The sequence below is a fragment of the Bifidobacterium sp. 2450 genome, from assembly GCF_041900695.1.
GTDB classification, from domain to species: domain Bacteria; phylum Actinomycetota; class Actinomycetes; order Actinomycetales; family Bifidobacteriaceae; genus Bifidobacterium; species Bifidobacterium longum.
Genome location: NZ_JBHEEA010000005.1, coordinates 57,672 through 115,342 on the forward strand (window position 1 = coordinate 57,672; position 57,671 = coordinate 115,342).

Here is a 57,671-nt window from a genome sequence, read left to right on the forward strand (position 1 = left end):
TTGCGACCGGGCACTGTGGCCTTGTCCTTGGATTTCTTCATGACCGGAACCATCGTGCCGTCAGCGCCTTCACGTTCGGTGAGCTTGTACACCATCGCACAAGTGGGAGCGCCGGAACCGGTGACCAGCATGGTGCCCACGCCATAGGAGTCGACCGGCGCGGTCTGCAATGCGGCGAGCGCGTATTCATCCAAATCGTTGGTCACGGTGATGGTAGTGTTCGTGGCACCCAGGGCGTCCAGCTGGTTGCGCACACGCTGGGCCATGGCGGCTAGGTCGCCGGAGTCGATGCGCACGCCACCCAGTTCGGGACCGGCCACTTCGACGGCGGTTTTCACGGCTTCCTCGATGTTGTAGGTGTCCACCAGCAGCGTGGTGTTCTTGCCCAATGCCTCGATCTGCGATTCAAAGGCGTCACGCTCGGAATCATGCACCAACGTGAAGCAATGCGCGGCGGTGCCAATGGCCTTCAGACCATACAGCTGGGCGGCCAACAGATTGGCGGTACCCTTGAATCCACCCACTACGGCGGCTCGAGCGGCGGCCACGGCGGCCCACTCGTTAGTGCGGCGTCCGCCCATATCCATGCAAGGACGATCCTTGGCTGCCGACGCCATACGTGAGGCGGCGGAGGCCACTGCGGAATCGTAGTTCAGCACGGATAGAATCAACGTCTCCAGTAGCGTGCATTCGCCGAACGTGCCTTCGACCTGCAAAATCGGGGAGTTCGGGAAGAACATCTCACCTTCGCGGTAACCGCGAATCGTACCGGAGAAGTGGAAATTCTCCAGCCACTTAATGGTCGCGAGGCTTACCACGTGACGGTCGGCCAGGAACTTCAGGTCCGCTTCGTCCAAGTGGAAATGTTCCAGCGCATCCAGAATGCGGCCGGTGCCGGCCACCACGCCATAGCGACGGCCTTCGGGCAGGCGACGCGTGAACACCTCGAACACGCACTTGCGGTCGGCGGTACCGTCTTTCAGAGCGGCGTCGAGCATCGTGTATTCATACATGTCGGTCATCAGAGCCGGCGAATAATCGACCATTGCAAGGCCTTTCCTACATAAGTGGTGAAGTTGCACCTAAGTGTAGTCCGGGCAAAGCCGGGCGGGAAGGGCTCGTCTTATTCTCGTATGCCAGATTCGATATTGCCGGGTTCAGTATCGTCATATTCATCGGCACTATGGCGGTCGGTCACACCGACCACAATCATCACGCCCAGCCAATACGCCAGCCGCACCATACAGCCCACTGGCGAAGCGGTAGACTCGATGCATGAGATTCATCGTGGCGTTGTGGCGCTTTGCGATCGCCGGGTTCTGCTTCGTGGGCACATATGAGGCATGGTCCAAACCGCAGTTCTGGGTGTATTTCACGTTCCAGACCGGTTTTGTGCTGGGCATCGTGATGCTGTGGTCCGGCGCGGCCACACTGCTCAAAGGCATTCAGCCGCCTGCATGGCTTAAGGGATGCCTGACTGTGTACGCCATAGTCACCGCACTGGTGGCGTTCTTCCTGATGCCTCCGGACGACCCGGCATACGTGCCACAGGTTATTGGCATCATGACCAATACGATGCTGCACAAAATCGCCCCGATTATGGCGGTTATCGATTTCGTGCTATTCGACCCGCACCGGCGTTTCCGCTGGCATTACATGTTCTCGTGGCTGGCGTACTTCCCTGCATACTTGGTCTTCGTGCTGGCCCGTGCGACGATTTGGCCGGGGTCCGGACCGGCGGCCGGCGGCAGTCCGTATCCGTACGACTTCATCAACCTCGACGCACTCGGCTGGCAAGGGTTCGGCATTAGCTGCGGCAAGCTGGCCATAGCGTTCTTCGTGATATCGCTCGTTGTCTGGCTGCTCGACCGCGCACTGCCAAGCAAGACCTTACTCGGATAGACGCACCCACGATCGACGCACATCGGTCTTAGTGCCCAGCCGGCATCCAGCTCAGCACTCGATGGTTTCAGCATTCAATGGAATAGGCGCGGTTTTTGTACTCGCGCCAATCCGGCCAGTCTTCACCGGCGTCGATGGCACGCTTGATGTCGCCATAGTAATGGAGCTTGCGCTGCACGTGCATGGCCGCCTCGTTGAGGGCTCGGCGCTGCTCGTCCAAGGATTTGCGGCGAGATTCCAGCAGATCAAGGATTTCATCGATATGCTCGGGCTCATTGGACTCATACACGAAGAACTTCTTAAGATCGTCAATGGTCATGCCGGCGTTCTTGAAGCAGCAGATCGCGCACAGACGGTCGATATGGCAGTCTTCGTATATACGCTGGCCGGTTTCGGTGCGCTCCACGTTGGTCAGCAATCCCTGATCCTCGTAATAGCGCAGCGTAGAGGGCTGCATATGGAACTGCGTGGCCACCTGACGAATGGTGTAGGACACCATGACTCCTTACTGCGGCGACACGCCGAAGCGTCGCAGCCGTTTGCATTCAAGTTCACTTGAACTGGAACCATAGTATCCAAGAACACTTACGAATGCCACTCAATCGGCGTCGGTTTGCCCATCGCAGGTAAGCATTCGTAAGAACAAAAATGACATTGTAAGGAGACTCAATGTTCGAGCCAACCGCCATCTATGTCCTCAACCCGCACCGTTACGACACGATGACCTACAACCGCGCCGGCACCTCCGGCCTCAAGTTGCCGGCCGTCTCACTCGGCTTCTGGCACAACTTCGGCGACATCACGCCGTTCGACCAGATGAAGTCCTTGGTCTTCACCGCCTTCGACAACGGCATCACCCACTTCGATCTGGCCAACAACTACGGCCCCGAGCCCGGCCAGGCCGAGAAGAACTGCGGCCTGCTGCTCGCCAAGTACTTCAAGCACCACCGCGACGAACTCGTCATCTCCACCAAGGCCGGCTATGAAATGTGGGCAGGCCCGTATGGCGACCTCGGCAGCCGCAAGTACCTGCTCGCCAGCCTCGACCAGTCGCTCGAACGCTTGGGCTTGGATTATGTGGACATCTTCTACCATCACCACCCGGATCCGGAAACCCCACTCGAGGAGACCATGGGCGCACTGGCCCGGGCCGTGAATTCCGGCAAGGCGCTGTACGTGGGTCTGTCCAACTACGATGGTCCGACGATGGAGAAGGCCGCCGCGATTCTCGCCGACCTGCACGTGCCGTTCATCATCAACCAGAACAAATACAACATCCTCGACCGCACCGTCGAGGAGAACGGTCTGAAGGAGACGGCTTACAAGCTTGGCAAAGGCCTTATCACCTTCTGCCCGCTGGCTCAGGGCCTGCTGACCAACCGCTATCTGAACGGCATTCCGGCCGACAGCCGCATGGCTCACGATCCGCGATTCCTCAACGATTCCGCTCTGACCGAGAAACTGCACAAGCAGGTCGTGGACCTGAACAATCTGGCCGCCGAACGCGGCCAGACGCTGGCCGAGATGAGCCTGGCATGGCTGCTGCACGATGGTAAGGTGACCTCCGTGCTGACCGGAGCCTCCAAGCCGCAGCAGATTCTCGACAACATCGGCGCGCTGAAGAACACCCACTTCAGCGACGAGGAGCTCAAGCTTATTGACGAGATTTCGGCTCGGTGACCATTTTGGCTCCCCTCGCTGAGGGGAGCCAAATACCACCTTTAGCGCGTCATTTCTTCGTAGATGCGCTTGCAATCGGGGCAAACCGGGTACTTGGACGGGTCGTGCTTGGGCACCCAGACCTTGCCGCACAGGGCGACCACCGGACGACCGGTCGCGCGTGATTCGGCGATACGGTCCTTAGATACGTAGTGCGCAAAACGATCGGCGTCGCCACCATCGTCACGAACCGGCGACTCCTTGGTCTCCGGACGCTCCAGCACCGACGTGCCGGCACCTTGGTCTGGGTTGCGCAGCGGTTCGGCATCATCAACGAACATCTCGGCAAAAGTCATGGTGCACTTCTTTCCTCGTATTCAACGATTCGACTGCACTCCATCATAGATTCCCGTCGTTACCCGCGAAACCCATTGGCGCGTAATCCGCACACCTCCACACACCCATGTCGCGCATCACGCCACCCCGCCACATACAATGCCGCACACGACGCCGCACCGACGCCACATACGGCACCGCACACACTGCCTCATACGCCGACGCGACAACAATGCACGCTCGGCAGCGCGAAGCACACCACTAGCGGTAGGCTATAAAGCATGACTATCGCAGTATGCCCCGGCTCGTATGACCCCGTTACCGCCGGACACTTGGATGTAATCGAGCGCTCGGCGCGGTTTTTCGACGAGGTGCATGTGGTGGTGGCCGTCAACGCCGCGAAAACACCGATGTTTTCCGAAGCCACCAGAGTCGACGTGATCCGCCGCGCCCTTGACAAAGCCGGTTGCAAGAACGTCACCGTTTCTTCCACCGACGGCCTGATCACCGACTACTGCAAGAAGGTCGGCGCCACCGTTATCATCAAGGGTCTGCGCCAGAACGGCGACTATGAAGCCGAGCTCGGCATGGCGCTGGTCAATCGCAAGCTCGCTGGCATCGAAACCCTGTTTTTGCCGGCCGATCCGATTCTTGAACACATCTCCAGTTCCATCGTCAAGGACGTGGCCCGCCATGGAGGCGACGTGACCGGCATGGTGCCCGATTGCGTCGTGCCGATGCTGGCCGATGCCCTGGCCGAGGAACGTCAGCGGAAGGACTGATGCACTAATGACTATGAGCGATGACCACCCCACTGGATACGTCGATCTGACCAAACCGAATGCGGACGCCGCATCGTCCACTCCGGAGCCGTCCGCCCCGGAACCGCCCGCGTCTACGCAAGCCGCGCCGGCACCCACCGAAGAGGCCGATGTTTTCGCCGGATCGCCGCCCGCCGCGCCTACCCCTACTCCGGCACAGATGCAGGCCAAAGCGCGGGCCCAAGCAGCTCAGCAGACCCGGGCACAAGCTCAGACCGCTCAGACCGCCGGCATTCGCCCCTCGTTCATGAACGAAATGCCCGACCTGCGAGAAACCACGGACGACGACCCGGCCACGGTCAAGAGCCGCGAGGAATTCACCACGGTGTATGACATCATCGACCAGCTCGAGGCGGCACTGGGCGAAGCGAAGTCCAGCATATTCGCCCCCGGCATGGTGAAGGTTGACCGCGACGAATTCACCGACCAGCTTTCCGAGTTGAAGAAAATGCTGCCGGTGCAGTTGGAGCGCGCCTCCGCCCTCATGCGCGAGGCCGAGCGCCGTCTGGAATCGGCACAGACCCAGTCCAACGCCATCGTCGCCTCCGCACAAAGCCGCGCAGCCGACATGATCAAGGACGCCAACGAACAGGCACAGTTCCTGGCTGGCCAAGAGAACGTCACCGAGCTTGCACGGCAGAAAGCGCGCGCGATTCTTGACCAGGCACAGACCAAGGCCGACCATCTGACCCATGGCGCGGACCAGTACTGCACTACGGTGATGGAAGGGCTGTCCCAGCAGCTCGGCAAACTCAATCAGGATGTGCAGGCCGGTCTTAACGTGCTGGAAGAGCGCCAGCGCGCGGCCGGCGAACAGATGCCGCACCTGACGCTGAACGACTATCCCGAAGCCCAGTAACGCCAGCAACATCAGTAACGCGAATAACGCCAGTAACGAATAACTCCAGCCAACATACGAAAGGCACCAAGAACATACCATGGCACGAGTTGAAGATTCCCCGTGGGCCATTCCGGTAGCGCAGATTGCTTCGCGCGCCGGTCAATCCAAGCCGATTGACGCCGATTTCCCGGCACCTTCCGGCATTGGCGACAGCATTGTCGGCATCAAGGAAGGTGAGCCCGTACACGTGAGCGGGCAGTTCGATTCGATTGTGGACGGCCTGATCTTCACCGGCCGCCTGGTCGCGCCATTCGTCAGCGAGTGCACGCGCTGCCTGAAGCCGATTGACGAGGACTGGCCGGTTGATGTGACGGTGTTCTTCCCGTACGAGTCGGGTCAGGACAAGGCCAACGGCAAGGGCGGCAAGAACAAGAAGGATGACGAGATCGACATCATCGCCGGCGAGGACGAGTCGGAAGACACGTATCCGCTGCTGGAGAACGGCGCATTCGCGGACATCGAGGCGATGATCCGCGACACGCTGGTCGAATCGCTGCCGTTGCAGCCACTGTGCCGACCGGACTGCAAGGGTCTGTGCTCGCAGTGCGGTGCCGATCTGAACGAGGATCCCGAACATCATCACGATGTGACGGATATCCGTTTCGCCGGATTGACGGGGCTCAAGGCCCGGCTCGAGGCCGAGCAGAACGGCGAGCAGGCCGAGTGACGCGCGCCTGAACGAAGTTTGTACGAACCGTGCGTTAAGATAACGGACGCTTAAGCTCAATTGTTCGAACGAAATAGAGGATACTCAAATGGCACTGCCTAAGTACAAGACCTCGCGCGCCAACACGCACTCGCGTCGCGCGAACTGGAAGGCCACCGCTGCTGCGACCGTGAACTGCCCGAACTGTGGCGCTCCGGCCCTGCCGCACATGGCTTGCCCGAGCTGCGGTAACTACCGCGGCCGCACCTACCGCTCCGCCATCCAGCCGGCTCACACCAAGTGAGTCCTGCGATAACGGCTTGAATGAAGGCCCTGCCATCGACGGGTGGCGGGGCCTTCGCATAAGTGCACCATTACGTACACCATCGCATCGCAAACAACACAACACAACACAACACAACACATCACCATCGCGTGAAGGACCATACAACAATCATGAGCAATGAAACCCCACAGCAGCCGACGCCGGCCAACGAGCTTCTTGAAGCGTTGGGCACCACTCTTAGCCCGGATCTGCTCGTGCAGGCACTCACCCACCGTTCCTTCTCGCATGAGCACCCCGGCGTGGCCAATTACGAACGCCTCGAATTCCTGGGAGACGCGGTGCTCGAATTGGTCTCCACTGAAACGCTGTTCACCATTCACCCGGATATGACCGAGGGGCAACTGGCCAAGATGCGCGCCAAGGCCGTCTCCGAAGACGCGCTGAGCGCCATCGCCAAAACCAAGCTCAAGGTGGGCCCCTACATTCTGCTGGGTCACGGGGAAGCCGAGCAGGGCGGCGCGGAGAAGAACTCCATTCTGTGCGACATCGTGGAATCGCTCATCGGCGCGACCTTCCTGGAACACGGCATCGACGAGGCACGCAAGGTGATTCACCGGCTTATTGACGACACGCTCGCCGAAGTGGCCACCGAGGGCCCGGCACTTGACTGGAAGACCTCGCTGACCGTCAAGGCGCACGGCCTCGGCAAGGATGAGCCGGTCTACCATATGGAGGTCTCCGGACCGGAATACGCGCAGATCTTCACCGCGCGCGTCTCATTGGGCGAGAACGGCGACATCATCGGCATCGGTAAGGGCTCCAGCAAGCGTAAGGCGCAGCTGGCGGCCGCCGAAGCGGGCTGGAAGTCACTGGACTCGCTCAAGACGCGGACTAAGTAAGCCCGCTGTCGGATTTGCGAATAGACTAATACCAACATGAGCGACGAGTCGTGTCGGGGCCACAAGTCTCGGGGAAGCGACTGGAATCAGACACGCGGGCACCCGGCCCCCATCCCAAGGTCGGGCAGGTTCGCGACAAAATCTATGAGGTGAGAGGAATCATGGCTTTACCCACGCCTTTGCAGGCATTCAGCGGTGTGCCGAAAATCAACACGGCCCCCGATAAGCAGACTATCGTCGATGGCGAGAAGATGACTGGCGCCCAGGCGCTGATTCGTTCGCTGGAGGACCTCGGCGTCGAGGACGTCTTCGGCATTCCTGGCGGCGCGATTCTGCCCGTCTACCACGAGATCAAAGACAACACGAAGTTCCGCTTCGTGCTTATGCGCCACGAGCAGGCCGCCGGCCACGCCGCCGAAGGCTACGCACTGGCCACTGGCAAGGTGGGCGTGTGCATCGTGACTTCCGGCCCGGGTGCCACGAACGTGGTCACGGCCATTGCGGACGCGAACATGGACTCCGTGCCCATGGTCGTGATTACCGGTCAGGTGGGCGTGCAGGCCATCGGCACTGATGCCTTCCAGGAGGCGGATATCGTGGGCATCACCTACCCGGTGTCCAAGCACTCCTTCCTCGTGACCCGCGCGCAGGACATTCCTCGCGTGCTTTCCGAGGCTTACTACATCGCCAACACCGGCCGCCCCGGCCCGGTGGTCGTGGATCTGACCAAGACCGCACAGACCGGCGACATGTACTACTCATGGCCGCAGCGCATGATTCTGCCCGGCTACAACCCCACCACCAAGGCGCACGGCCGTGTGCTGTCCGACGCGGCGAAGCTGTTCTCTCAGTCGTACCGCCCGGTGCTGTATGTAGGTGGCGGCGCCGCCCGCTCCAACGCCGGCGCACAGGTCAAGGCTTTGGCCGACCTGACCGGCGCTCCCGTGGTCACGACCCTGCCCGCACGCGGCATCATTCCCGACTCCGACCCGAAGAACCTCGGCATGCTGGGCATGCACGGTACGATTGCCGCAACCGGCGCCGTGCAGCGCGCTGACCTGCTTGTGGCCATCGGTGCACGTTTCGACGACCGTGTGACCGGCAAGCTCGACGCCTTCGCACCGACCGCCCGCGTGATTCACATTGACATCGACCCGGCTGAAATCGGCAAGAACCGTCAGCCCGACGTGCCGATCGTGGGCGATGTGGCTACCGTGCTCGACGACTTGATTCCCGAAATCCAGCGCACGCAGGCCATTCAGGGCAAGCCGAATCTGGCCCCCTGGTGGAAGGCGATCGACGGCTGGCGCGAGGAATACCCGATGACGTGGGATGAGCCGACCGACGGCTCGCTGGCCCCGCAGTGGGTCATCAAGAAGCTCTCTGAGATGGCCGATCCGTCCACCATCTGGGTGACCGGTGTGGGCCAGCACCAGATGTGGGCCTCGCAGTTCATCGATTTTGAGAACCAGCACGCTTGGATCTCCTCCGGAGGCCTCGGCACGATGGGCTACGGCCTGCCAGCCGCCATCGGCGCATCCGTGGGCTCGGCCCGCGAGTTCGAGGGCAAGAAGCCGGTGTGGCTGATCGATGGTGACGGTTCCTTCCAGATGACCTCTGAGGAGCTGGCCGCCGCGTTCCTGGACCACGCTCCGGTGAAGATCGCGATTCTGAACAACTCCGTATACGGCATGGTCCGTCAGTGGCAGACGCTGTTCTACGAGCACCACTACTCGCAGACCAACCTGCTCGATGGTGAAGCGCACGGTGCCGATGGTGCGTCGGCACTGGCCGACGGCGATGCGCCGCTCGAAGTGCCTGATTTCATCAAATTGGCCGAGGCATACGGCTGCGTGGGTATCCGCGCGTTCACCGAGGAAGAGGCGATTGCCGCCATCGAAAAGGCGAACCAGATCAACGACCGCCCGGTGCTGATCGACTTCCGCGTGTGGAAGGATGCGATGGTGTGGCCGATGGTAGCCGCCGGCGTCCCCAACGACGAGGTGACGTACAAGCCCGGCATCAAGCCGCTGGCTGGCGGCACCCCGGCTCCGGGAACCGGTCCGGACGAGCATGCGACCGGCGTGTTCGAGCACGAGACCGCCGCTGCCACTGCGAGCGAGCACTGAGGAGAGGAGAACACTCATGGCTAACTATCCTGCATCCCAGCCTGGTTCCCAGCGTCATACGCTGTCCGTGCTGGTGGAGAACCGCCCAGGCGTGCTGGCGCGTATCGCCGGCCTGTTCGCCCGCCGTGCATTCAACATCAACTCGCTGTCCGTCTCCCCCACCGAGCGTCCGGACATCTCACGCGTCACGGTGACCGCCGACGTGGAGGCCGTGCCGCTGGAGCAGATCATCAAGCAGCTCAACAAGCTGCTGCATGTGCTCAAAATCGTGGAACTCGACCCGAACTCCACCGTGGAACGCGAACTGGTGCTCATCAAGGTGGCCGCCGACGAATCCAACCGTTCCGACGTGCTGGAGATCGTGCGCCTCTTCCGCGTGCGTGTGGTGGACGTGAATCCGGAATCGCTGACCATTGAGGCCACCGGTGCCGAAGGCAAGATCGACGCCCTGCTGGGGCTTTTGGAGCATTACGGCGTCATCGAGCTGGTGCGCTCCGGTGCCGTAGCCGTGACCCGCGGCCCGCGCGCCCTGAGCGAAAAGGTCGTCGGTTCCGAGGTTACCGGGCGCTGATTCGGCGACTGCGGGGAGACCCAGTCCAAGCTCAAAAGGCGGATGTGCATGATGCATATCCGCCTTTTTCATGCGTGCATACCTCGTCACCCGTACTGCAAGCAAAATGACAGCACCTCATGCTAGCATTATGACAGCAACAAGGAGGTGCATCATGGCAACATTAACCATCCGAAAAATACCAGATGAGCAGATTCAACAGCTCAAAGAAGTGGCTGAGAAAAACAACCGCTCCATGGAATCTCAGGTGCGATCCATTCTTGAAGAATGGCTGGCTGGCACGGTGGCGCATGAAATCACGCGAAAGACCAATTTCTATGACGAGATCCGCGAATTCATGAAGAACATGGATTTTGAGGGACTCGACAAGGGGGAACTCCCACTATCCGAGCGAAATTCCGCCGATTCCCGACCGCCAGTATCTTTTGAATAGGAATCGACCATGATTATTCTGGACACCAACGTCATCAGCGAAATCATCAAGAAACAGCCAGACGAACACGTTGCCAATTGGCTGAGGAACCAAGATACGAGCAATTTGGCAACCACCGCCATCACCGTCGCCGAGTTGTTGGCCGGAATATGTCGCATGCCTGAAGGCAAACGACGAAAGTACACAGATACGACCGTCAAGCTGGCGCTTATGACATTAGAGGACAGGACGTTCGCATTTGACACTCAGGCAGCTGCGGATTATGCCCATATCCTTGTCGAACGCGAACGCAGGGGCACACCTACCAGTATTCAAGACGCCATGATTGCGGCAATTGCCTGTTCCTGGGATGCGGCCATAGCCACGCGCAATATCAAGGACTTCGAAGGCACTGGCGTGGAACTGATTAATCCGTGGGAGTTTGCATAGCGGGAGGCCCCGGCAAACTGCCGAGGCCTTGTGAACGTTACGGTTTCTCCCGCTACTCCAATTGTTCGGAGAGTTCGAGCCATTCGGCTTCGAGATCATCGCTTTCAGTATTGACGGCGGTGAGTTGTTCATTGAGCTTGTTGAGACCCTCGTAGTCGCTCGGGTCATGGGCGGCCATCTGCGCCTCAAGTTCGGTCTTCTGCTCTTCGAGCTTAGCGAGCTTACGTTCGATGGCGTTTACGCGCTTGGATGCTTCGTGGAAGGCCTTGCCGGTGAGCTTCGAGGTGGAGTCCTCACCGTTATTGGCTCCCTCTGACGAGGGAGCTGTCCGCGAAGCGGACTGAGGGAGAGATGCAGCAGCATTGACGGCGGCCGCCTTACCCTTACCAGACTTCGCCGAGCTGCTACCGGTGCCCGCGAAGCCAGGCGCGTCAGCCGGCAATCCCTTGCCGTTCTTAATAGCCTCGACCATATCGAGGTAGTCCTGCACGCCGCCGGGCAGATGGCGTACCTTGCCGCCAATCAGCGCGAACTGCTGATCGGTGACGCGCTCCAGCAGGTACCGGTCGTGGGATACGACGATCAACGTGCCCGGCCAAGTATCGAGCAAATCCTCCATGACGGCGAGCATATCGGTGTCCAGATCGTTGCCGGGCTCGTCCATGATGAGCACGTTCGGCTCGTCAAGCAGAATCAGCAGCAGTTGCATGCGGCGCTTCTGACCACCGGAGAGGTCGCGAATCGGCGTCATCAGCTGGGCGGATTCGAAGCCGAGCCGTTCCATGAGCTGGCCGGGCGTCACTTCCTTGCCATCCACAATGTAGCTCGGCTTATAGCGGGAAAGCACTTCCTTGATCTTGTACTTGCCGAGCTTCTCCAGCTCATCGAGGCGCTGCGAGAGCACCGCGAACTTCACCGTCTTGCCAATGTTCACATGGCCTGCGGTCGGGGTGAGCGTGCCATCAATCAACTTAAGCAGCGTGGACTTGCCGGCACCATTCGCACCGACGATGCCGAAGCGGTCGCCCGGGCCAATCAGCCAAGTCACATCGTCAAGAATCTCGCGGCCGGAAACCGTCACCTTGCGTGCAGCCGAGGTGACACCGGCTGCAGCAGTGTCATCATCCGAATCCGTTGCAGCAGTGTCACCGCCGATGGTTTCACCACCCGTGTTCATGCGACGAACCTCGCGATCGTCAGCAAGCTGCGGATTGCCGCTCTCAGCCTCGGCCTTCTTACGCGCTTCCTCAGCGGCCTCGACGGCTTCCGGCACGCTGGCGTCCACCAGGCGCGGGTCAGTCATGTCGGTGACCGCCACCTCAACGGAACCGTGCAGCTGCGGCTCGGCGTACATGGCGTTGACCACATCCATGCGGGAAGCGGACGCGGAGAGCGCCGCCACATCCGGGTCGATATCGGCCATGCCCTGCGGTTTTTCGAAAATCTGCGTCACGTCGACCAAATCGACCACCTGTTTGCCGAGACGTGAGGTGGCCATCTGCTTCAATTCAAGTGTGTTACGCATCGGCGGCACATCGGCAATCAATTCGCGTGCGGTCTTGACGTGGAACTTCTGCTTGGTGGAGCGGGCGCGAGCACCACGGGAAAGCCATGCGAGCTCCTTGCGAGCCAGATTGCGGCGCTTGGTTTCGCGCACATCGGCTTGGCGATCGCGTTCCACGCGCTGCAGCATATATGCGGAATAGCCGCCCTCGAACGGCTCGATCACGCCATCGTGGACTTCCCACATCGATTCGCAGACCTCGTCCAAGAACCAGCGATCGTGGGTCACGAGCAACAGAGCGCCCTGGCCTTTGGACCAGCGGTTCTTCAAATGCTCGGCAAGCCAGTGGATAGTGACCACGTCGAGATGGTTGGTGGGCTCGTCAAGTGCGAGAATATCCCAATCCTTGAGCAGCAGTCGGGCCAAATCGGCGCGGCGACGCTGACCGCCGGACAAGGAGCCGACCTTGGCATCCAGACTCATGCCGCCGAGCAATGCCTCGACGATCTCACGGGAAGTGTTATCGGACGCCCATTCGTAGTCGGCGCGCCCCTCAAGTGCGGCTTCGCGAATGGTGGCGTTGTCATCAAGGGAATCACGCTGGTCAAGCATGCCGAACGTGAGTCCGCCGCGCTTCGTCACGCGGCCGGAATCCGGCTCCTGAGCACCGCGGAACAGATGCAGCAACGTGGATTTGCCGTCGCCGTTCTTGCCGACGATGCCGATGCGGTCGCCCTCGAAAACACCTTGCGTCACATCGGTGAAGATGGTTTTGGTGGCGAAGGCAAGCGAAACGTGTTCCAGTCCAATGTCATAAGTCGGCATGACTCACCAATGTAGCGCCACGCTTGCCCAGCGGCGGCCCGCAAACGTTATTCGTTCAGCGTCTGAGCGTAGGAGCTGCAGCGGGCCGCAAAACCGGAGAACACTTGCTCGGCGAGCGGATGCAGTAGCTGATCGTATTGGGCGAATTGCTCGCGCAATTGGGACTTGGACCCACCCGCGGCCTTGAGATCCTTGACCATGCTCGGCTCATCCAGCCATTCGTCCAGCAGCGAGCCGCACACCTCAAGATGGAACTGCATGCCCAGCGCGGATCCCAGTCGGAATGCCTGCACCTTGGTGGAAGACGAACGCGCCAGCAGCTGGCCTCCCTCGGGCAAACCCACCACGTCGTTATGCCAGTGCAACACCGTCAGCTGCTTATCCCACATGGAGAAGAAGTCATGCTTGTCCACACGCTTGATCGGCGCGAACCCAATCTCCGGCGCATCGCCCTTGCGCAGCTGCGCACCAAGCGCAGTGGCGATAATCTGATGCCCCAGGCATACACCGAGAATCGGCTTGCCTGAAGCCACGGCGGCACGCGCCAACTTGGCTTCCGTCTTCAGCCCCGGATACTTGTCGTAATCAAGCGCTCCCATAGGTCCACCCATGATTACCACGCCAGCCAGTTCGCCGAAATCAGGCAAGTCCGGTTTCTTTTTGTCGACGATATTCATCGTCACCGTCTCAAGACCGATGTCCTCGAGGTTCGACAATATGCGTCCCGGGCGTTCCCATGGGACATGTTGCAAAATGAGCACTTGTGGTGTGGCCATGGACTTCTATTGTGGCACGAGCGTTCCCCGTTTGCGTAACGAGCAGGGCAAATCCATGAATCTCGCAGTTTCCGCAGCGGTCAAAGACGTGTTCTCGCGAGACTGTTGTCCTGCTTCTCATCCGTCTGTCACCTCGTTCGGGCCCCGCCTGTGAAGCGTTCATCAAGCGCTTCGAGTAACGATTCAGCATGTCTGGTTCGGACCCTACGCTTGAGTGTTATGGGAAACAGCCAAGAACCGCAGGATTTCAACATTTCCGTCATGCCTTCAAGCCTGACGCCGGTGCATGTTGCCAAGGCCGCAGAAGGCCTGAATCTGTATGACACCGCCTCGCACCAGGTCAGCCATTTCGTGCCGCTCAAGTCGGGCGAAGTCGGCATTTATGTGTGTGGCGCGACTGTGCAGTCGTCACCGCATATTGGCCATATCCGTGCCGCCGTGGCGTTCGACATCGTGCGCCGCTGGTTTTTGAAGCTCGGCTACAAAGTCACTTTTGTGCGTAATGTGACCGATATCGACGACAAGATTCTCGTTAAGGCCGCGGCCGCAGGCCAGAGTTGGTGGGCCCGCGCCTATTACTACGAGCGCGAATTCACCGAGGCATACAACACGCTCGGCGTACTGCCGCCCACCGTGGAGCCTCGCGCCACCGGCCACATGTCGGACATGATCGACCTGATTCAGCGCATTCTCGACAACGGCCACGGCTATGTGGTCACGGATGCGAACGGCAAGCCCACCGGCAACGTGTACTTCGATGTGGCATCCTGGCCGCATTACGGCGAACTCACCCACCAGAAGCAGACCTCCGAAGTCGATGAGGCCGCCGCCGTGGCCGACCGCATGGGCCCGTCCGTGGACGCCACCGGTGCCGACAAGTACAATCCGGTCGACCCGGCCGACGCCTCCCCCGACAAGCATGATCCGCGTGATTTCGCCCTGTGGAAGGCTCCGAAGGACACCGATCCCGAGGACGCCCGTTGGTCGACACCGTTTGGCGTGGGTCGCCCTGGCTGGCACATCGAATGCTCTGCCATGTCCCACCGTTACCTGGGCGATGGCTTCGACATTCACGGCGGCGGCTTGGATCTGCGCTTCCCCCACCACGAAAACGAAATGGCGCAGACCCGTGCGGCCGGCTACCCCTCCGCTGCGCGCTGGATGCATTCGGCATGGGTGACCGCCAAGGGCGAGAAGATGTCGAAGTCGCTGGGCACCGGCCTGTCCGTGCCGAGCGTGTTGGCTGAGCATTCCGCTTGGGTGGTGCGTTACGCCCTGGGCTCCGTGCAGTACCGGTCGATGCTCGAATGGTCCGATCAGGCGCTGGTCGAGGCGCAGGCCGCATACGACCGCGTCTCGAACTTCATCGAGCGTGCCGGTGTGGCGCTGGGTGGCCAGCCTTCTCGCGAGGAAGTTACTACCGTCTCCGCCGACGATTTGCCCGCCGATTTCGTGGCAGCCATGAATGACGACGTCAATGTGTCTGGTGCAACCGCCGCAATCTTCACTGCCATCCGTTCCGGCAACACGTTGCTTTCACAGCTGGCTGACCGCGCCGATTCCGAAACCGCCAAGGCCGAGGTGCGTGAGGCACTGCTCGCCGTGCGTGCCATGCTCGACACCTTGGGTCTCGACCCGCTGGCCGAGCCGTGGGTGTCCGCCGGCGCTGCCGGCGGTGCCGCTGATGGCACGGCCGAGTCGCCCGAGCATGCAGCGCTGGAGGCACTGATTGCCGAGCAGCTCAACGCCCGTGCCGAAGCTCGCAAGGCCAAGGACTTCGCCAAGGCCGATCAGATTCGCGACGCCCTGACCGAGGCCGGCATCGCCATCGAAGACGGCCCGCAGGGTTCCACTTGGAGTCTGAAGTAGTCGCTTCGAACCCGCCATATCAGTCAAACACGAAGTCCACGTCCACGATGTGCAGGCGCTTGGTGAGCTCCTTTTCCAGCGAGCGCTTGCATTCGATGAGGTCAGCTACATCAATGGTTTCGCCGATGCCGCTCAGATACACGTCAACGGTGTAGTTCATACCGGTCTTGAAGATCAGCGTCTGCTCGTAGTCGGTGTTGGCAGGCAGATGGCGCTGTGCCGCGGCCTCCACGTAGGCGTTGGTTTCATCGTCGTCATGCACGCCGCCGACCAATTCCACGAACGTCTCTTTGAGCACGCTGAGCGGCTCCTTGATGGTCAATGCCACCAAAGCCACGATGATGAAGAAATCGCCGGTGTAGTGCAGGAAGTCAAGCGGACCGCAGGCCGGTAGCAGCATCAGGAAGATGGCAACTACGCCGATGCCGAACGACATCGATCCGTCGACCAACGTGCTCTTGCACTCGGCGGTGAGCATGGTGCTGGAATCGCCGATGGAGCGGTTGGAGCGCCGGTAATACGTGTATAGGCTGAAGCACACGATTACGGTCAGGATCTCGTAGATGACCACCGGGCCGGTTTCAATGCGTTCGCCGGACCCGAACACGAAGTAGTCGTACGCTACTCGGCACACGTCAATCAGCGAATACACCAACAACGACATGGTGAAAATGGCCTTGCAAATCGCGTAGATAGGTTCCAGTGCGAACATGCCATTGGGGAAGCGCTCGGTGGTTCGCACCGTGCGCGACGAGAGGTACACCGCCACCATTCCGGACAAGACGGAAATCGCGGTGAAGGAGAAGTCGAGGAACATGGCCTTGAGACCGGTCATGAAGAACACGGCCATGCCGGCTAAGACCTGCAGCACGTTGATGACGATACCAACGATCAGGGCTTTGCGTTCGAGTAGTTTTTGGGTGGGCATCAGTGGGCCTTCCTTATTGCACGGCATGTCTGCGTCGGCCCGAACGTCATGGTTCGGAGCGCACGGCAGTCTGCGTATAAGCGGCGTCCAGCGATTTTCAAAACAGCGTAAGCATTCCAAAAAAACACAGGATTCTTTACGATTTCCATGGTATCGGAAGCACTCGATTGGCTTCGCCACGAGCGGACGGCACGGCATTTGCCGTCTGAATGCCCAACATCCCTGACTACTACGCGACACAATCCCCGGAAAGCGTCGTCCCCAACACCGCAATTTCCCGCGTGGCGGCTAGACTGTTGCCCATTATGGCAGCTTTTTCATCTTTGACAGACAGACTCTCGAATGCGTTCAAGCATCTGAAGAGCAAGGGCAAGCTTTCCGAGGCGGATATCGACGGTACGATCCGTGAAATCCGCCGCGCGCTGCTCGACGCCGACGTGGCGCTCGACGTGGTGCGTTCCTTCACCGGCAAGGTGCGTGAGCGTGCACTGGGCACCGAGGTGTCCGACGCACTCAACCCCGCCCAGCAGGTGGTGAAAATCGTCAACGAGGAGCTCACCGACGTGCTCGGCCAAGGCGTCGACCGTCCGCTGAACTTCGCGAAGAACCCGCCGACGATCATCATGCTCGCCGGCCTTCAGGGTGCCGGTAAGACCACGCTGGCCGGCAAGCTCGGCTACTGGCTCAAGGATTCCGGCCACACGCCGCTGCTGGTGGCGGCCGATTTGCAGCGTCCGAACGCGGTGACGCAGCTGCAGGTAGTCGGCGAACGCGCCGGCGTGCCCGTCTATGCTCCCGAAAAGGGCGTCCAATCCGATGGCGGCGAGGCCGTCGCAGCTCCGGGCCAGACCTCCGGCGACCCGGTGAAGGTGGCCCGCGATTCCATCGAACTCGCCAAGCAGAAGCTCTACGACACGGTGATCATCGATACCGCCGGTCGTCTGAGCGTGGACGAGGAGCTGATGAAGCAGGCCCGCGACATTCGCGATGCCGTGCACCCCAACGAAATCCTGTTCGTCATCGACGCGATGATCGGCCAGGACGCCGTCAAGACCGCCAAGGCCTTTGACGAGGGCGTGGACTTCACCGGCGTGGTGCTCTCCAAGCTCGATGGCGACGCCCGCGGTGGTGCCGCGCTGTCCGTGGCGTCCGTGACCGGCAAGCCGATCCTGTTCGCCTCCAACGGTGAGGGCCTGAAGGACTTCGAGGTCTTCCACCCGGACCGCATGGCTTCGCGCATCCTCGACATGGGCGACATCATGACGCTCATCGAGCAGGCGCAGAAGCAGTTCGATGAGGAAGAGGCCCGCAAGGCCGCCGAGAAAATCTCCGAAGGTTCCTTCGGCCTGGACGACTTCCTCGATCAGCTGCAGCAGGTGCGCAAGCTGGGCTCGATGAAGTCGCTGCTCGGCATGATTCCGGGCATGGCCCAGCACCGCAAGGAACTCGAGCAGTTCGATGAGAGGGAAATCGACCGCACCGAGGCGATTATTCGCTCGATGACCCCGGCCGAGCGCCGCGATCCGTCGATTATCAATGGTTCCCGCCGCGCCCGTATCGCCTATGGTTCCGGCGTGACGGTTTCTCAGGTGAACGCTTTGCTGCAGCGTTTCGAGCAGGCCGCAAAGATGATGAAGCGCATGTCCAATCGTGGCGGCATGGGCGGCGGCATCCCCGGCTTCGGCGGCCCGGCTATGGGCGGCGGCAAGAAGAAGGGCAAGAACAAAAAGAAGGGCGGCAAGTCCGGCAATCCGATGAAGCGCGAGGCCGAGGAGAAGGCATTGCGCGACAAGCTGGCCGGCAAGTCCTCCGGTTCGACCGGCGGTTCCGCCTTCGCCAAGAAGCCACAGAACCCGGCCCTGCCCGCTGGCCTTGAACAGATGATGGGCAACGTCGACGGTGGCACTGAACTGCCGCCGAACCTCGGCGGAGGCCTTGGCGGACTGTTCGGTCGCTGATCTCACAACTTGGCTCCCCTCGCAGAGGGGAGCCAAGTTATATCTCGGTTCAATTTATATTTCGAAAGGAACTTCCATGACGACAATCCTCAGCGCGGTGGCAATCATCGCACTGTTATGGACGGCTTTAAGCGCGCTGCCCGCCGGTCTCGAGGCCCGCATGCCGCTTCCGTACATGATTGCCCTGACTCCGCTGTTGTGGGTTCCTTTGATGATTCTGGCCGCGGCTGCCGCATGGCAACATGAATGGACTGCGATGTCGTCGCTTATTGTGGTCGCGCTGATTGCCAGCTCACAGCGCATCAACTACTGGGGTACGTCAATCGACCCAGCCGGCAAACGCAGAGAATCCCACCGTGAAACAGCCCGTGAAACAACTTCGCCGACGCTGTCAAAAAACCATAACAGCAATACATCGAGCACCTCAAACACTCCGAAGGAAGAGCTCGAAACAGTCCCCGATGGGCACCGTGAAACAACGCGTGAAACACTCTCGCCCCAGTTCTCGGTTATGACGATGAATTGTCGATACGGACGCGCCGACGCCGCTGAAATCGTTCGCAATATTCGCAAACGCAATATCAGCGTATTGGCCTTGCAGGAAGTCACCGACGACCTCATCACACGTCTTACCGAAGCCGACATCAACGAACTTCTCCCCTACCATCAGTTCGGAGACGCCAAAGAGACCGATAATGGCGGATTCAACGTGATCTATTCCCGCTACGAGCCGAGCGCAGCGGTGCCCAACGTGGTCTCCATCCCCGCCGCCGACGTTCCCGCCATCACCCTCAAAACCTCCGGTAATCGCACGGTGACGCTTTGTTCGGCTCACCCGAAATCGCCGATGCGCGGCTGCGCGGATTGGTCGGCCGGCATTCTGGGTCTGCGAGAACTCGCCCGTGCAAAATCCGTCAGCAATCGCAATATCGTCGTCGTTATGGGCGATCTCAACTCGAGCACCGACCACCCGAGCTTCCGCGCGTTGCTCAAGTCCGGATTCAAGGACGCAAGCCTGATTCAAGCCGCCGGACCGAACCTCACGTTCCCGCGCTGGCTCAAGTGGCCGCGCATCGAGCTGGATCACGTGCTGTTCACTCCCGGGCTCAAACCGTCCGGCGTGAAGTCGTTTGAGGTCGAGGGCACTGATCATCTGGCCCTGACCGCAACGCTTGCACTGCGATAGCCGGCATTTTCGCGCAACATTCCCGGGAATGTTGCGCACCACACCGCAACCACAGGGCGCCACGCCCAGTCCGGCCCTGCGCGCTATAATGGGCCAGTTATTCGCGCGCGCGTGGCGCCCTCTACACCCCGAGCCGCGAGGACACGTGGATTCCGGCCGGCCATGCCCCACATGGCAAACCGAGAACCCGCACACCTAGCATTACAAGGAGAGCCATTTTGGCAACCAAGATTCGTCTGAAGCGACAGGGCAAGAAGTTCTACGCCTTCTACCGTGTGGTAGTCGTCGATTCCCGCAAGAAGCGTGACGGCAAGGTCATCGAGGAGATCGGTACCTACAACCCCAACACCCAGCCCTCGACCATCCAGATCAAGTCTGACCGCGCTCAGTACTGGCTCGGCGTCGGCGCTCAGCCGTCCGAGCCCGTCTTCAAGCTGCTGAACATCACCGGCGACTGGCAGAAGTACAAGGGCCTTGAAGGTGCCGAAGGCACCCTGAAGACCGTTGAGGCTGGCCCGGACGCCGAGGCCCGCATCGCAGCCGTCGAGAACCAGGCTCAGAAGCTGAAGGCCGCCAAGTCCGAAGCTGCCGCCAAGGCCAAGGCCTCAGCCGAAGCCGCTGCCGCCGCCGAGGAAGCTCCGGCTGAGGCCTGAGCGGAAACGAAAGGCTAGCTATGCTCGCACAGGCTGTGGAACACCTCATCAAGAACATCGTTGATTTTCCCGACGATGTTTCCGTCAAGTCTCATGAGAACGCGCGCGGCGAACTGCTTCGCGTACGCGTGAACCCGGAAGACATCGGCCGTGTGATCGGCCGTGGCGGCCGCACCGCCAACGCGATTCGCACCGTGATTCAGGCACTGTCTGACCACAAGGTCCGCGTTGACATCATGGACGTCCGTCGATAACCGATAAGGAACGATTCACAGCATGGCACAGCAAGACATGCACGACGACCCTCAGCAGCTCGAGTTGCTGAGGGTCGCTCGTATTGGCCGCGCACAGGGCCTGAAGGGCGAAGTCACCGTGCGCCTGTACACCGATGATCCCGAGTGGCGCTTCGAGCCGGACTCCGTGCTCTACAGCCAGGATGGCGAGACCGAGTACATCGTCGAGGGCTCGCGCACGCTCAAGAATCGTTGGATTCTCAAGCTTGAGGGCGTCGACGACCGCAATGCCGCCGAGGCCCTAAACGGCGTAGAACTGTACGGCGAGGTCGACGACGCAGAAGATATGCTCGAAGCCGACGAATGGTATCCCAAGGATCTTATTGGCCTTGAGGCCCGTCTAGTCGAGGGCAACGGTCTGGGACTGCCCGCCGGCCAAGTGGTCGGCAAAGTGGTGGATGTGATCGACTCCCCCGCCCAATCCCTGCTCAAGATTCGTTTGACCGATCCGGTGGTAACCGGACAGAATTCCAAGGGCGAGGATGTAGTCGAAAAGACCGCGTTGGTCCCGTTCGTGGAGGCCTTGGTCCCCGACATCGATCTGGAGGAGCAATACCTCACGCTCGATCCGCCCGGCGGTCTGATTCCCGGGCTGTAAACAGTCTTTCAAACCAATACCGAGTTCCACACTCAATTTATTCCATCGTAAAGGGCGGTCTTTCTGAGATTAGTCTCAGAAAGACCGCCCTTTGATTGCTCCTTAACATTTATACCGCGTAATATGGCTGAGCCTCACAGATAACCAAATGGGATGCCGAAGCGATCAAGACCCGTACCGATCGGCTGGTATCCGTTGCACTAAAACTACTGCGACTGCAATAAACTATAAAAAATGTGTGACGCTTACACATTTATGATATGATAAATGTGTAAGCGTCACACATTTATCATAGGATATTCGTCATGAAGCTCCAGCGAAAAGCACTGAAAACGCTCAAGCAGTGGAAGACCACACCTGACCATAAGCCTCTCCTGATCCGTGGCGCACGGCAGACAGGCAAGACATGGCTTGTCAACGAGTTCGCGAATGGACAATACGACAACATCGTCTCGGTTGATTTCATGCAGCGGCCATCCCTATCCGGGATATTCGAGCAGGATCTTGACCCGCAACGAATAATCCGTCAGCTCGAACTCGCCGCCAACCAACGGATACTCCCCGGCAGAACACTGCTCTTCTTTGACGAGATACAGGAAAGTCCGCTCGCGTTGACCTCTCTCAAATACTTCACCGAGCAGGCACCTGACTATGACATCATCGCCACCGGCTCCTACATGGGAATATCCAAGCACGACAAAACCTCTTTTCCTGTAGGAAAAGTCACCATGATGAACCTACATCCGCTCTCCTTCGCCGAATATCTGGACAGCATCGGACAAGACATGATCGCCGACACCATACGTGAAGGCCGGTTCGAGGACATTCCACAAGCTCTCGAACCTCAGATGAATGACCTACTCAAAACATATATGTGGGTCGGCGGCATGCCAGCAGCATTAAGCGCTCACCTGGATAACGGGATTCCGCAGGATGTGCGAACTGTCCAACAAGATATTCTCAACGCCTACGATCTTGATTTTTCCAAGCATGCCGCATATACGCTGGGCGAGCGTATCCGGCTTGTATGGAACACACTGCCATCACAACTTGCCAAGGAGAATCGCAAATTCGTTTACGGTGTTGTCAGGCAAGGAGCCCGCGCCCGCGAATATGAGGAAGCGCTCGCTTGGCTGACGGACTACGGAATCATTACCAAAGTCCCCCGCCTCGATGCTCTGCATATTCCTCTGACCGGATATGAGAGTCTTAACACGTTCAAGATCTATCTGGAAGACACGGGCATACTGGGCGCACTGTCCGGTCTCGACGTGAATACTCTGGTGAACAAGTCGAAGCTCTTTTCCGAATTCAAGGGCGCGTTCGTAGAACAATACGTATGTCAGCAGCTGGTAGCTCAAGGAATCAAACCCCGCTACTGGGCTAACCCAAATCCTCAAGGAAATGCGGAAATAGATTTCGTAATGGAACAGGGAGACGAGGTTTTTCCCATCGAAGTGAAGTCCTCTTCCAATATTCGTGCGAGAAGTCTCTCGTATGTCTGCAACAGATACGGGCTCCACGGTATCCGTATAGGAGAAATAGGCTATAGGAAGCAATCTTGGCTGACGAACATCCCACTTTGGTGCGTGGATGGGCTGGGTGAATATCTCAAACGTCAGATCGAAAAGAGCAGGGAAAATCCAGCGACCATCTGATTCTTTTTCTGATTTTTCGGGTATGTGAAATAGGTGGTTGAGTTTTGGTGATTCTCATACATCAATTCGGGCGAGGATGCCATCGCATATCTCAATGGCGCACTCGAAGAGGATGATCCCGCATTTGTGCAAGATGCGTTCGGTGTAGTCGCACGCGCACGAGGCATGACCAATGTGGCCCGAAAATCCGGCCTCGGCCGCGAATCCTTATATAAGGCGCTTCGCCCGAATTCGCAGCCCTCGTTCAACACCATCATGCGAGTCGCAGACGCACTTGACGCAGAACTCTATTCCCTGCCGAAGCGTAATCGTTCACCCACGAGCCGCGGCGGTGACGCGGGTCATGAAACGGTCGAGGAATTCCGGCACGTTGGCGCCCAATGCGACTTGGGTGTGTTTGTCGGGGTCCTGGAGCCGTGAACGATCGCCGATGGTACGGCCTCGGAACGGGCCCTCGAGATCGACTTGCAAGTTGAACCCGAAGGTCGTGACCAGCGATGGGTCGAGCGCGGCGGCCACGGCCAGCGGGTCGTGCAGTCCACATCCGCGAATCTCCGGCTGGTTCTTCAGGTAGAAGTCGATGTAGTAGTCGGTCATGGTGACGAGGAAGTCGCCGGCCGGCGTCCCCAGAGACGCCCATTCATGGGCTTTCTCACGGGTGAGCGCGGTCTGGTGGGTCACGTCGAGGCCGATCATGGTGGTGCGTGCGCCACACTTGAACAGATAGTCTGCTGCCTCTGGGTCTTGGGAGATGTTCGCTTCGGCGGCCGGGCTTACATTGCCGGGCAGCGTCAACGCACCGCCCATCAACGTCACGTTCACGCCGGAATCCTTCAGGTCCGGAGCGTTGCGGAATACAGTGGCCATGGTGGTCATCGCGCCCGTAGGTACGATAGTCAGGTCCGGGCCGTATTCGCGCGCGGCGGCGATGATGAAATCGACCGCCGAGCCCGGTGCTTCCGGAGCGCGCGGGGAGCCGGGGATGATTGCGCCGCCGATGCCGTTGGGATGGTGGACCGCCACCGAGCCGGGAGTTGGTGCCCACGAAGCGTCCGTTTGCCAGCCGTCCGCGCCGCCGTTCTGCCAGCGCGCGTAGGCCTGGGCCCGCTCGTCTGGTGTGGTGGCACGCATTGTCGGCAGCTTTTCCGGGGCGATGGGATGGTCGGCTCCGGGATAGACCGGAACGTCGTCACGGCCGAACAAGTGCAGCACCGCCAGCGCGTTGCGCGCGGCCAGCGGCACCGCGACATTGCCGTAGGTGGCCGTGATACCGATCAGATCAATCCCGTCGGCACTGCCTAGGGCATATGCGATGGCGAGCGCGTCATCGATGCCGGTATCGAGGTCGAGGATGAGTTTTTTGCGCACAATTATCTCCTTGCGGGACTACCCGGGACTATTCCGGCGACTACCCCTCAGTCTCGCTACGCGAGACAGCTCCCCTGACAAGGGGAGCTGAGAAAGTTCAGCCGAGCTTGGCGAGTTCTTCGGGGGTGAGTTCGAGCTGGTCAGCCTTGAGGGAGTCGAGGATGGTCTCGGGGTGGTGGGCGCCGGGAATCACGAACATGTGGTCGCCCTTGGCGAGCTCCCATGCCAGCACGACCTGCTGGTAGCTCACGCCGTGGGCCGCCGCGACCTCGCGGAATGGGTCGAACTTGGTCTCATCGTAGGGGTGACGGTAGCCGCCGAGCGGGCTCCAGCACACGAAGGCCAAGCCAACCTTGGCGCAGTAGTCGAGCGTGTCCTGGGTCTCCAAGTGAATCGGCGAGTACTGGTTCTGCACGGCCACGAGCTTGTCGCCCAGAATGCCGCGCGCAATGTCGATTTGCTCGATGGAGGCGTTGGAGATACCGGCCTCCTGCGCCACGCCCTCGTCCACCAGCTGCTTGATGGCTTCGACGGACTCGTTGTACGGCACCTTCGGGTCCGGGCGGTGGAAGTACAGCAGGTCGATGGTGTCCACGCCGAGCGCCAGTGCGCTCTCCTTGCCGCGCCGAATCAGGTTCTCCGGGCGACCGTCCACATCCCACGTGGGGCGGCCGTCGGTGAAGTTGCGGAAGTGGCCCACCTTGGTGGCCACCAGCACCTCGTCTTTCGGCCCCTTCCAGGTCTCAAGGGCCTCGCGCACCAGCTTTTCACCGGTCTGTTCTTCGGCGCCGGAGCAGTAGTAGGCCCAAGCGGTGTCGATGTGGCGGCAGCCGGCGTCCAGCGAGGCATGCAGGGTTCCGATGCCGACCTCGTGGCCGCGATTGTTTTCGATGGTCAGCGGCATTTCGCCGTGGCCGATGGCGGTGGTGGAGAACGGTCCGAGGTTACGGAACAATGCCATAGTGATTCCCTTCGTGAAACTTATGGAAACTCGATATCCACGATCAAGCCTAAGCATCCCGTTGGATTTCACACTCTCGGCCTGCCCGCACAATCAATCTATGAAATTTCCGCAACTTCACGGAATAGAAAACGCAACTTACTCATACCCAGTTCAGCGAAAACGAGGGGCCGGAACCCCATGGATTCCGGCTGTTCCGCTGATAGATCAGTGGCCTCGTCTGAGACTCATTCCCAGCAATACCAGTGCGGCAATGATGATGGCCGTCGACCACCCCTGTCCAACTTGATTGGCCAGGGCGATCAACAGGCCGGTCATCAGACCTTCCCGGTATTGCCGGTCTTGTCTCGGACGGTTGTCATGGTCGTTGCCTACCATGAGAACCTCCTCTTGAATTTTGAGACGTCATTATGCCGGTTGACACAACGACACCGCGCCAAAGTGCCACGCTAGTAGACCTTGGTTTGGTCAGTCCAGTGTACTGGTGAGCTTCGATGGAGGCTGGTATGCTGTGTTGTAGCAGAAAGGTCACGCTAGCTTCGAGGCAATCTTCTCGGCGGCGCCACAGACTTTCGCCCCGTTGGACCTGACTGTTGAGGTTTCCTCACCTCGATTTTGAGAGAAAGGCCCGATGTCTTATGACACCGGGCCTTTTACTTTCAAAGCTATAGGGACTTTCAGAAGCACACCGCTTACCGCCCGCCGAACGAACCGCCGCCGAATCCACCGCCACCGCCGTCGAATCCGCCGCCATCCGAGAAACTGCCGTCGAACCCGCCGCTGGACGCCGACGCTGGGGTTGCGCCGCGAATCGTGGCGCTGATCTCGTTGAATCCGGAGCCTAGCTGCGCACCGAAATCGAGGATGCCCGCCAAAGCTGGCACCCAGATGGTCGGAGCCTGCCGTACCGACGCCAGAACCAAGGCCAGTGCCATTGCCAGTACCCGTCCGCGACGAGTCATCATAAGTAGCGCCGATCGACCCATAGCGGAAGTTCCAATACACCAGCGAGTCAGTGGCATTGCCGTCCAACCAGTCAGGGTTCTGGATTTGCGGATATGCCTTGGCCAGCTCCCTCAGCGTCCGTTTGGACATGCCCATCGCCGTGGCATAGACCAAGTACTGGTCCCACAACGCCAAATCCACGGATCCACGATCGGAGAAGTCGCTGAAATCCGCCAGATACCGGCAGAATCCCAACACCTGCTTGCCATATTGCTGTGCGCCAAACCATAGGAATTTCTACGACGAATCCAATCGCCGACCGGCACCGTATTGTCGCTCGCAATCGGCTCCCACTGGAAGCGGGCGATGTCCTTGTACAGCGTGGTGACGCCCACAAACGTCATGGTCACGTCGAACTTCATGCTGCGCGCCGACCGAGTGGCCGGGATGTTCCAGCCAATCTCCAAATCCTTTACCCGCTTGCCAACCTGCCCTTGGTCATATTTTCGGTATTCGGCCCGGGTCTGATAGATCGGAATGCCGTCCGTCTCCGGCTTATAAATACGGATGAAGGCCGCTCGGCGTAACTGCCGAACGGCCTTCATCTTGTGACTTGCTCGTCTAGCCACCGGTCTCAGCCTAGTGTTGGATTGCCGGAAGGTAGTCCAACATCTCAGCCGAGATGCGCATCACGCCAGACGATTTACCTCACTTGGAGTGACGACCTTGCGAACCCAGACGGGATCCCATGGCCTCCTTGCGTTGGGCGAGTACCATGATCAGTCCACCGCCGAGCAACAGGATCATCGCGATGCCCATACTCAACGTATTTGAACCGGTCTCGGACAGCGGCGGCGTATACGTGTTCTCGAACGCCGGCGCCTTGTGGTCCGCGCCGAACAGGCCGGACGAATAGGATGCCGTGGCGCTCATCGTGCCATCGAGATTATCGACCACACTCACCTTCGCCGTATACACCGTCTTGTCGTAAGCAACACCAGTGGCCTTGCCCGCGACCTCACGGATCGTATACGTGTACTCGCCGGCCTTATCGAACGTGACCGGAGCGAACACGACCTTGCCGTTGGCCGAGTTCTTCACGGTCTCGACGGTCTTGCCATCCGCATCACGCAGCTCGAACCGGAACTCGCCATCCTTCAGGGCACGGCCCTTCAAGGTCTTGGTCGCGCCGAACGCGAAGGTAGTAGGCGCAGGCTGGTAGGTGTTCGCAATCACTGCGGTTGGATGGCCATCCTGATTCGGCACGGCCTCAGTCTTGCCACCGGAAGTCTTGTCCATCTTCACGGAAGCGACGAGGTTGCCGGTGCCATTATCCCGCACGGTGACCGTCGCCGTGTATAGCTCGTTCGAGTAGGAGACACCCGGAATCTGCTGTGCCTGTGCCGGCGTGACCTCACTGATGTGATACACATACGTACCGGCCTGCGAGTAGTTAATCTCGCCGAAGCCAAATGTGTTGCCATCGGTCACGGTCTTGGTGAGCTCACCGTTAGCCGCGCCCTCAGGCATCGGAGCATTATCAGCTGCCGCAAGCTTGAAGTCGAAGCTGTCGCCATCCTGCCATGCACGACCGTCAAGCTTCTTCTGCGCGTACAGCTGGGCCGTCGCCTTGGCTTCGGCAGGCTTGCGCTTGTCGTAGACGTTATACGTCTGATTCGCGGAAGGCGTGATGCCGTGGTCGTTCGCCTGCTTGAGCGCCTTGTCGTATGCGTCCTTGTCCGTACCCTTGAGCATGACATAATGCAGGCTCGGGTCAAGTTCGTAGGAGGTCGGAGCTGCGGTTTCCACAAAGAAGTACAGCACGTTGGTCTCGAGCGGGCTCTTGGTGCTGCCGAATGTGACGATGCCATCGACGTTGGTGGTGCCGTCCAGCACCTTCTTCGACGCATCGCGCACCTGCTTGTCGCTCACCGTGCCGGCAGGCAGCTTGCTCATATCGACCTTGTGCAGTTCGAACTTCGCACCTTGCAGCGAATGGCTCGGATCGGAGGCGTCGGCCTTGTTGATCTGGAGCGTACCCGCCGTGCCCGCGGTGCCGGCACCCGCGTTGTAGATGGTCCAGTCGTTTTCGGTGGTGGAGGAACCCTCTTCCATGCCACTCAACTGGGCGGTGTTCGACAGGTGCACCTTGTCACCGACTTCCCCGGAGGGGATGACCTCGTATTCAACGGTGATCGGGATGGAATCCGGCAAATCGATGGTCAACTTGGTGGTGGGGTTGCCGTCCTTGTCCTTGACGCTGTCCACCGTCACCTTCGCCGTCACGATGGCACCCGTCAGCGAGTTGGTGATCTTCAGCGACGAGTTGACGAAGGTGGCCTTGGCATCCATCACATCGGTGAGCGTGAGGGTGTCGTTGTTCTTGATGAGGTCGGCACCCTGCGGATTCACCTTGATGGTGTACTTGATGTGGTTCGAGTTGCTGACCTGCGCGCCGCTCTTGTCGATCACATCGGTTGTGCCCTTGACCGTGGCGTTGCTGCTGCCGAAGTTCGTGGAGCCGGAGCCCACCTCGGCATGGTTGGAGAAGACCACGTCCTTGCCGGTGGATTTGGCGACGGTCTTGTAGGTGACTTCGGCGTAGGCGAAGCAGGTACCGTCAGCTCGCGTGAGGCGTTTGGTGTCGATGGAGAAGTTCAGCGTACCACCGGTGATGGTGGGGGTGATCTCCGTCACCGGCACCGCATACGGCCACCAACGGGCACTATATCTCGCGGACCCGGGCACATAGCTCATGCCCTTAGGCAGCGTGTCGGTGACGGTGATGGGCTGCCCCTTCACATCGACCTTGCCATGGCCTATATTCGACTGATCGATATTGGCCTTCACCTTCCATGCGGCCACCCATGCGCCCACGGTGGTGTCGGTGGGATCAACATCGCTCCACTTGAAGTTCTTGTCCCACGTCATGTTGCCGGACTTCTCGACCAGGTTGTTCTTCTCGATGTTGTACTGGGCGCTGGCGGACGTCGTCTTGTCGTTCAGCTTCACCTGTGCGGTGTTGTCGTAATAGCCGGGAGCGGTGTCGCCGATGGTCCAGTAGGTCACCTTCACGTCCGCGGAACCGATGGCGCCACGAATGTCGGTGGAATCCTTGAACGTGATGTTGATGTTCTTCTTTTCGTAGGTGAGCGTGTAATCAGCGCTTTCAACAAGGGTCTTGCTGCCCAGCGTGAGCACGGGCTTCTTTTCCATGTCGAACGTGATGCCCGATCCAGCGCCCCGCAGGCCGTTGTCGATGAATTCGATCTTGGTGGGGATGGTGCCCTTATCCATCAACGACATCTTGACCAGCGACGACCATTCCACCTTGCCGTCGGTGGCGGCGGTGTTCTTGTCGATCTGCTTGGTGACGTACGTCTTGGCATCGTTCGGCTGGAACGACCCCTCGCTGGAGCCACCGGGTTTGCCCTCATCGGGCGGGGTGACCGTGCCCTTGTTGGAGACCTTGTCCATGGAGGAAGGGTCATCGAGTTTGGTGTGGTAACGGATCACATACTGCTTCTTACCCGCGTCCTTGCCGAATGTGTACGTGAAGCTCGTGGCATCACCCGGGATTTTGCCGGTATCAATGACCTTCCAGTTGTTGGGGTCAACGACTTCGAACGTGCCCTTGTAGTGCTGACCGCCTTCAAGCGTATCCGTGAAGACGTAACCGCCCATGTCCGCTTTCAGGTCGCCGGAGTTGAGCGTCACTTCCCACGCGATGTCGTCCGCGGTGCCGGTGCCGTCTTTCTTGCTAATCATGTTGTAGCTGAAGTTCGGTGTGGTGTCATCCTCGCCGGGCTTGTCGGAGCCCTCCCAAGTCCACTGTGCGGTGTTCTTGGCGTCATTGAGCTTGCCGCCAGCGAGCAGCGTCCGCTTCGCCGCATCGCTCAGGTCGGCGGTGTAGGTCAGCGTGTGCTCGCCGGTCTTGAGGTCGCCAAGCGTGACCGTGGCCACCTGCCCGCTGATGGACACATTACCGGCGGGCAATGCCGTGCCGTCGAGCGCGAACGAACCGTCCCGGAATACGAAGTTGCTGCCCATCGTATCGGTGACGACCACGTTCTTGGCATCTAATTTGTTATTCAGCGTAACGGAGAAGGTCACGGTGCCGTCGCCGTTGAGTTTCCACGTCTTCTTGCCGCCCAGTTCGAACTTATCGGCAACGATGGTGATGTCACCCTTGGTGCCGGGGAAATGTATCTTGGTCCCATCCCCTGTCTCACTCGGCTCGTTGTTCAGGGTGAGATCGAAGTTCACGTATGCGGAGATATCCGTGTAGTGGTTCTTCAACCAATCCTCGTTGTACTTGAACATCGCTACATTGTCTTTGATCAGCCATGTACCAGCCAGCACGCCGTCTGCGTATAGATCGCTTTCCTCGACGTTCTTCACGTCAATGTTGTCTGGGAAGGTGTATCTGATGTTTGGGTTATCCAACGTCGGCTTGTCTGCATCGCTGAACTTGATGGTCACCTTGCCGTACAGCGTATCACCCGGCTTGAGCTTATCCGTTGCCGGGTCGAACGGCGTGCCCTTATTGTCCTTGTAAAACTCGGCGGTAACCGTACTCGTCGTGCCATCGCCGATGTTATGTGACGGGCTGCTCGGATTGAAATCGGGGATATCAGCCGCATTCGCCACGGATGTGAATCCCACACCGGTGATGAGCAACGCCATTGCTGTAATTAACGCTATACACACGCGGCCTACCGCATTGCCAAACAGACGCATCATAAACTCCTTTCCGTCTTCTCTTGTCAAGACGATAAGGAGATCAACCCACAAACAACCCAATAAGCCTACGTCAATAGGGGCACCCTATCGCCATCGGGCATCAAGAGTAGCCCCCCCCCCGGTACAAAAAGGAGCTAAAGAAGGGGTAATGCGTATTTAACGACCGCCGAACGAACCACCGCCGGAACCGCCGAACGAGCCGCCGAAACCGGAGCCGCCGCCCGAGCCGAAGCTGGAGAAATCGCCACCGGAATCGGCGGATGGTGCTGCCGCGCTGATGGTCGAGCTGATGTCCGCCAGACCGGAGTTCAGCTGCGAGCCGAGGTCGGAGAATCCGCCGGCAAACGATGTGCCTCCGTAAGCCGGAGCTGGGCCGCCAACGCCTAGGTCCATCTGCCCGGCAGCATCGTGGTCGAATGGACCATTATGACGGTGGCTGTACCAGCCATACGGGCGGTAGTTCCAGTAGAACAACGAGTTGGAGGCGTTGGCATCCAGCCAAGCCGGGTCGTTGACCTGAGGATATGCTCTGGCCAGTTCACGCATCACGCGATCGGAAATGCCAAACGCGGCGGCGTAGACCATATACCAATCCCACAAGGCCAAATCGGCGGCACCCCGGTCGGTGAAGTTGGAGAAGTCTTCCATATAACGCTTAAGGCCCAGAGTCCGGCCGGCGATATCCTGCCCTTGATCAGTGAGCACGGTCATCGCGCCGGCCATCGAGCAGAACAGTCCGACCAGGGATACCGGCAGCCCGATAAGACCAGCCACCGGGTATCCGATAAAGCTGTTGGCCAGCAGCGAACCAAATCCCAGCACGGCGGCCAATACGCCGGGTAGGATCCATTGCCAGCCCACAGAGCGCGCGGCACCCAGCCGCTGGTATTCCATGCTGCATGCACCGGTGAATTTGCCGAGCTCAATATAGCCGTCTTGCCAGTTCTGGCAGGTCGCCTTCATCTGGTTCAGGTCGAATACCGGGCTGCCCACGCGCTGCGAAATGACGATGAGCAGGTTCAGCAGCGCATCTTCCGATTCACTCAATCCCAACTGTTGCGCGTTGGGTGCCTCATCAATGGCGAGCGGCAGAATCACGATGGTGCTGGTGATGCCTGCCGCATACCGCTTGCCTTGGTCGGCGGCAATCATTTGGCTCAAGCCCACCGGCGTGGCCCGGCTCATGTCGATGCCGCGATACATGTCCGACGGCCCCGGATAGACGGCAATGGCCTTCTTGACGGCGAGCGACAGCATGGTGGCGGTCAGCTGGCGGTCTTCATCGGATTGGCGCGTCGACGGATCGACCACGCGAATCAGACGGGCTGCGGAAGCCGGACTGATGCCGGGCTGGTCGCGCCAGTATTCGACGCTGCCACTGTATTGCGCATGCCGGTTGCTGGAGATCACAGCCCAGATACCCCACGCGCACAACGCGATGCCGAGCACGATGCTGACAATCCAGAACACGAGACGAGCTCTGGCAGCGAATCGTTGCTTGTCGAGCCAGCGCTGCTGTTGCTTATATTCGTCCTGTTTCAGGTCCTTGAGATGATTGCCGGTTCCCTTGCGGGCGATGCCCTTGGCTTTGGCGGCATCGAACGCCGCGACCACATCGAGGTAGTCGCCATTGTGGATGTTGTAGGCCGTGAACGTGTAGCTGCCGTCGCTGTTGCGCTTGGTTTCCGAGGTGCGCTCGGTGTGCAGCCATGCCCATGAGGTTTTGCCGGTGATGCCGTTGGGGAAGTGGACGGTGCCGGTGACCGTGCCGATAGGCACTTGGTTCTTCTTGCCGAACGGCTCCCATTGGAAGGAGGCCACGTCTTTCCATTTGGTGGCCACATCGTGCATGGTGAAGCTTACATCGAACTTCATGCTGTCGGCCTCGGTGGTGACCGGAATATTCCAGCCGATCTCCACGGTTGTGTTATCTTCGGTGGCGGAGGCGCTGGGCTTGAGGCCATCGGTACCGGGCGTGTATGCCTTTGGATGGTCGCTGCCATCGCTCACATCGGCGACATACCAATGGTTGGCGTAGTCGCTGTTCCATTCCTTGTCGGAAGAGACATCACTGGGCAGCTTGGGCTCGCTCTGTTGTGCGTAGTCGATGCCGTCGGTGACGTTGCGCACGCTGATATCACTGATATCAGTCAGGGTGCCGGAGTTCAGCGTGTATTGCTGAAACAGTTGCTTCCACGGCTTGGTGTTGTCGTCACTGTCGGTACGCTCACGCATCTTGACGTCGATATGCTGCGTGACCTTCAAATCACCGTTCGCGGTGGCGGTCACGTCATAGTCCAGCGTGCGGTAGCTGAGGTCGGCCGAATCGCCGAACGCGGAAGTCCCGATTATCGCCAAGGTGATAACTGCCAACACCACCGTGGCAACAATGCTGATGATTCCGGCGCGAATGAATCGTATCCGCATATCTTCCCTCTCTTAAGACAATACGGGCCCGGCCGGCGGCTTACCGGACGGGCCTGGAACGGGTCAGAACTGGACCTGTGGCACCTGACGGGAGGCATCATCGGCCTCGAAGTATTGCGCCTGTTCAAAGTGGAACAGACCGGCGATGATGTTCGTCGGCACGGTTTCGATGGCGGTGTTGAGCTTCAGGACCACGTCGTTGTAGAACTGACGGGCGTAGGCGATCTTGTTCTCCAGTTCCTTGAGCTGGTTCTGCAGATCCATGAAGTTCTGGTTGGCTTGCAGCTGCGGATATGCCTCAGCCGTGGCTTGCAGGTTGAACAGGGCGCGGGACAGCTGGTTTTCAGCGGCGGCGCGCTGAGCAGTGGTCGTGCTCGGGTTGCTGGCCGCAGCCACTACGCCGGCGCGGGCGGCGGTCACCTGAGTGAAGACTTCAGACTCATGGGATGCGTACCCCTTGACGGTATTCACCAGGTTCGGGATGAGGTCGACGCGCTGCTTCAACTGCACGTCGATTTGCGCCCAACCGTTTTTCACACGGTTCTTCAGCGTCACCAGGTTGTTATAGGCGCTGACGCCCCAACCAATCAAGACAACGATAATAACGACAACGACGATGCTGACGATCAGACCAGTACTCACCTATGCTCCTTTGCTGGACCTTGCTGTGACCATTCTTCCACACTCGCACGTAAACAGAAAATTTATCACAGAGTGTTCATCGTGCGGACTTGTCTTGTACCACTTTACCGCCGTTCTCCCGTCGATCGACCGAAGCGGGAAGTCGCCGACGAACCGACCGGCAATCTCGATCTGGCCACGCAGGACGACATTATGGCGATTTTCAAGCATCTGGCCCATAACGAGAACGAATGCGTGATCATCGTGACCCACAGCCCCGAAGTCGCCGCCCAGTCTGACGAAGTATTCCAGCTCGCTCCGTTGCGAGAACGGTAATACTCGGCAATACTCGCGCTAAATATGCGAAAGCCCGCCTTGCGGCGGGCTTTGTCGTTTCTCCTACGCACAAATCATTACGCTGCGCGCAGGAAACGATCAGCCGAACCTTCCAGAGATGTAGCGCTCGGCTTCTTCGTTTTGCGGGTTGTTGAACATCGTGATGGTGTCCGCGAAGTACTCGAGGTGACCGGGCTGGCCCACGGCCTTCAGGTTGAAGAAGGCGGTGTAGTCGGCGATACGGGCGGCCTGCTGCATGTTGTGGGTCACGATCACGATGGTGTAGTCGCTCTTGAGCTCGTTGACCAGATCCTCGACAGCCAGGGTCGAAATCGGGTCCAAAGCGGAGCAGGGCTCATCCATGAGCAGCACCTGCGGGTGGACGGCCACGGCGCGGGCGATGCACAGACGCTGCTGCTGGCCACCGGACAGGCCGATGCCAGGGTTGTCAAGACGGTCCTTGACCTCTTCCCAGAGGTTGGCACCGCGCAGAGCCCACTCGACCAGATCGTCGGCGTCGGACTTGGCCAGGTGGTGGTTGTTCAGGCGCACACCGGCCAGCACGTTCTCGCGGATGGACATGGTCGGGAACGGGTTCGGGCGCTGGAAGACCATGCCGACGTCGCGGCGCACGGCCACCGGATCCACGTCCTTGTCGTACAGGTTCTTGCCTTCGAGCAGCACCTCGCCCTCGACGTGAGCGCCAGGGATGATCTCATGCATACGGTCCAAGGTGCGCAGCACGGTGGACTTGCCGCAGCCGGACGGGCCGATGAAGGAGGTGACCTTGTTCGGCTCGATGTTGATGTTCACATCTTCCACGGCCAGAAAGTCGCCGTAGTAGATGTTCTCGTGGTTGACGTCAATACGTTGTCCCATGATGTTTCCTTATATTTCCTTGTGTTCTTAAGGCTTAGGCTTAGCGATTGGCTTAGCGCTCGGTCTTGACGGCGAAGACCTTCGCCACGATTCGGCCAATGAGGTTCAGCAGCAGCACGATGACGATCAGCACGAGAGCCGCAGCCCACGCACGTTCCATCGGAATCGTGGTCACGCAGGTGGCGTCGGCGTTGGGCGGGCAGTTCGCGCTGAGCTTCGAGTACTCCTGGTAGACGAACACCGGCAGGGTGGTCATCTGGCCGGAGAACAGGTTCATGTTGGTGCTGGAGATGTAGCCGGCGGTCATCAGCAACGGTGCGGTCTCACCAATCACGCGGGCGATGGCCAGAATGGCACCGGAGACGATGCCCGGCAGAGCGGTGCGCAGCACGATCTTGGTAATCGTGCGCTGCTTGGTAACGCCCAGAGCCAAGGAAGCCTCACGCAAATCGTTCGGCACGATCTTGAGCATTTCCTCGCTGGACTTGACCACGGTGGGCAGCATCAGCAGGGAGAGAGCCACGGAGCCTTCGAAACCGTTGATGGTACCGGGGCCCAGCAGAATCATGAACATCGAGAAGGCGAACAGGCCGGCCACGATGGACGGGATGCCGCTCATCACGTCGACGAGCAGGGAAATCGTGGTGGCAAGCTTGCCGCGGTTCGAGTATTCGACCAGGTACACGGCGCACATCAAACCGATCGGAATGGAGATAACCATAGCGCCAGCGGTGATTTCGAGAGTACCGATGATGGCGTGCAGCACGCCGCCGTAACCACCGGACGCGGTCTGGTTACCACCGACCACACCGGTCATGTTGTAGCTCAGGAAGTTCAGGTTCAGGCGCTTGATGCCGTTGACGATAGTGGTCCACAGCAGGGAGATCAGCGGGATGCAGGCGATCACAAACGCCACCGCGATCAGGACCCACATGAAGTGGTCCATGATATTACGGCGCTGGATGGCGGAACGGGTCGGGCGGAAACGATCGAAGTCGATTTCGGGCGCGCCGTCCATCGGAGTCTTTTCAGTGTTCTCAGCAGCAGTCATCACGCAGTCGCTTTCTCGGTAAGCTTACGGGCGATGAAGTTGACCACGAACGTGATCAGGAACAGAATCAGACCGGTTCCGATCAGCGTGGAGACGCCCAGATCGTTGGCTTCAGGGTACTGTGCGGCAATATTCGCGGCGATGGTCTGGTTCTGCGAGGCCTGCAGCAACTTGATGGAGTAGTTGAGGCCCGGGGACAGGATCATCAACACGGCCATCGTCTCACCAAGCGCGCGGCCGAGAGCCAGCATGGAGGCGGACACGATACCGGACTTGCCGAAGGGCAGCACGGCCAGACGAATCATCTCCCACTTGGTGGCGCCGAGCGCCAGCGCGGCCTCTTCGTGCAGGCGCGGGGTCTGCATGAAGATATCGCGGGACATGGAGGTGATAATCGGCAAAATCATAACGGCGAGCACCACAGCCACGGTGGCGACGGTGCGCGGCGGGTTGGCGGCCGGCCCCTCGAACAGTGGAATGAAGCCCAGGTGGTTGGCAACCCAGTTCCAGAACGGGTAGATGGCCGGCACCAGAATCAGGCCGCCCCACAAACCGTAGATAACGGACGGGATGGCAGCCAGCAGATCGACCACATAGCTCAGCGCGGTGGCGAGCTTCTTAGGTGCATAATGCGAAATGAACAGCGCAATGCCGATGGACACGAAGAAGGCAATCAGCAGTGCCAGCAAAGACACGAGCACAGTACCGAACAACAGCGGGAGCACGTAGCCCCAGAAGCTGCTGGCCTTGCCGCCGGTAAAGCTGGACACGGTCTGGCTGTTGGCGGCCTGATCGCCACCGATGAGTGGCCAGGCGCGGGAGAACAGGAACAGGAACACAGCGGCAAGTACAACCAGGATCAGGATGCCGCAGGCGGATGCCACACCGCGAAACACCTTGTCGGCGGTCTTGCCACCAACTGGCTGCACAGCCGTTTTGTCTTGCGAACTCACGGATTCTCCTTATATAGGGTGGTTATCAAGTATTCAAGTGGTGCGGTTTTCGTCTGTAACGTTGCCAAACCGTTCGGGTCCTGACCCGCCTTAAGCCGCAGCCGTATGGCTTACGACTGCGGCTTAAAGTTGGCGGCGACTGCTCTTACTACTACAGTCTATCGTTCAGTTGTCAGGTCCAGTCCACACGACCCTTGCGGGCCGACGTCATCACTTGGTCTTGATGGCCTCGATGGACTTGGTGATCTCGGACTTCAGGGAGGAGGGCAGCGGAGCGGTGCCGGCGGCATCCTGAGCGGCCTTCTGGCCCTCGACGGAGGTCACGTAGGTCAGCCAAGCCTTGGCGAACTCAGCCTGCTTGGTGTCCTTGTAGGCCGGGCAGACGATGTCGTAGGAGACCAGGACGATCGGGTAAGCGCCCTCGGCCTCGGTGGCGTGGTTGATCTTGATGACAATGCGGTTGTCACCCTTAACGGTGTCGTCCTGCTTGGAATCCCCAATGACCTTGGAGCCGGCCTCGACGGAAATCTCGTTGTACTTGTCGCCGACCTTGACGGCCACGGTGCCCAGGTCGTCGACCTGGGAGAAGTCAGCGTAGCCGATGGTGCCGTCAGCCTGCTTGACGGTGGAGATCACGCCGGAAGTGCCCTTGGCACCCTGGCCAACCTCGTTCGGCCAGTTCTCGGAGAGGTCGTAGGTCCAGTTGTCAGGGGTGACGTCCTTGAAGTAGGAGACGAAGTTCTGGGTGGTGCCGGACTTATCGGAGCGGTGCACCACGGTGATGGCGGTGTCGGGCAGCTTCAGGTCCTTGTTCTGATCGGCGATGGCCGGATCGTTCCACTTGGTGATCTTGCCGTCGAAGATCTTGGCGATGGTGGCAGCGTCCATGTTGATGTGCTTGCCGGCATCGGAAACGCCCTTGAGGTTGAAGACCACGGCGATCGGGGAGATATAGACCGGGACATCGAAGGCGGTACCTTCAGTGCACACGGACTTGGACTGCTCAACTTCGTCATCGGCAAGGGCCTTGTCGGAGCCGGCCCAAGCGGTGGCACCGGTCAGGAAGGTCTGCACGCCAGCGCCCGAACCGGACGGGTTGTAGGCGATCTTGGCCTCAGGGTTGGTGCCCTGGAAGCCGGCGATCCAGGCTTCAACGGCGGCCTGCTGAGAGGAGGCGCCGGCGCCCGAGAAGTTGCCGGAGATCGGGGTGGACTTGGAAGCGGAATCGGAGGAGGAGCTGTTGTCGGTCGTGGTGGCGGTGTTATCGCCGCAGGCGGCCACGGAAGCGAGCATCACAATGCCGGACAGAGCGGCAATGGAGCGAACGAGGATGTTCTTCTGCATGATTATTACTTAATCCCTCTATCAACTATTCGCGGGCGGCTCAGCGCTGCCCGGTCAATTCATGACAACTACAAGCGTATTGGTGGTTTCAAGGGCCCAAAACCGAAATCAGTAAACAGAAGATGAACACTTGGATGTTTGTGGGCTACGTTGAGGCTACGTAGTTTTTTGGAGCGGACTCGCCTGCGGCGAGCCCACAATCCACGACAAAAAAGGCGACCCGAAGGCCGCCTTCCATTTACTCCGCGGGAGTATCGATCTTGTATCCGAGACCACGCACGGTAGTCAGATACTTGGGGTGCGCCGGATCTTCCTCGATCTTGGAGCGCACGCGCTTGACATGCACGTCGAGCGTCTTGGTGTCGCCCACATAATCCGAACCCCAGATGCGGTCGATCAGCTGGTGACGCGTCATCACACGGCCCTTGTTCTGCATGAGGTATTCGAGCAGTTCGAATTCCTTGAGCGGGAAGAACACGGTTTCGCCGCGTACGGTGACCTGATGCTGGCCTACCTGCATGGCGATATCGCCGCACACCAGCGGAATATCGTCATCCACAGTGCCGGAAGCCTGGGCCGTGGCCTGATTGCGACGCATCACGGCACGGATGCGGGCCAGCAGCTCACGGAAAGAGTACGGCTTGGTCACATAATCGTCCGCACCAATCTCAAGGCCAACGACCTTATCGATTTCGGCGCTCTTGGCGGTGAGCATAATAACCGGCACACGGCTCTGCTCACGAATGCGACGGCACAGTGCAGTGCCGTCAATGCCCGGCAGCATCAAATCAAGCAGCACCAAATCGATGCCGCCCTTGGTGAACAGTTCCAGACCTTCCTCGCCAGTGGCGGCGGCGGACACGTCGTATCCCTCGCGTGTGAGCTGGTATACCAGCGGCTCGCGATAGGATTCCTCGTCTTCGACGATAAGAATGCGTGTCATAGTAGCCTTTCTTGGGTATGTCCCCGTGCGCATAGGCGCAAAGTTTTCCGACACTATCGTAACCATTTGTTCTCCGTTAGCCTGCTGTTTCCTGAAAGTACGTAATTGCGTAATTGGGCTACGCGCGGTGTGCGCACCTCGCCCACTGTGTGATTGTGTGGCAATGGAATGGCACCATATCGGTCACCAACCAAGGCCCTACGCTTGTGTCGACTCGTCCGGCCGGGCCTCGTCGTCATCCTCATCCGGGGCGGCCGGCAGCTCGATGGTGAACGTCGACCCCTCCCCCGTACGCGACCAGACCGAAATCCGACCGCCGTTCTCCTGCACGCAGTGCTTGGTGATGGCCAAGCCAAGTCCCGAACCGCCGGTCTCGCGCGAGCGGGCCGGGTCGACCCGGTAGAACCGCTCGAAAATGCGGTCCAGTGATTTGGCGGGGATGCCGATGCCCTGATCGACCACGCGAATGGTGACTTTGCCATCGCGCTCCCCCACGCCGACCGCCACAGTGGTGTGTTCGGGCGAGTAATGGATGGCGTTCTCCACGAGGTTCTTGACGGCGGTTTGCATGGCCTCTTTGTCGGCCTTGATCATCGGACCGCTCGTGGCTGGGCTGCCTGATTCTTCCAAGGAACCTCCGCCATCGGTCAACTCCTCGACCTCCGTGGGCACTGACTGTCCGTTGACGCTCAGCCGGATATCCACATGGCGGGAGTCGGCTTGGGTCTGATTGGCGGCGATGGCGGCGCGTGCCACATCCAGCGCGGAAATGCGCCGCGCATCAATCACACTTTGCGGGCTTTGGGCTTTCTGCAAGTCGATAAGATGATGCACCAGTTCGGTCAGGCGCGCGGATTCCTTGGAGATACGGCCGGAAAAATACCGTACGGCGTCCGGATCATCGGCGGCGGCGGTCACGGTTTCGGCCAGTAGCGAGATGGCACCGGCCGGAGTCTTGAGTTCGTGCGAAACGTTGGTCACAAAGTCACGGCGAACGGCCTCGAAACGGCGCTGCTCGGACATGTCGTTGATGAAGATGGCGTACAGGTCATCGCCGATATCGCCAATGCGCACACGCAAATACAGCGTGTTGGACGGGCGTGACTGGCCGGCCTCCAGTCCTCGGCCATTAGAGGACGGATAGGAATTGCGATTGACCGGCAGCTGAACCTCACGCTCACGCACGCCACCGTCGGCGGCGGCCTGAGTGAGGATGTCCTCGACTTCGCGCGAGTTGAGTCGGTCGCCGGAGACTAGGCCGAATGGCACTGAGCCGGAGCTTGAATATTGGACCAGGCCGTTGCGGTTGGTAACAATCAGGGCTTCGGGCAGGACTTCAATCAGGCGACGCTCGGTGGGGCGCACGGGCGCATCATCACCGAATAGAGAACGCGTATCCTCGTCGCGGGAAAGGTCCTGTTCGGCGGCGAGCCGGCCTGAAACGCGGCCTTTGTTGTAGGCGATGACGGCAACCCACGCCAGTATCAGCGCGGCGAGCACCACAATCACGACGATCTGCCAGATATCCATGATTTCCAGAGTAAAACGTGCAAGGCGTAGTGAGATGCCCAAACTACGTAAGTTCGTCTATTGTTCATTTTTGGCGGGATGACATAACAAAATGCTCCCGCTGGCGGGAGCATAATATGGGGAGCTTTATTTACAGCTCGTAGTCCTTGTCCTTGCTTTCCTTGATCAGGAACAGAGCGAGCAGGGCGAGGGCGGCCATGATGGCCATGTACCAGCCCACACCGGCAACGCCGAACTTGGAAGCAACCAGGGCCTGGGCGATGGTCGGAGCGAATGCGCCACCGAAGATGGCGGCGAGGTTGTAGCTCAGGCCGGCGCCGGAGTAGCGCACGTGCACCGGGAACAGCTCAGGCAGGTAGGCGCCGCAGGGGCCGAACAAACCACCCATGATCACGAAGCCGACGCACAGGAAGATCATGATGTGGGCGGCGGAGTGCACGAGCAGCATCGGCACGAAGAAGCTGAGCACCAAGGCGGCGGCGGTCACGGCAATCATGACCTTCTTGCGACCCACCTTGTCGGCGTACACGCAGGAGACCACGATGAAGATGGCGAAGAACACCACGGAGCACATCTGCATGAGCAGGTACTCGCCCTGCTGGAAGCCCAAGCCCTTGACGCCGTAGGCCAGCGACCAAGTGCCGAGTACGTAGAACAGGGTGTAGGTGATACCCATGGCTACGGTGCCGAGCACGACTTCCTTCCAGTACGGCAGCAGGTCGCGCAGCGGGTGCTTGGAGGTGCGCTTCTCTTCAGTGGCCTTCTGGAACACCGGGGTCTCAGACATGCGGGCACGCACGTACAGGCCGATGATCACCAGCACGGCGGAACACAGGAACGGGATACGCCAGCCGAAAGCAATCATCTGTTCCTTGCTCAGGTTGGATTCGAGCAGCAGGTTCAGGCCGTAAGCGCAGAAGAAGCCAATCGGGGCGCCAAGGTTCGGGAAGGAACCGTACAGGGCGCGCTTGTCGGCCGGAGCGTTTTCGGTGGCGACCAGCGCGGCACCGGACCATTCGCCGGCGAGGCCCACGCCCTGGCAGGCACGGCAGATGCACAGAATCACGACGGACCATGCGCCAATCTGCTCATAACCGGGCAGGCAGCCAACCAGGAAGGTGGCGATGCCCATGGTCATCAGGGCGATAACCAGCGTCTTCTTACGGCCGAGCTTGTCACCGAAGTGGCCGAACAGCATGGAGCCGAACGGACGGGCGAGGAACGAAACGGCGAAGGTCACGAAGGCCATCAGCGTGGCGAGGGTCTGGTTGGACTTGGCGACGTCCGTGAAGAAGATCATGCCGAAGTAGCTAGCAGCGGCAATGGAATAGCAGTAGTTATCGTAGAATTCGATGGCCGTACCGACCATGGAAGCGGCGATGATCTCAGGAACCGAATCCTTCTTCACCGGTTTGGTCACAGCCGCGGTTGCACTTGCAGTCATTTTTTCTCTCCTCATGCTGCAGATAAACCCCAGTGCAGCGTGCGCATTGTGTATTCAATGCTTCGCGACGGTGTTGTCGTCGCTTAACGAATTGAGCACAGCGACCGGCATGCGGGAGAAGAACTGGTACAGCTTGTGGCCCCAGCGATGAACCCCGCACATCGCTGTGCCGCACACCGAGTATGGCTCAGGTTATAAGCAATAGTTTGAAAGCGCTCATATAGTGGTCATCATACCCAAAACGTGGATGGTGAGACGGGCCAGCCCGCCGACTACAGGCGCTTGACGATGTCGACAGCCAGACGGGCGGCGGTATCGGCGTACTCGGAGATGTCGAACTCCTTGAATACCTCGTAATCGGTGTCGGCGTTGTCGGAAAGGGCACGAATCACCAGTGCCGGCACGTCATTGCGGGCGGCGACCTGTGCCACGGCGGCGCCTTCCATCTCCACGGCGTCAGCCCCGGTGAGTCGGATGACCTCCTCGACCTTTTGGGGCGTGTCCACGAAGTAGTTGCCGGAGGCGATGATGCCGGTGATGTGGATAATGCCCGCATTGGCAAGCGCTTCGTCGGCAACTTCCAGCAGACGGTCATCAGAGTGGAATTCCTCCACCGGAGCGTCCGCAGTTCCGGGCTTCCACTGGCCTACGAGCCGCATGTCAGTGTCGAGGTAGCGCAGGGTGCCGCCGAGCACCACGTCGTTGATGTGCAGGTGGGTGTTGAGGTTGCCGGCGATGCCGCTGAAAATCACGGCGTCCGGGGCGAACTCGTCAATCAGCAGTTGCGTGGTGGCGGCCGCATTGACCAGTCCCATGCCGCCTACCGTTGCGGCAACCTTGATGACGTCAGAACCGAAGGAGTCGACCGTGCCGGACACGATGTCAAGGTTGCCCTTGGCGGTGTGCGTCACATGCGTGAGCGATTTGGCAATCAGCGCCACTTCCTCATCCAATGCGCCAATAATAGCTACAGTTTTCATCCCCATACGTAAGTTCCTTTCACAACACTTTCGGCTCCCCTTGTCAGGGGAGCTGGCCACCGAATGGCGGGCTGAAGGGTAGTCAGACGTTTCGTTACATTGCTCCCGTGAGAGAGCCGATGACGCAACTCAGTGCCAACGCCGCGTGGCCACGGCTTCCGCAAGCTCGCGCAGCAAGGCCTCGGTTTCTTCCCAGCTGATGCACTTGTCGGTAATCGACTTGCCATAGACCAGCTGATCAAGCGGCGCGGCCTTCTGATTGCCTCCTTCAATAAAGCTTTCCATCATGATGCCGGTAATACCCTGTTCGCCAGCTGCAATTCTGCTGGCAATATTGCGCACGACTTCGGCCTGACGATGCTCGTCCTTGCCGGAGTTACCGTGCGAGCAATCAACAATCAGACCGTGCGAGGCTGCGGATTCGGCGGGCATTTCGGCGCGTACGTCTTCCATGGCTTTGGCCACGGACTCGGCATCGTAGTTCGGGCCGTGAATCGAGCCGCGCAACACCACATGGCAGTCCGGGTTGCCAAGGGTCTCGACTGCGCAGGCACGCCCCAGATGGTCAATGCCGAAGAACGTGTGCTGCTGAGCAGCGGCGAAGCAACCGTTGACCGCTGCCTTCACCGAGCCGTCAGTGGCGTTCTTGAAGCCGACCGGCATGGAAAGCCCGCTGGCCAATTGGCGGTGGATCTGGCTTTCCGTGTTGCGCGCACCAATGGCGCCCCAACTCACCGCGTCCGAGATGAACTGCGGGCTGGTGGGCTCCAGAAATTCCGTGGCGGCCGCCAATCCTTCCTTCAGCACACCAAGCAAGGTTTTGCGAGCAAGCAACAGGCCCTTGCGAATATTGTGGCTGCCATCAATATCCGGGTCGTTGATCAGACCCTTCCAGCCGATGGTGGTGCGCGGCTTCTCGAAGTACACGCGCATGACGATGAGCAGCTGCTCGCCGAGCTCGTCCTTCAGCCTGGCCAATCGATGCGCGTAGTCCAGCGCGGCCTTCGGGTCATGAACCGAACAGGGGCCGACGATGACCAACAACCTGTCATCTTGGCCGTACAGGCACGCGCGAATCTCATCACGCGAGTAGGCGACGATTTCCTGAGCCTGATCGGTCAGCGGGAGCTCAGCGAGCACTTGCGCAGGCGTGGGCAGCGGCTCCAACTCCAATACGCGGCGGTTGATGATGCGACTGACACCCACCTGATCTTCCCAGCGCGGCACATCAGTGGCAACGAGCGGGTTCTTCCCCTCCCCCATCGCCTGACGAATGGCGCGAAGCTCTTCTGGGGTGTTCAACGGCTGCGGACCGACTTGCAACGGATGCAGCGAATGTGCTGCTTCCTCCTGCTGCTGCATAACATCTCTCCTTGGGTCAGTATCTTTCCCAAGGATAAGATGTCACGGGAACAAACTGACATGACCACCGTTATTGGCAAAAATGCTCACTGAGTGGGTCTCAGTGAGCACTTCTACAAAGACAAAACTACTTAGCCGAGCGGCGAGCGGTGACGGCGTCAGCTAGGGTGTGCAGCAGCTCGTTGGTGCGTTCCCACGGCACGCAAGAGTCGGTGACGGACTGACCGTAGACCAACTGGTCGAGCGGGGCCGGCTTTTGGTGACCGCCGACCAAGAAGCTTTCCATCATTACGCCGGTGATGCCTTGTTCGCCGTGCGCCAGGCGCTCAGCGATCTCTTCGATGACTTCGGCTTCGCGGTTTTCGTCTTTGCCGCAGTTGCCGTGGGCGGCATCGATGACGAGGCCATGCTGGCTCGGGCCGGACGCTTTGGAAACCTTGAGGTCTTCCATAGCTTGACGCACGGATTCGGCATCGTAGTTCGGGCCGTGGCTGGAACCGCGCAGAACCAGATGGCAGTCCGGGTTGCCTTTGGTTTCAGCGGAAATCACGCGACCGTCCAAGTTAATGGACAGGAAGTGATGCTCGAAGCCGGCCGCGAAACAGGAATCGGCGGCGGCCTTAATGGAACCGTCGGTGGAGTTCTTGAAGCCCACCGGCATGGACAGGCCACTGGCCAGTTCGCGGTGGACTTGGGATTCGGTGTTACGCGCGCCGATGGCACCCCAGCTGATCGCGTCGCAGATGTACTGCGGGGTGATGGGGTCAAGCCATTCGGTGGCGGCGGGCAAGCCGAGGCTCAGCACGTCGGTGAGCACCTTACGGGCCAGCCACATGCCCTTACGAATATTGAAGCGACCGTCCAGATCGGGGTCGTTGATGAGGCCTTTCCAGCCGATGGTGGTGCGCGGCTTCTCGAAGTACACGCGCATCACGATCACGAGTCGGTCTTCCAACTCGCGCTTGACGGCAGCCAGCTTTTCTGCGTACTCGTGCGCGGCCTTCGTGTCGTGGATTGAGCAGGGGCCCACGATGACGAGCAGTCGGTCATCGCGGCCGTTGAGCACATCGCGGATTTCCTGCCGCGAGTGGAGCACGAGCTCGCTCATCTCATCGGTAAGCGGCTGCTCCCTCAGGAAGGCACGCGGCGCGGGAATGGGGTCAAGCTGACGAATGTTGACATCGACGGTCTCGGGAAAGACGGCCTGCTCCCCCAAACGACGTTCATCCTCGGAACTATCCGGACCACGTAGTGCTGCCATTGCTCGACTCCTTTCCTTGTATACGACTATAAAGTTGGGCCTTGCGTGCACGTTGCACGAAGGCCCAACTATAGCAGCTATCAGGCCAATGCTCTCCGAGCCCTTGCGATTATGGACTCGCCTACGGCGAGGCTCAATGCTGCCTTCGGCGTCCCTCACGGTCTTACGACCGTGAGCCAGGCCTACGAACAGCCCACTGGGCTGTTCGTTTCACGGCCTGTCGCCTCAGGCGCTTTGGCCGACGCACGCTTCGCGTGCTACTTGGCCAAAGCACCCATCGGGTCCCATGCGGGGAGCATGGTGGCTGGCTCTTCGAGGGCTTTCTGGTATTCCTCCGGCAACAGGGCCTTCGGGACGGCTACCTCGTAGACGTATTCGGTGAACCAGTCGTCGGACATGGTGAAGTAGCCCTTGTCGGCGATCTTGGTGCCCCAAGAGTTCTCCACGCGCCAGCGGCGGGTGGTGTCGTCGTCGGCCACGTCAACGCCGGCGAAAGCCATGGCGTGGTTCATGGCGGAGTCGCCGAAGCGCACGCGGGCTTCCTTGTCCAAATCGAAGTCCACGTCGTACACGCGGCCGTACTCGAACAGGTCGGTGGCCCAAGCGCCGTTCTCACGGTCCATGAACGGGTGGCAGTCGGCACCGAACCATACCGGAATGCCCTGCTCAACGAGAATCTGCTTGACGCAGTCCTTCATGAACTGGTTTGGCACGTTGAGGTACTCGGTGGCGTCGCCGCCAGCCACATTGCCGAGGTGCTCGATGCCGATCTTCTTGCCCTTGGCGTGTTCAGTGCGCGGATCGTCCACCAGGCACACGTAGTCCTCAAGATCAGCCGGACCCACGTACTTCTTCCAGAACTCAACCGGTGTAATCTCGCCGTCGCGGTGGAATTCGCCATCCTTGTCGGTCCATTCCCAGTCGAAGGAAACCGGCGGCTCGCCCAGGTGGATGGTCAGAATACGGTGGCCGGCAGCAGTGGCGTCGGCAATAATCGACTCGACCTTGGAGGCATCGCCGTCAGCGGCGTACATGTGCGCCACGGCGGTGCGCAGCATGTGGCGCAGCTGGGTGTTCATTTCACCGGTGTTCTTGGAGGATTCGGTCTCCGGGAACAGGTCCTTGGGCACAGCGCCGTACTTCTTGTACACGTTCATGGCCATGGTCCACTGGCCGCCATCGCCCATCACGTCGGCGAGCAGGTGCTGCATCAGGCGGGAGTCGGAAGGCTCTCCGGCAGCCACCAGAGCGGCCACATCCTTAAGGAAGTAGTTGACGCGCTCCAGCTTGTCGTAGTACATCGCGTAGTTCTGGGAGAACTCGAACTCCTTCAAGTTCATGTTCTTCTTGGCCACGAAACGGGCCACGTTCAGGGAGCTGAACAGCCAGCAGCGGCCGGAGCGATCCTGATGGGTGGCTTCGCCATTGTCAACGATGGTGGAGAAACGACGCTGCATCAGACGAGCGCGGTCATAATTGCGAGCCACCTTGTCGATGCCGGCGGCGGTCACCGCGTTCATGGCCAGACGGTTGGTGCCGCTCTGTGCGAAATCGCCGCGCAGGGTATTCAACGCTTCGTCGGTCAGAGGCGTCAATTCACTCATGTCATACTCCTTCTGTGATGGTGCGCTTGTGGCGCAGATTCAAACGAATACGGCACCTGGCTCGAAAGCGCAGGTGCCGTAATTCTTACCGCTAGTAGTCTAATCGAAGGCCTGTCATTCGCCGTTCTGCTCAGATACGGCTGGATTCTCCTGAGTCGGGGCCTCCGGTTCGCCCTGTGTCTGGTGCTCGGACGGCTCAGACGATTCGGACTGCTCATTCTGTGCAGCCGAATCAGCCGAATCAGCCGGTGCCGCATCTGTCTCATTGTGATCGTCGGCAGCCGACTCGTTTCCGCTCAACTCACCCGGCTGATCATCGGCCTCGTTGTGTACAGGCTTGACTTCCGGGACGGGCGCAACCACCGGCAATGACGCCACGGCAGCGGCTTCCTGATCCTGACCAGAGGCCGCCGCATTACCGCCGAAAGCGAATCCGGAGAACGCCTGCGAGAACATAGAACGCAGTTCCGAAACACGCTGGGTGATGACGGACTCGCGTTCCTGCAGATCGGCGATGCGCTTGGACAGACCGTCAAGCTCGCTTTGGGCGGCGGCGCGACGCTCCTCGATCTGCGCATCGGCTTCCTCGCCCGCCTTATGTACGATTGCGGCGGCCTGGATGTCCGCCTCCTCGCGCTTGGACGCGGCATACGAATCGGCTTGGTCGCGAGTGTTCTTGGCCTGGCCGACCAACTCATCGGCTTCCCGCTTGGCCGCCACACGACGCTCTTCGAGGTGCTGCAGCAGTTCGTTGACCTTCTTCGTGGCCTCATCCTGCTGAGCGGCGATGTCGTGACGGATCTGCTCGACCTCGGCGTTGACCTGGCTCATCGTGCTGGTGCGCTTGACCTCGGCCTCATCAGTGATTTCCTGACCCTTGGTTTTGGCCGCATCAATGATTTCGCTGGCCTTGCGCTGGGCTTCGGTCATCATCTTGGACACTTGCTCGCGCACGTCGGCGAGCTTCTTGTTGGCCTCGGCGAGCGCCGCCTCAATCTGATCGTTGGAATCAGACTTAAACTTGGTGATCTCCTCATTGGCGCTTTTGCGCATTGCGGCAACCTGCTGGGTCGCTTCCGCCTTCATGTCGGCGATTTCGCGCTCTTGAGTGGAGCGTTCGGAAGCCATCTTCTTGGTGTGCTCTTCGCGCGCGTTGCTGAGCTCAAGCTCGACGGTCTGACGCTGTTCGGTGATGGTCTTGGCGGTTTCGGAGCGCAGTTGTGCGGCGTCCTCGTTGGCGGAGGTGGTCACTGATTCGGCCTGATTGTTGGCGTTCGTCAGAATCGAGGCGGCCTTGGCATTGGCGTCGTCAACGATATGCTGGGCATCCAGCTTGGCGTTGTTGATCAGTGTTTCGGCCTGAGCCTGAGCCGTGGTACGGATGGAGGACGCGTCCTGCTTGGCGCGTTCCAGCAGTTCGGTACTCGTCTGCTCGGCGGAGGCGAGCATCTGCTGGGCGTTCGCTCCCAGGGAAGCGAAGCTGTTGCCTTCCGGCTTCTTGTTCTTCTCTTCCTGAAGTTGGGCCTGCAGTTGCAGAATACGGTCGTCATCCGCCGCAATCTGCTCACGCATGCTGGCCAACGTCTGCTGCGCACGCTTCACACTCTCCTGAGTAGCGTCGAAGGCAGCATCAACCTTCTCCTTGTCATATCCTCGCAGCACCACCGGGAAACGATCCACCATCGCTGTTTATTCCTTTCGCACACGCATAAAGCTCTTGGCACATCCTTGAAGCACTGTAGCGCATCGCACTAACGCTGGGCGTTGAGCGACGCGCAATCGTTACAATGCGTGCGAACCATGTTCTATTCCGGCGTGGCGCGCAGCGTGCTAGGCGATGAGGATGTCGGAGCTGGAGGGCTTGAGATAGTAGCGCACGGCTTCGCACACCACATCACGGCCAGCGGCGATCTGCTGGTCGAGTGGCAGACCACGCTGGCTGGAATCCGCCGGTACGACCGGCGGGAAGCTGACGAATCCGCCCAGCACCCGCTCCTGGGTGGCGGTCCAGTTGAGCAAGTTGTAGAACAGTGAATTACATACGAACGTGCCTGCGTCCGAACTCAGGGTGGCCGGGATCGAATCGTCCGTGAAATCATTCAGGATCGAGCGCAACGGTAGGCGGGTCCAATAGGCGGCCGGGCCATTGGGGTCGATGGGTTCGCGGCGTGGGGTCACGTTGTCCGCGTCCGGCTTGATCGCGTCCATCAGGTTGGTGGCGCATCGTTCAAGCATCACGCCTCGGGCTGCGTGCTTGAGCCCGGTGGCGATGACGATATTGGGCTTGGTGGCCTCAATCGTCTCTTTCAGCGTGGGCCAGGCTTTGGCGAAGCTCACCGGGATGCTGACGGCATGGACGGTGACGGCGACCTGCTCCAACGGATCGTCCGGAGCAGAGGAGACGCCCAGCCCCTGCTCGGCGATGGCCTTGGGCACTTCGACGGCGGGATTGACCTCCACGCCGTCATAGTGGTCGAAGCCGGAGATCACAACATTGAGTTCACGCATAATGCCAGTCTAGCGATGCATCTGGCCGGCCGCTTGGGCCAGCAGGGCGTGCATGCGGGCGCGGGCCTCTTCCTTGGGATCACGACCGAGAATCTCCTCGGCGATACGCTCAGTTGTGGGAATATCCTCCAGCGTGGTGATCTTCAGGTTGGTTTCCGCACCGGAGACAATGGCGACGGGTTCATCAGGCAGATAATCGACCACTACGCGCGTGTCGTCGGTGGGATGGAAGTCCGGGTCGGCGGCAGCCAACTCGTAAGCGTGACGAATCGTCGCGAAGCGGAAGGATTGCGGGGTCTGCGCGCGGAAGGTGTTCGGGCGGTCCGGCACCGACTTGACCACTTTCAAATCGCCCAGATCCTCGGTCAACAGCACGGTGTCGGTTGAGGCGTAGGCCACGGTCGCGGCCGTGAACTGGTCGAGCGCATCAATCGAACCGTCGATGGCGGACTGTTCCACGAACGGACGGACGGCGTCATGGATCAGAATCTTGGCATCGTCCGGAATGCCAGCCGTAGCCAGCATGTCGAGCGCGGCGGCGGTACTGTCCACACGCTCGTCACCGCCGTCAATGATGACGCGGACCTTGGTGTAACCCATCTCGCCAACCAACGTTTCCACTTCACCGCGCACCTTGGGATTGACCACCACCACGATGTCGCTGACGCGATCGCAATGTTCAAAGGCATCAATGCTCCAACACACGATGGGCTTGCCGCCCACGGAGACAAGCTGCTTGGGATTATCGGGGCCGAAGCGCGTGCCGAAGCCGGCGGCCAGCACTACGGCCACCACCGGCACGGTTTGCGCCGGTTTGGCGCCCTGAGCGGGGGCCGGCTGGACGGTAGGCGTCTCGACGGGGGTATCGAAATCTCTCTCAGTCATAGGCACCACCGTAGGGTGAGGGCTGGCCGTCCGTGAACTGCATCACATCTTCTCCACGGAATGTGCTCGCATTCTCCGCTTAGTCACGCACGATGAGGGCGAGGAGGCGGCCTTCGTGTGTTTTGTTGGCGAGCGCGGCGCGGCGGTGCGAGTACCACAGTGGGTTTTCGAGCGTGCACATGCTGTGGCTGATGTTGTCGATGCGCTCCGCGAGCTCGGCCGGTCCTTCGCCGTCCGTGCGGCACAGTTCGGCGAGTTCCGGATCTTCCTCAAGGTACTGGGTGGCGGCGTGCACGCGCGGCATAGAATCGACCACCTGATGTACGCCGGCGAAAGCGAGGTCGATCATTGCCGCCTCGGCGATGTCAATGCCGGCACCACCGAAGCGGGTCTTCGTCTTGGTCAGCGGGAAGCGCTTGATGAACTGGTCAGCGATCTCGTCGCCCACTTCATAGCAGTCGCCGCAGATGCGCGGGCCGAGTGTGGCGACGATGTTCGCCGGGTCGGCACCCTTGCTCTTCATCAGGTCTACCGTGGCGCCGATCACACCACGCTCCAGACCACGACGGCCGCAGTGGGCCGCACCAATGATACCGGTGACTGGGTCGCCCAGCAGCACCGGCAGGCAGTCGGCCGCGAACATGCCTAGGGCGATGCCGGATTGTGCGGTGACCTGGCCGTCCGCCTCGATGACGTGCGGAGTGTCAGTCTCACCATGTGTGCCGGACACATCGAAGCCGAAGGGGGTGTTGATGACGAACGAGTCGTCCACGTCCACAGCCACTCCGGAATGTACTTGGGAGACCAGCGATAGGCGGGCTTGCACCGCTTCGGCAAGTGCGATGCGGTTCGACAGCACGGCCTCAGGTTCGTCGCCGGACTTGCCGCCGAGGTTCAGGTTGCCGTAATCGCCGGTGCTCAGGCCGCCCAGTCGCGTGGTGTACACCACCTTGATGCCGGAGGCCAGTGCGATGGGGATGGTCACCGGAATAGGGCGACCGGCTTTATCGGTAGAGCTGATGCTGTTGGAATCGAGGATTTCTTCGCTGTATTCAGGCATAAGGCATTCTTTCTTGGGTGCGGGCGGTGTTCATGATTTTCATGACCACCCCCCCCAGTCAGCGGGGGCGAAGTGGTAGGTTATTCGGCTTTGAGGGTGGGCTTTTTGGCGCGCGAGCGGATGGCGGCGTTGATGGGCACCTGGTGCGGGCAGGGCATCGAGAACACGTGCGCCGGATTATTGATGGCGGGTACCGGCGTGCCATCGGCATCGCGCAGGCCGGTTTCCGGCACGGTAAAGACCAATGGTCTCTCGCCAGGCAGCAGGAATTCGACCTGTTGACCGGGCTCGATCTTGTTACGGCTCATCAGCGTGACACGTCCGTCTTCGTCCGCGCTCCAGCTCAGCACTTCGCCCACTACCAGCCATGAGCGGAAGTAGGCGGAGCGGTCGGTGTTCTGTGTGACCTTGTGCTCCGGGTAATAGAAGCCGGTGGAGTAGTCGCGGTGGGCCACCTTGTCGGTTTCCTCGAGCAGCCATTCGGGCAGTTCGACGTGTGGGGCCGGGCGAACGGCCGCATGCTTCCAATCGGTCTCAATCTGTTCGACCGCGGTGTTGGACTTGCGGCGCGTGGAACGGGCGTGAGAGCTCATGCCGTCGGGTTCGACGGCGGTGCCGGCCGGCGTACCAGAGGCAGTTGAGTCGGCGGCATCAGCAACCGTCACGCGGTCACGTTCTGCGGCAACCGAGCCGATGACCGAATCGGCAACCGCAGTATCAGAGCCACGGTCATATCCCTCATCGGCCACACCGGCGAACGCGGCATCGGCATTGCGCATCACTTGATCTTCGGTTCCTTGGCCAAAATCGGGGTCGCCCGGGCGAATCACACGGTCGTGGAAAGGCTTCAAAACATTGCCATCAGCGTCTTCAAAACCGCGTTGAATCATGTATTCATTAACCGCGGTTTTGTAGGCGTTGGTCATGGCGGCGATATAGTAGGCGCTTTTCGCGCGGCCTTCGATTTTGAGGCTGGTGGCACCGGAGTCAATCAAATCATCCAAGTGCCCCAGCATATTCATGTCCTGCGAATTGAACAGATAGGCGCCGTTCTCGGTCTGTTCGATCGGGAAGTACTGGCCGGGGCGCTTCTCTTCCACGATCGAATACTTCCAGCGGCATGGCTGGGCGCATTCGCCGTGATTGCCATCGCGGCCGGTCAGATAGTTGGAGAACAGGCAGCGGCCGGAGAAGGCCATGCACATAGCACCGTGGACGAAGCATTCGATGTCGAGGTCATCGGGAATGTTAGCGCGAATATCACGCACGGCCTGCAAGTCCATCTCGCGGGCCAACACCACACGGCGAGCACCAAGCTCGTAGAAGGCGTTCGCAGCCTGATAATTAGTCACGCCGGCCTGGGTGGAGACGTGCAGTTCCAGATTCGGAGCCACTTGACGGGCCATCATCATCACGCCAATATCGGAGACGATCAGCGCGTCCACGCCGGTGTCTTTGAGCTGGCCGACGTACTCGCGCATGGCTTCGATCTCGTTGTTGCGCGGCAGCACGTTGCAGGTCACGTACACGCGAGCGCCGCGTTCATGGGCGTAGCGCGATCCTTCCTCGAAATCCTCAAGGCTAAGGTTTTTGGGAGCCGATCGCATGCCGAAGGCTTTGCCGCCGCAGTAGACGGCGTCGGCACCATAATCGACCGCGGTTTTCAGGCCCCTCAGGTTGCCGACCGGGGACAACACTTCGGGCTTTTTGCGGGTGGGGAGGTTCATCGTCGTATTCATCACCGCAATAGTGTAGTGGTGGCCGTGTAATGCGGGAGGGGCTACCGTTAGGCTGGATGACATGAAGATCGATATCGTGAGCGTGTTCCCCGAATACTTTGAGGTGATGAACCTCAGCCTGATGGGCAAAGCCCAGGCCAAGGGATTGTTGGAGATCAAGGCGCACAACCTGCGCGACTGGACCCACGATGTGCATCATTCGGTGGATGATACGCCAGTCGGCGGCGGGGCCGGCATGGTGATGAAGCCCGAAGTGTGGAGCGAATGCCTGGACGAGCTGCTGGGATTCTCGCAGCCGTCTGAGTCCCCCGCTCCATCCGGCGCACCGGTGCTCATCTTCCCGAACCCATCGGCCCCGTTGTTTACCCAGCGCGACGCCACCGAGCTCAGCCATGCCGACCATCTGCTGTTCGGCTGCGGCCGGTATGAGGGCTACGATGCGCGCATCCCGGACTACTACCGCGCCCAGGGCGTCAACGTACGCGAATATTCGATCGGCGACTATGTGCTGAACGGCGGCGAAGTAGCGGTATCGGTGATGCTTGAGGCCATCACCCGTCTGATGCCCGGGTTCATGGGCAACCCAGATTCGATTGTTGAGGAATCCTACACCGGCGAGGGCGCGCTGCTTGAACATCGCCAGTACACCAAACCGGCCGTGTGGCGTGGTATTGCGGTGCCGGACGTGCTGTTGTCCGGCGACCACGGCAAGGTGGACCGTTTTCGCCGCGACGAAGCGCTGGCCCGTACCGCCGAGATTCGCCCTGATCTTATCGAGGCCTTGGATTGCAAGGCACTGAGCAAGGCCGACCGCAAGACCCTGATGGCCTTGGGCTGGGAGGTCTCCGCCGCCCATCCGCGCCGACTGGCGGATTGACCGGAGGACCGATTGGGGGAAAAAACGACCGAGTAATCGGCCGGGAAATCGAACTCTGACCGTTCTCATCTGCTTTCGAGAGTGTCCCGCTCCGAACGGGTCAACGCAACATTTTCGGAACAAAACCCAATCTCCGAGTATTTCTATCGTTTCTTGTTACTCAACGCGAGAAATACCCGGGCAGGGCGATACCAATAAGAACTACAGACGCCCGGCAAGCCAATCGAGCACTATGCCGACGGCGCGATTGCTGCGGAATCCATAGGCAGCATGGCTGGCATTGCCAAGCTTGTAGAAGGTCACATTCTTATTAAGCGCCTTCATCGTGACATACAGGCGGCAGCTCTGATTGAACGGCACCAACAAATCACGGCCGCCGTGCATGATCAACGTCGGCGGAGTCGGACGATCAGCATCCAGACAGGTCATAGGCGAGGCATTGCGGCTTAAATCACGGTGTTCCAAAACGTTCACGCCACCGATCTCCATGCCTTCCGGGCATTCGGGGACATGATGGTTCTGGGAGCTGGGGTAATGGTTCATCATGGCGAAGTCGGTCGGACCATACCAATCCACAATGCACTTCACCTCAGCACTCACCGGCTGATAATCCGGCGTATCCGGAGCCGTATCCCCAGTGAAACCAGCCATCAACACCGTGTGACCACCGGAGGAATCGCCCCACAGCGCCACACGATCCTTGTTGACGTGGAATCGTTCAGCGTTGGCACGCATGAAACGCACTGCGGTCTTGCAGTCCTGCATCTGCGCGGGGAATGGGGCGTCGTCGCTGGCACGGTACTTGACGGCTGCCACCACAAAGCCTTTCTCGGCGATGCGCACATAGTAGTTGAGGTAGTCAAGCACGTTCTGCTCATGGAATGCGGAGCCGCGCACGAATATGATTATCGGCCAGCCACCTTCCGGAATCTGGCCTTCAGGCATGTTATCCGTGCCGGGAGTGAACACCCACAATGGCATATCAACGGAAGTGCCGTCTGCCAGTTGGCGGGTGGCGTACGTGACCTGTTCCATATCAACCGGGTAGCCGAAGGAATCCTCGGTCGGCTCATCGAGTACGATACAGCCTTCCGGCACTTCGTCAATGTGGGGGGGAAGTTCTTGGTTTCCGGAATCGGGGCCGGGATGGGGTCAAGCGGCTGGGCGGACGGCGGAGCCACCATGGATTCGATATCAGGGGCAGTGTGGTCAGCGGTTGGGCAGTTCATGATGATAGTTCCTTAACTTCATTGCTGATAGACCAAATTATTCAGGCGGACGTATTGGAATACTTGGCGTATTGGATTGGCAATGGCGTACCTGTCTTATGAAGGTGGCGGCCATACGACCGCCGCCTGTTGGGAATTCAATGCATGGGGCTAGCGCCCTCAAGATTATTGATTACTTATTTGATTACTTGGCTGGCTCAGCCTCCACGGCTGCCGGCTTCTTCTTATCGAAGGCGTTGAAGACAAGCACCATGACGATGCAGATAATCATCATCACGCCAGCTTCGTTCAGCGACTTCCACGTGCTGGTCAGGCCAGTGAGGGCGCCAAGTGCGGCAAATGCGTACGTCGGCAGGAAGGAGCCAACCGAGTTGCCGAAGAAGGCGTAGGAGGTGGCCTGAGCAGAGATGGTCGGATCGGTGTGCTCGTTGACCAGGAAGTTCACGTACGGCATGAACCAGCAGAAGCCGACACCGAAGAGCACTGCAGCGGCATACCATGCGCCCAGGGATGCGGTGTTGGCCCAGAGGAACAGGCCGGCCGCTTCCATAGCGATGGCGATGATGCCGATGAACATACCGACAAAGCGCTTGGCGAAGCCAAACAGGAAGCCACCGATGAAGGAGGAGATGGACACAACGGTCATCACGGTAGCGGCCTGGACGGCAGTGATCACGCCGGTTTCTTCAGCGGCCAGAGACAGGTTCACCGTGTAGAAGCCGTAACCGGTGGCGAACACGATCTGCAGGATCATGCCGAAGTAGGCACCGAACGGCATCTTGGTGCGTTTCGGCTTTGCCGCACCGGCCTGCTCGCTCTTGTGGACCTTACCGATTTCGTTCACGCTGTTCGGCACGAACACCAGCACGAAGAAGAAGACCAGCAGAGCGAAGAAGTAGACGAAGTAGAAGTAGTGCCAGTCGAAGGTCATGATGCCAGCGATAACCGGCACGTTGACGAAGGACTGCAGCTCCATGGTGGAGGCGTTGGGGAAGTCCTGCTTCAGGCTGGAGACCACGGCCATGGTCACGGAAACGCTGCACAGCAGCAGGGACAGGGATAGAATCGCGCTTTTCAGCAGGGCGCGTGCACCACCGCTTTGCGGCAGTGCGGCCACGGTATCCTAGGTGCCGAAGATGGCGGGTTCGTTGCTCATTATGAAGCTCCTTTGTTTTCGACCTATTTGCTTTCTTTTGCAAATGTGCTTTCAGCATACGGAGTTCACATAGTGTTGTTTGGTCAATAAATTGACCTTTATCCGTCACTTTGTGACTTGTTCCACCACGATAATCGTTGCGGCCGCAGTCGTACCGGTGCTCCTGCCATGCGATGTCAGCGTTCGCCGGCATCGCCGGACCCCA

Annotated in this window: 52 protein-coding genes and 3 pseudogenes (2 of these 55 cut by a window edge); 21 read left to right on the forward strand and 34 right to left on the reverse strand. The window is 59.7% G+C overall.

The features are described from left to right. A protein-coding gene (locus ACEUKI_RS03560; RefSeq protein WP_186289856.1) for a nicotinate phosphoribosyltransferase crosses the window boundary here: on the reverse strand, positions 1-1,046 show its 5' portion. It extends 277 nt beyond the left edge of the window; only the first 1,046 of its 1,323 coding nucleotides appear in the window; its start codon is at positions 1,044-1,046; the stop codon falls past the left edge of the window. A gap of 229 nt (positions 1,047-1,275) precedes the next feature. On the opposite strand from ACEUKI_RS03560, the gene ACEUKI_RS03565 reads away from it, so the two are divergent. Then, positions 1,276-1,902: a Pr6Pr family membrane protein gene (locus tag ACEUKI_RS03565; RefSeq protein ID WP_179133495.1), complete on the forward strand. Its 627-nt coding sequence runs from the start codon at positions 1,276-1,278 to the stop codon at positions 1,900-1,902. Between the two features lie 67 nt (positions 1,903-1,969). Here the strand turns inward: ACEUKI_RS03565 and ACEUKI_RS03570 are convergent, their stop codons facing one another. Continuing rightward, positions 1,970-2,398 (reverse strand): MerR family transcriptional regulator, encoded by a 429-nt coding sequence (locus ACEUKI_RS03570; protein ID WP_080785481.1) that lies wholly within the window; start codon positions 2,396-2,398, stop codon positions 1,970-1,972. A gap of 173 nt (positions 2,399-2,571) precedes the next feature. On the opposite strand from ACEUKI_RS03570, the gene ACEUKI_RS03575 reads away from it, so the two are divergent. Then, positions 2,572-3,582: an aldo/keto reductase gene (locus ACEUKI_RS03575; protein WP_115770126.1), complete on the forward strand. Its 1,011-nt coding sequence runs from the start codon at positions 2,572-2,574 to the stop codon at positions 3,580-3,582. 41 nt (positions 3,583-3,623) lie between these two features. Here the strand turns inward: ACEUKI_RS03575 and ACEUKI_RS03580 are convergent, their stop codons facing one another. Continuing rightward, a complete protein-coding gene (locus tag ACEUKI_RS03580; RefSeq protein WP_007055705.1) occupies positions 3,624-3,917 on the reverse strand; it encodes a DUF3039 domain-containing protein in 294 nt (97 codons plus the stop codon). Positions 3,918-4,178: 261 nt separating this feature from the next. Here ACEUKI_RS03580 and coaD point away from each other — a divergent pair, with 261 nt between their 5' ends. From coaD to ACEUKI_RS03625, 9 genes are all read left to right on the forward strand, one after another. Next, complete coding sequence (gene coaD / locus ACEUKI_RS03585) at positions 4,179-4,679, forward strand: pantetheine-phosphate adenylyltransferase (protein WP_007051410.1); 501 nt, start codon at positions 4,179-4,181, stop codon at positions 4,677-4,679. A 7-nt stretch (positions 4,680-4,686) separates the two neighbouring features. Further along, entirely contained in the window at positions 4,687-5,577 is an 891-nt protein-coding gene (locus ACEUKI_RS03590) for a cell division protein (protein ID WP_374156509.1), read from the forward strand. 79 nt (positions 5,578-5,656) lie between these two features. After that, entirely contained in the window at positions 5,657-6,286 is a 630-nt protein-coding gene (locus ACEUKI_RS03595; RefSeq protein WP_143248042.1) for a DUF177 domain-containing protein, read from the forward strand. A gap of 88 nt (positions 6,287-6,374) precedes the next feature. Continuing rightward, the gene (gene rpmF, locus ACEUKI_RS03600; RefSeq protein ID WP_007051413.1) at positions 6,375-6,569 is read left to right on the forward strand and encodes a 50S ribosomal protein L32; all 195 of its coding nucleotides are present in this window, start codon (positions 6,375-6,377) and stop codon (positions 6,567-6,569) included. Between the two features lie 152 nt (positions 6,570-6,721). After that, on the forward strand, positions 6,722-7,450 hold the full coding sequence (gene rnc / locus ACEUKI_RS03605; RefSeq protein WP_080785397.1) for a ribonuclease III: 729 nt from the start codon (positions 6,722-6,724) through the stop codon (positions 7,448-7,450). A gap of 161 nt (positions 7,451-7,611) precedes the next feature. Next, entirely contained in the window at positions 7,612-9,579 is a 1,968-nt protein-coding gene (locus ACEUKI_RS03610; protein WP_080785398.1) for an acetolactate synthase large subunit, read from the forward strand. Positions 9,580-9,595: 16 nt separating this feature from the next. Next, positions 9,596-10,150, forward strand: coding sequence for an acetolactate synthase small subunit (ilvN, locus tag ACEUKI_RS03615; RefSeq protein ID WP_013140245.1), 555 nt, complete (start codon positions 9,596-9,598; stop codon positions 10,148-10,150). A gap of 154 nt (positions 10,151-10,304) precedes the next feature. Beyond that, a complete protein-coding gene (locus ACEUKI_RS03620; protein WP_007054812.1) occupies positions 10,305-10,583 on the forward strand; it encodes an Arc family DNA-binding protein in 279 nt (92 codons plus the stop codon). Positions 10,584-10,592: 9 nt separating this feature from the next. Further along, positions 10,593-11,012, forward strand: coding sequence for a type II toxin-antitoxin system VapC family toxin (locus ACEUKI_RS03625; protein ID WP_374156510.1), 420 nt, complete (start codon positions 10,593-10,595; stop codon positions 11,010-11,012). A 52-nt stretch (positions 11,013-11,064) separates the two neighbouring features. Here the strand turns inward: ACEUKI_RS03625 and ACEUKI_RS03630 are convergent, their stop codons facing one another. Beyond that, positions 11,065-13,341 (reverse strand): ABC-F family ATP-binding cassette domain-containing protein, encoded by a 2,277-nt coding sequence (locus ACEUKI_RS03630; RefSeq protein ID WP_080785401.1) that lies wholly within the window; start codon positions 13,339-13,341, stop codon positions 11,065-11,067. 47 nt (positions 13,342-13,388) lie between these two features. Beyond that, complete coding sequence (locus ACEUKI_RS03635; RefSeq protein WP_179133496.1) at positions 13,389-14,117, reverse strand: type 1 glutamine amidotransferase; 729 nt, start codon at positions 14,115-14,117, stop codon at positions 13,389-13,391. 219 nt (positions 14,118-14,336) lie between these two features. Here ACEUKI_RS03635 and cysS point away from each other — a divergent pair, with 219 nt between their 5' ends. Continuing rightward, positions 14,337-15,986 carry a cysteine--tRNA ligase gene (gene cysS, locus ACEUKI_RS03640; RefSeq protein WP_374156511.1) on the forward strand — a complete coding sequence of 550 codons (1,650 nt, stop codon included), beginning with the start codon at positions 14,337-14,339 and terminating at the stop codon, positions 15,984-15,986. 19 nt (positions 15,987-16,005) lie between these two features. Here the strand turns inward: cysS and ACEUKI_RS03645 are convergent, their stop codons facing one another. Beyond that, a complete protein-coding gene (locus tag ACEUKI_RS03645; RefSeq protein ID WP_374156512.1) occupies positions 16,006-16,914 on the reverse strand; it encodes a cation transporter in 909 nt (302 codons plus the stop codon). Positions 16,915-17,219: 305 nt separating this feature from the next. Between ACEUKI_RS03645 and ffh the strand changes: the two genes are divergently transcribed. From ffh to ACEUKI_RS03680, 7 genes are all read left to right on the forward strand, one after another. Then, a complete protein-coding gene (ffh, locus tag ACEUKI_RS03650; protein ID WP_374156513.1) occupies positions 17,220-18,872 on the forward strand; it encodes a signal recognition particle protein in 1,653 nt (550 codons plus the stop codon). A 76-nt stretch (positions 18,873-18,948) separates the two neighbouring features. Then, positions 18,949-20,058 (forward strand): endonuclease/exonuclease/phosphatase family protein, encoded by a 1,110-nt coding sequence (locus tag ACEUKI_RS03655; protein ID WP_251847904.1) that lies wholly within the window; start codon positions 18,949-18,951, stop codon positions 20,056-20,058. Positions 20,059-20,276: 218 nt separating this feature from the next. Further along, positions 20,277-20,711 carry a 30S ribosomal protein S16 gene (gene rpsP, locus ACEUKI_RS03660; protein ID WP_080785405.1) on the forward strand — a complete coding sequence of 145 codons (435 nt, stop codon included), beginning with the start codon at positions 20,277-20,279 and terminating at the stop codon, positions 20,709-20,711. A gap of 20 nt (positions 20,712-20,731) precedes the next feature. Next, positions 20,732-20,965: an RNA-binding protein gene (locus ACEUKI_RS03665; protein ID WP_007051427.1), complete on the forward strand. Its 234-nt coding sequence runs from the start codon at positions 20,732-20,734 to the stop codon at positions 20,963-20,965. Between the two features lie 22 nt (positions 20,966-20,987). After that, on the forward strand, positions 20,988-21,602 hold the full coding sequence (gene rimM, locus ACEUKI_RS03670) for a ribosome maturation factor RimM (RefSeq protein WP_080785406.1): 615 nt from the start codon (positions 20,988-20,990) through the stop codon (positions 21,600-21,602). Between the two features lie 305 nt (positions 21,603-21,907). Next, complete coding sequence (locus ACEUKI_RS03675; protein WP_251847902.1) at positions 21,908-23,260, forward strand: ATP-binding protein; 1,353 nt, start codon at positions 21,908-21,910, stop codon at positions 23,258-23,260. A gap of 60 nt (positions 23,261-23,320) precedes the next feature. Next, on the forward strand, positions 23,321-23,680 hold the full coding sequence (locus ACEUKI_RS03680) for an addiction module antidote protein (RefSeq protein WP_080785408.1): 360 nt from the start codon (positions 23,321-23,323) through the stop codon (positions 23,678-23,680). On the opposite strand, the gene ACEUKI_RS03685 is transcribed toward ACEUKI_RS03680, so the two are convergent. From ACEUKI_RS03685 to ACEUKI_RS03725, 9 genes and pseudogenes are all read right to left on the reverse strand, one after another. Next, positions 23,573-24,628, reverse strand: coding sequence for a nucleoside hydrolase (locus ACEUKI_RS03685; protein ID WP_080785409.1), 1,056 nt, complete (start codon positions 24,626-24,628; stop codon positions 23,573-23,575). The genes ACEUKI_RS03680 and ACEUKI_RS03685 overlap by 108 nt on opposite strands. 97 nt (positions 24,629-24,725) lie before the next feature. Further along, positions 24,726-25,589, reverse strand: a complete 864-nt coding sequence (locus ACEUKI_RS03690; protein WP_374156514.1) for an aldo/keto reductase — start codon at positions 25,587-25,589, stop codon at positions 24,726-24,728. A gap of 207 nt (positions 25,590-25,796) precedes the next feature. Further along, on the reverse strand, positions 25,797-25,967 hold the full coding sequence (locus tag ACEUKI_RS03695; RefSeq protein ID WP_168928626.1) for a hypothetical protein: 171 nt from the start codon (positions 25,965-25,967) through the stop codon (positions 25,797-25,799). Between the two features lie 314 nt (positions 25,968-26,281). Continuing rightward, a complete protein-coding gene (locus tag ACEUKI_RS03700; RefSeq protein WP_374156537.1) occupies positions 26,282-26,554 on the reverse strand; it encodes a hypothetical protein in 273 nt (90 codons plus the stop codon). Positions 26,555-26,569: 15 nt separating this feature from the next. After that, a pseudogene (locus ACEUKI_RS03705) lies at positions 26,570-26,789 on the reverse strand (hypothetical protein); the annotation flags it as partial. A gap of 71 nt (positions 26,790-26,860) precedes the next feature. Then, positions 26,861-27,139, reverse strand: a pseudogene (locus ACEUKI_RS03710) (hypothetical protein); the annotation flags it as partial. 103 nt (positions 27,140-27,242) lie between these two features. Then, complete coding sequence (locus ACEUKI_RS03715) at positions 27,243-31,277, reverse strand: Spy0128 family protein (RefSeq protein WP_374156515.1); 4,035 nt, start codon at positions 31,275-31,277, stop codon at positions 27,243-27,245. A 156-nt stretch (positions 31,278-31,433) separates the two neighbouring features. Further along, positions 31,434-33,704 (reverse strand): DUF2207 domain-containing protein, encoded by a 2,271-nt coding sequence (locus ACEUKI_RS03720; RefSeq protein WP_115770622.1) that lies wholly within the window; start codon positions 33,702-33,704, stop codon positions 31,434-31,436. 63 nt (positions 33,705-33,767) lie between these two features. Beyond that, positions 33,768-34,346 (reverse strand): LemA family protein, encoded by a 579-nt coding sequence (locus ACEUKI_RS03725; RefSeq protein WP_374156516.1) that lies wholly within the window; start codon positions 34,344-34,346, stop codon positions 33,768-33,770. A gap of 129 nt (positions 34,347-34,475) precedes the next feature. Here ACEUKI_RS03725 and ACEUKI_RS03730 point away from each other — a divergent pair. Continuing rightward, a pseudogene (locus ACEUKI_RS03730) lies at positions 34,476-34,661 on the forward strand (ABC transporter ATP-binding protein); the annotation flags it as partial. A 99-nt stretch (positions 34,662-34,760) separates the two neighbouring features. On the opposite strand, the gene pstB reads toward ACEUKI_RS03730, so the two are convergent. The 16 genes from pstB to ACEUKI_RS03810 form a co-directional block, all read right to left on the reverse strand. Beyond that, positions 34,761-35,540 carry a phosphate ABC transporter ATP-binding protein PstB gene (pstB, locus tag ACEUKI_RS03735; RefSeq protein ID WP_080785413.1) on the reverse strand — a complete coding sequence of 260 codons (780 nt, stop codon included), beginning with the start codon at positions 35,538-35,540 and terminating at the stop codon, positions 34,761-34,763. A gap of 52 nt (positions 35,541-35,592) precedes the next feature. Next, positions 35,593-36,591, reverse strand: coding sequence for a phosphate ABC transporter permease PstA (pstA, locus tag ACEUKI_RS03740; protein WP_179133498.1), 999 nt, complete (start codon positions 36,589-36,591; stop codon positions 35,593-35,595). Then, positions 36,591-37,544, reverse strand: a complete 954-nt coding sequence (gene pstC / locus ACEUKI_RS03745; RefSeq protein WP_144169713.1) for a phosphate ABC transporter permease subunit PstC — start codon at positions 37,542-37,544, stop codon at positions 36,591-36,593. The genes pstA and pstC overlap by 1 nt, the downstream gene beginning before the upstream one ends. Before the next feature lie 210 nt (positions 37,545-37,754). After that, positions 37,755-38,888, reverse strand: coding sequence for a phosphate ABC transporter substrate-binding protein PstS (gene pstS / locus ACEUKI_RS03750; RefSeq protein ID WP_115770620.1), 1,134 nt, complete (start codon positions 38,886-38,888; stop codon positions 37,755-37,757). A gap of 238 nt (positions 38,889-39,126) precedes the next feature. Continuing rightward, the gene (locus ACEUKI_RS03755) at positions 39,127-39,831 is read right to left on the reverse strand and encodes a response regulator transcription factor (RefSeq protein ID WP_179133499.1); all 705 of its coding nucleotides are present in this window, start codon (positions 39,829-39,831) and stop codon (positions 39,127-39,129) included. 198 nt (positions 39,832-40,029) lie between these two features. Continuing rightward, on the reverse strand, positions 40,030-41,361 hold the full coding sequence (locus ACEUKI_RS03760; RefSeq protein WP_374156517.1) for a sensor histidine kinase: 1,332 nt from the start codon (positions 41,359-41,361) through the stop codon (positions 40,030-40,032). 130 nt (positions 41,362-41,491) lie between these two features. Beyond that, positions 41,492-42,805 (reverse strand): MFS transporter, encoded by a 1,314-nt coding sequence (locus ACEUKI_RS03765; RefSeq protein WP_080785418.1) that lies wholly within the window; start codon positions 42,803-42,805, stop codon positions 41,492-41,494. A gap of 272 nt (positions 42,806-43,077) precedes the next feature. After that, positions 43,078-43,791, reverse strand: a complete 714-nt coding sequence (mtnN, locus tag ACEUKI_RS03770; RefSeq protein ID WP_374156518.1) for a 5'-methylthioadenosine/S-adenosylhomocysteine nucleosidase — start codon at positions 43,789-43,791, stop codon at positions 43,078-43,080. A gap of 123 nt (positions 43,792-43,914) precedes the next feature. Next, entirely contained in the window at positions 43,915-45,147 is a 1,233-nt protein-coding gene (locus tag ACEUKI_RS03775; RefSeq protein ID WP_080785420.1) for a 3-deoxy-7-phosphoheptulonate synthase, read from the reverse strand. 127 nt (positions 45,148-45,274) lie between these two features. Further along, on the reverse strand, positions 45,275-46,408 hold the full coding sequence (locus tag ACEUKI_RS03780; RefSeq protein ID WP_374156519.1) for a 3-deoxy-7-phosphoheptulonate synthase: 1,134 nt from the start codon (positions 46,406-46,408) through the stop codon (positions 45,275-45,277). Between the two features lie 257 nt (positions 46,409-46,665). Further along, positions 46,666-48,012, reverse strand: coding sequence for a C1 family peptidase (locus ACEUKI_RS03785; protein WP_374156520.1), 1,347 nt, complete (start codon positions 48,010-48,012; stop codon positions 46,666-46,668). A 114-nt stretch (positions 48,013-48,126) separates the two neighbouring features. Further along, complete coding sequence (locus tag ACEUKI_RS03790; protein ID WP_115769947.1) at positions 48,127-49,695, reverse strand: cell division protein; 1,569 nt, start codon at positions 49,693-49,695, stop codon at positions 48,127-48,129. Positions 49,696-49,842: 147 nt separating this feature from the next. Beyond that, entirely contained in the window at positions 49,843-50,520 is a 678-nt protein-coding gene (locus ACEUKI_RS03795; protein WP_080785424.1) for a pyroglutamyl-peptidase I, read from the reverse strand. A 9-nt stretch (positions 50,521-50,529) separates the two neighbouring features. Further along, entirely contained in the window at positions 50,530-51,405 is an 876-nt protein-coding gene (locus ACEUKI_RS03800) for an IspD/TarI family cytidylyltransferase (RefSeq protein ID WP_115769948.1), read from the reverse strand. A gap of 79 nt (positions 51,406-51,484) precedes the next feature. Then, a complete protein-coding gene (locus ACEUKI_RS03805) occupies positions 51,485-52,465 on the reverse strand; it encodes a polyphenol oxidase family protein (RefSeq protein ID WP_374156521.1) in 981 nt (326 codons plus the stop codon). 80 nt (positions 52,466-52,545) lie between these two features. Beyond that, entirely contained in the window at positions 52,546-54,192 is a 1,647-nt protein-coding gene (locus ACEUKI_RS03810) for a U32 family peptidase (RefSeq protein ID WP_374156532.1), read from the reverse strand. A gap of 73 nt (positions 54,193-54,265) precedes the next feature. On the opposite strand from ACEUKI_RS03810, the gene trmD reads away from it, so the two are divergent. After that, positions 54,266-55,081: a tRNA (guanosine(37)-N1)-methyltransferase TrmD gene (trmD, locus tag ACEUKI_RS03815; RefSeq protein WP_374156522.1), complete on the forward strand. Its 816-nt coding sequence runs from the start codon at positions 54,266-54,268 to the stop codon at positions 55,079-55,081. A gap of 201 nt (positions 55,082-55,282) precedes the next feature. Here trmD and ACEUKI_RS03820 read toward each other — a convergent pair whose 3' ends face one another. The 3 genes from ACEUKI_RS03820 to ACEUKI_RS03830 form a co-directional block, all read right to left on the reverse strand. Further along, positions 55,283-56,179, reverse strand: a complete 897-nt coding sequence (locus ACEUKI_RS03820; RefSeq protein WP_374156523.1) for an alpha/beta hydrolase fold domain-containing protein — start codon at positions 56,177-56,179, stop codon at positions 55,283-55,285. A 315-nt stretch (positions 56,180-56,494) separates the two neighbouring features. Further along, positions 56,495-57,427 (reverse strand): MFS transporter, encoded by a 933-nt coding sequence (locus ACEUKI_RS03825; protein WP_374156524.1) that lies wholly within the window; start codon positions 57,425-57,427, stop codon positions 56,495-56,497. Positions 57,428-57,642: 215 nt separating this feature from the next. Beyond that, positions 57,643-57,671 carry the final stretch of a helix-turn-helix transcriptional regulator gene (locus ACEUKI_RS03830; protein ID WP_374156533.1) on the reverse strand. It continues 445 nt past the right edge of the window, so only the last 29 of its 474 coding nucleotides appear in the window; the start codon falls outside the window, past its right edge; its stop codon occupies positions 57,643-57,645.

Excerpts from the sequence above, each read along its gene's own strand:
- ACEUKI_RS03805 (WP_374156521.1), bottom strand. The coding sequence starts at position 52,465 with ATGCCTGAATACAGCGAAGAAATCCTCGATTCCAACAGCATCAGCTCT.
- ACEUKI_RS03565 (WP_179133495.1), top strand. The coding sequence starts at position 1,276 with ATGAGATTCATCGTGGCGTTGTGGCGCTTTGCGATCGCCGGGTTCTGC.
- ACEUKI_RS03795 (WP_080785424.1), bottom strand. The coding sequence starts at position 50,520 with ATGCGTGAACTCAATGTTGTGATCTCCGGCTTCGACCACTATGACGGC.
- ACEUKI_RS03765 (WP_080785418.1), bottom strand. The coding sequence starts at position 42,805 with ATGACTGCAAGTGCAACCGCGGCTGTGACCAAACCGGTGAAGAAGGAT.
- ACEUKI_RS03635 (WP_179133496.1), bottom strand. The coding sequence starts at position 14,117 with ATGGCCACACCACAAGTGCTCATTTTGCAACATGTCCCATGGGAACGC.
- ACEUKI_RS03800 (WP_115769948.1), bottom strand. The coding sequence starts at position 51,405 with ATGACTGAGAGAGATTTCGATACCCCCGTCGAGACGCCTACCGTCCAG.
- ACEUKI_RS03810 (WP_374156532.1), bottom strand. The coding sequence starts at position 54,192 with ATGAACCTCCCCACCCGCAAAAAGCCCGAAGTGTTGTCCCCGGTCGGC.
- ACEUKI_RS03675 (WP_251847902.1), top strand. The coding sequence starts at position 21,908 with ATGAAGCTCCAGCGAAAAGCACTGAAAACGCTCAAGCAGTGGAAGACC.
- ACEUKI_RS03690 (WP_374156514.1), bottom strand. The coding sequence starts at position 25,589 with ATGGCATTGTTCCGTAACCTCGGACCGTTCTCCACCACCGCCATCGGC.
- ACEUKI_RS03655 (WP_251847904.1), top strand. The coding sequence starts at position 18,949 with ATGACGACAATCCTCAGCGCGGTGGCAATCATCGCACTGTTATGGACG.
- mtnN (WP_374156518.1), bottom strand. The coding sequence starts at position 43,791 with ATGGGGATGAAAACTGTAGCTATTATTGGCGCATTGGATGAGGAAGTG.
- rpmF (WP_007051413.1), top strand. The coding sequence starts at position 6,375 with ATGGCACTGCCTAAGTACAAGACCTCGCGCGCCAACACGCACTCGCGT.
- trmD (WP_374156522.1), top strand. The coding sequence starts at position 54,266 with ATGAAGATCGATATCGTGAGCGTGTTCCCCGAATACTTTGAGGTGATG.
- rimM (WP_080785406.1), top strand. The coding sequence starts at position 20,988 with ATGGCACAGCAAGACATGCACGACGACCCTCAGCAGCTCGAGTTGCTG.
- ilvN (WP_013140245.1), top strand. The coding sequence starts at position 9,596 with ATGGCTAACTATCCTGCATCCCAGCCTGGTTCCCAGCGTCATACGCTG.
- ACEUKI_RS03610 (WP_080785398.1), top strand. The coding sequence starts at position 7,612 with ATGGCTTTACCCACGCCTTTGCAGGCATTCAGCGGTGTGCCGAAAATC.
- cysS (WP_374156511.1), top strand. The coding sequence starts at position 14,337 with ATGGGAAACAGCCAAGAACCGCAGGATTTCAACATTTCCGTCATGCCT.
- ACEUKI_RS03780 (WP_374156519.1), bottom strand. The coding sequence starts at position 46,408 with ATGGCAGCACTACGTGGTCCGGATAGTTCCGAGGATGAACGTCGTTTG.
- ACEUKI_RS03580 (WP_007055705.1), bottom strand. The coding sequence starts at position 3,917 with ATGACTTTTGCCGAGATGTTCGTTGATGATGCCGAACCGCTGCGCAAC.
- rnc (WP_080785397.1), top strand. The coding sequence starts at position 6,722 with ATGAGCAATGAAACCCCACAGCAGCCGACGCCGGCCAACGAGCTTCTT.
- ACEUKI_RS03785 (WP_374156520.1), bottom strand. The coding sequence starts at position 48,012 with ATGAGTGAATTGACGCCTCTGACCGACGAAGCGTTGAATACCCTGCGC.
- ACEUKI_RS03665 (WP_007051427.1), top strand. The coding sequence starts at position 20,732 with ATGCTCGCACAGGCTGTGGAACACCTCATCAAGAACATCGTTGATTTT.
- ACEUKI_RS03755 (WP_179133499.1), bottom strand. The coding sequence starts at position 39,831 with ATGACACGCATTCTTATCGTCGAAGACGAGGAATCCTATCGCGAGCCG.
- ACEUKI_RS03695 (WP_168928626.1), bottom strand. The coding sequence starts at position 25,967 with ATGGTAGGCAACGACCATGACAACCGTCCGAGACAAGACCGGCAATAC.
- ACEUKI_RS03625 (WP_374156510.1), top strand. The coding sequence starts at position 10,593 with ATGATTATTCTGGACACCAACGTCATCAGCGAAATCATCAAGAAACAG.
- pstA (WP_179133498.1), bottom strand. The coding sequence starts at position 36,591 with ATGACTGCTGCTGAGAACACTGAAAAGACTCCGATGGACGGCGCGCCC.
- coaD (WP_007051410.1), top strand. The coding sequence starts at position 4,179 with ATGACTATCGCAGTATGCCCCGGCTCGTATGACCCCGTTACCGCCGGA.
- ACEUKI_RS03700 (WP_374156537.1), bottom strand. The coding sequence starts at position 26,554 with ATGATGACTCGTCGCGGACGGGTACTGGCAATGGCACTGGCCTTGGTT.
- ffh (WP_374156513.1), top strand. The coding sequence starts at position 17,220 with ATGGCAGCTTTTTCATCTTTGACAGACAGACTCTCGAATGCGTTCAAG.
- pstB (WP_080785413.1), bottom strand. The coding sequence starts at position 35,540 with ATGGGACAACGTATTGACGTCAACCACGAGAACATCTACTACGGCGAC.
- ACEUKI_RS03590 (WP_374156509.1), top strand. The coding sequence starts at position 4,687 with ATGACTATGAGCGATGACCACCCCACTGGATACGTCGATCTGACCAAA.
- ACEUKI_RS03790 (WP_115769947.1), bottom strand. The coding sequence starts at position 49,695 with ATGGTGGATCGTTTCCCGGTGGTGCTGCGAGGATATGACAAGGAGAAG.
- ACEUKI_RS03620 (WP_007054812.1), top strand. The coding sequence starts at position 10,305 with ATGGCAACATTAACCATCCGAAAAATACCAGATGAGCAGATTCAACAG.
- ACEUKI_RS03715 (WP_374156515.1), bottom strand. The coding sequence starts at position 31,277 with ATGATGCGTCTGTTTGGCAATGCGGTAGGCCGCGTGTGTATAGCGTTA.
- ACEUKI_RS03645 (WP_374156512.1), bottom strand. The coding sequence starts at position 16,914 with ATGCCCACCCAAAAACTACTCGAACGCAAAGCCCTGATCGTTGGTATC.
- ACEUKI_RS03630 (WP_080785401.1), bottom strand. The coding sequence starts at position 13,341 with ATGCCGACTTATGACATTGGACTGGAACACGTTTCGCTTGCCTTCGCC.
- ACEUKI_RS03595 (WP_143248042.1), top strand. The coding sequence starts at position 5,657 with ATGGCACGAGTTGAAGATTCCCCGTGGGCCATTCCGGTAGCGCAGATT.
- ACEUKI_RS03720 (WP_115770622.1), bottom strand. The coding sequence starts at position 33,704 with ATGCGGATACGATTCATTCGCGCCGGAATCATCAGCATTGTTGCCACG.
- ACEUKI_RS03575 (WP_115770126.1), top strand. The coding sequence starts at position 2,572 with ATGTTCGAGCCAACCGCCATCTATGTCCTCAACCCGCACCGTTACGAC.
- ACEUKI_RS03760 (WP_374156517.1), bottom strand. The coding sequence starts at position 41,361 with ATGGATATCTGGCAGATCGTCGTGATTGTGGTGCTCGCCGCGCTGATA.
- pstS (WP_115770620.1), bottom strand. The coding sequence starts at position 38,888 with ATGCAGAAGAACATCCTCGTTCGCTCCATTGCCGCTCTGTCCGGCATT.
- ACEUKI_RS03775 (WP_080785420.1), bottom strand. The coding sequence starts at position 45,147 with ATGCAGCAGCAGGAGGAAGCAGCACATTCGCTGCATCCGTTGCAAGTC.